This window comes from Mesorhizobium sp. CA6, from assembly GCF_020165035.1.
Lineage (GTDB): Bacteria > Pseudomonadota > Alphaproteobacteria > Rhizobiales > Rhizobiaceae > Mesorhizobium.
The window spans coordinates 56306-112838 of sequence record NZ_JAIUHI010000003.1 but is presented as its reverse complement, the minus strand read 5'-3'; the positions used below and the strand labels follow the sequence as shown (position 1 = coordinate 112838).

Annotated in this window: 54 protein-coding genes and 1 tRNA gene (1 of these 55 only partly in view); 27 read left to right on the top strand and 28 right to left on the bottom strand. The window is 63.5% G+C overall.

The annotated features are described in order from the left end of the window. Positions 1 to 303, bottom strand: the 5' end (the start) of a protein-coding gene (locus tag LB526_RS05010) for an N-formylglutamate amidohydrolase (RefSeq protein WP_095766700.1). The gene continues 654 nt to the left of window position 1, outside the view; the window shows 303 of its 957 coding nt (coding positions 1-303); its start codon is at positions 301 to 303; the stop codon falls past the left edge of the window. A gap of 150 nt (positions 304 to 453) precedes the next feature. Here LB526_RS05010 and cpdR point away from each other — a divergent pair, with 150 nt between their 5' ends. From cpdR to LB526_RS04995, 3 genes are all read left to right on the top strand, one after another. Next, positions 454 to 816: a cell cycle two-component system response regulator CpdR gene (gene cpdR, locus LB526_RS05005; protein WP_006199474.1), complete on the top strand. Its 363-nt coding sequence runs from the start codon at positions 454 to 456 to the stop codon at positions 814 to 816. Between the two features lie 115 nt (positions 817 to 931). Then, positions 932 to 1006, top strand: a tRNA-Val gene (locus LB526_RS05000). 207 nt (positions 1007 to 1213) lie between these two features. Further along, positions 1214 to 1882, top strand: a complete 669-nt coding sequence (locus LB526_RS04995; RefSeq protein ID WP_224524153.1) for an outer membrane protein — start codon at positions 1214 to 1216, stop codon at positions 1880 to 1882. Between the two features lie 41 nt (positions 1883 to 1923). Here the strand turns inward: LB526_RS04995 and LB526_RS04990 are convergent, their stop codons facing one another. From LB526_RS04990 to LB526_RS04975, 4 genes are all read right to left on the bottom strand, one after another. After that, positions 1924 to 3354: a hypothetical protein gene (locus LB526_RS04990; RefSeq protein WP_224626570.1), complete on the bottom strand. Its 1431-nt coding sequence runs from the start codon at positions 3352 to 3354 to the stop codon at positions 1924 to 1926. Beyond that, positions 3341 to 4309 (bottom strand): GDP-L-fucose synthase, encoded by a 969-nt coding sequence (fcl, locus tag LB526_RS04985; RefSeq protein WP_140842164.1) that lies wholly within the window; start codon positions 4307 to 4309, stop codon positions 3341 to 3343. The genes LB526_RS04990 and fcl overlap by 14 nt, the downstream gene beginning before the upstream one ends. A 12-nt stretch (positions 4310 to 4321) precedes the next feature. Then, on the bottom strand, positions 4322 to 5428 hold the full coding sequence (gmd, locus tag LB526_RS04980) for a GDP-mannose 4,6-dehydratase (RefSeq protein WP_224626569.1): 1107 nt from the start codon (positions 5426 to 5428) through the stop codon (positions 4322 to 4324). A gap of 80 nt (positions 5429 to 5508) precedes the next feature. Beyond that, positions 5509 to 6663, bottom strand: coding sequence for a dihydrodipicolinate synthase family protein (locus LB526_RS04975; protein WP_224626567.1), 1155 nt, complete (start codon positions 6661 to 6663; stop codon positions 5509 to 5511). A gap of 240 nt (positions 6664 to 6903) precedes the next feature. Between LB526_RS04975 and LB526_RS04970 the strand changes: the two genes are divergently transcribed. The 14 genes from LB526_RS04970 to LB526_RS04905 all read left to right on the top strand — a co-directional run bounded on the left by LB526_RS04970 (position 6904) and on the right by LB526_RS04905 (position 23076). Beyond that, a complete protein-coding gene (locus LB526_RS04970) occupies positions 6904 to 7947 on the top strand; it encodes a LacI family DNA-binding transcriptional regulator (RefSeq protein WP_224626932.1) in 1044 nt (347 codons plus the stop codon). Continuing rightward, the gene (locus tag LB526_RS04965) at positions 7944 to 8960 is read left to right on the top strand and encodes a Gfo/Idh/MocA family protein (RefSeq protein ID WP_224626565.1); all 1017 of its coding nucleotides are present in this window, start codon (positions 7944 to 7946) and stop codon (positions 8958 to 8960) included. The genes LB526_RS04970 and LB526_RS04965 overlap by 4 nt, the downstream gene beginning before the upstream one ends. Next, positions 8957 to 10558, top strand: a complete 1602-nt coding sequence (locus tag LB526_RS04960) for an acyl CoA:acetate/3-ketoacid CoA transferase (RefSeq protein ID WP_224626562.1) — start codon at positions 8957 to 8959, stop codon at positions 10556 to 10558. The genes LB526_RS04965 and LB526_RS04960 overlap by 4 nt, the downstream gene beginning before the upstream one ends. Next, the gene (locus tag LB526_RS04955; protein ID WP_224626559.1) at positions 10551 to 11327 is read left to right on the top strand and encodes an enoyl-CoA hydratase/isomerase family protein; all 777 of its coding nucleotides are present in this window, start codon (positions 10551 to 10553) and stop codon (positions 11325 to 11327) included. Before LB526_RS04960 ends, LB526_RS04955 begins: the two co-directional genes overlap by 8 nt. 10 nt (positions 11328 to 11337) lie before the next feature. Beyond that, the gene (locus LB526_RS04950) at positions 11338 to 12849 is read left to right on the top strand and encodes an aldehyde dehydrogenase family protein (protein WP_224626930.1); all 1512 of its coding nucleotides are present in this window, start codon (positions 11338 to 11340) and stop codon (positions 12847 to 12849) included. Positions 12850 to 12907: 58 nt separating this feature from the next. Next, the gene (locus LB526_RS04945) at positions 12908 to 14161 is read left to right on the top strand and encodes an ABC transporter substrate-binding protein (RefSeq protein WP_140632473.1); all 1254 of its coding nucleotides are present in this window, start codon (positions 12908 to 12910) and stop codon (positions 14159 to 14161) included. Positions 14162 to 14286: 125 nt separating this feature from the next. Then, a complete protein-coding gene (locus LB526_RS04940; RefSeq protein WP_224603331.1) occupies positions 14287 to 15246 on the top strand; it encodes a carbohydrate ABC transporter permease in 960 nt (319 codons plus the stop codon). Further along, positions 15243 to 16187 (top strand): carbohydrate ABC transporter permease, encoded by a 945-nt coding sequence (locus tag LB526_RS04935; protein ID WP_224626555.1) that lies wholly within the window; start codon positions 15243 to 15245, stop codon positions 16185 to 16187. Before LB526_RS04940 ends, LB526_RS04935 begins: the two co-directional genes overlap by 4 nt. 21 nt (positions 16188 to 16208) lie before the next feature. Further along, a complete protein-coding gene (locus LB526_RS04930; RefSeq protein ID WP_224626552.1) occupies positions 16209 to 17324 on the top strand; it encodes an ABC transporter ATP-binding protein in 1116 nt (371 codons plus the stop codon). Between the two features lie 5 nt (positions 17325 to 17329). Next, positions 17330 to 18832 (top strand): GMC oxidoreductase, encoded by a 1503-nt coding sequence (locus LB526_RS04925; RefSeq protein ID WP_224626550.1) that lies wholly within the window; start codon positions 17330 to 17332, stop codon positions 18830 to 18832. Between the two features lie 208 nt (positions 18833 to 19040). Then, entirely contained in the window at positions 19041 to 19802 is a 762-nt protein-coding gene (locus LB526_RS04920; RefSeq protein WP_224626548.1) for a 3-ketoacyl-ACP reductase, read from the top strand. 6 nt (positions 19803 to 19808) lie between these two features. Further along, positions 19809 to 21437: a GMC family oxidoreductase gene (locus LB526_RS04915; protein WP_224626545.1), complete on the top strand. Its 1629-nt coding sequence runs from the start codon at positions 19809 to 19811 to the stop codon at positions 21435 to 21437. Between the two features lie 10 nt (positions 21438 to 21447). Next, positions 21448 to 21765 (top strand): Dabb family protein, encoded by a 318-nt coding sequence (locus LB526_RS04910; RefSeq protein ID WP_224524104.1) that lies wholly within the window; start codon positions 21448 to 21450, stop codon positions 21763 to 21765. A 93-nt stretch (positions 21766 to 21858) separates the two neighbouring features. Beyond that, on the top strand, positions 21859 to 23076 hold the full coding sequence (locus LB526_RS04905; RefSeq protein ID WP_224626544.1) for an MFS transporter: 1218 nt from the start codon (positions 21859 to 21861) through the stop codon (positions 23074 to 23076). A 10-nt stretch (positions 23077 to 23086) separates the two neighbouring features. Here LB526_RS04905 and LB526_RS04900 read toward each other — a convergent pair whose 3' ends face one another. The 12 genes from LB526_RS04900 to LB526_RS04845 form a co-directional block, all read right to left on the bottom strand. After that, a complete protein-coding gene (locus LB526_RS04900) occupies positions 23087 to 23932 on the bottom strand; it encodes an EamA family transporter (RefSeq protein WP_224626542.1) in 846 nt (281 codons plus the stop codon). A gap of 7 nt (positions 23933 to 23939) precedes the next feature. Continuing rightward, complete coding sequence (locus LB526_RS04895) at positions 23940 to 24857, bottom strand: endonuclease/exonuclease/phosphatase family protein (RefSeq protein ID WP_224626540.1); 918 nt, start codon at positions 24855 to 24857, stop codon at positions 23940 to 23942. A gap of 108 nt (positions 24858 to 24965) precedes the next feature. Beyond that, positions 24966 to 26519, bottom strand: coding sequence for a cation:proton antiporter (locus LB526_RS04890; RefSeq protein WP_224524086.1), 1554 nt, complete (start codon positions 26517 to 26519; stop codon positions 24966 to 24968). Between the two features lie 176 nt (positions 26520 to 26695). Beyond that, positions 26696 to 27760, bottom strand: a complete 1065-nt coding sequence (locus tag LB526_RS04885) for an ABC transporter ATP-binding protein (RefSeq protein ID WP_224626536.1) — start codon at positions 27758 to 27760, stop codon at positions 26696 to 26698. A gap of 16 nt (positions 27761 to 27776) precedes the next feature. Beyond that, entirely contained in the window at positions 27777 to 28568 is a 792-nt protein-coding gene (locus LB526_RS04880) for an ABC transporter permease (protein ID WP_224626534.1), read from the bottom strand. Then, positions 28565 to 29479, bottom strand: a complete 915-nt coding sequence (locus LB526_RS04875; protein WP_224626532.1) for an ABC transporter permease — start codon at positions 29477 to 29479, stop codon at positions 28565 to 28567. The genes LB526_RS04880 and LB526_RS04875 overlap by 4 nt, the downstream gene beginning before the upstream one ends. Positions 29480 to 29541: 62 nt before the next feature. Next, positions 29542 to 30648: an ABC transporter substrate-binding protein gene (locus tag LB526_RS04870; protein WP_140842205.1), complete on the bottom strand. Its 1107-nt coding sequence runs from the start codon at positions 30646 to 30648 to the stop codon at positions 29542 to 29544. A gap of 245 nt (positions 30649 to 30893) precedes the next feature. Further along, positions 30894 to 32066, bottom strand: a complete 1173-nt coding sequence (locus LB526_RS04865) for an iron-containing alcohol dehydrogenase (RefSeq protein WP_224524080.1) — start codon at positions 32064 to 32066, stop codon at positions 30894 to 30896. An 18-nt stretch (positions 32067 to 32084) separates the two neighbouring features. Then, on the bottom strand, positions 32085 to 33473 hold the full coding sequence (locus LB526_RS04860; RefSeq protein ID WP_224626531.1) for an aldehyde dehydrogenase family protein: 1389 nt from the start codon (positions 33471 to 33473) through the stop codon (positions 32085 to 32087). A gap of 187 nt (positions 33474 to 33660) precedes the next feature. After that, on the bottom strand, positions 33661 to 35031 hold the full coding sequence (locus LB526_RS04855) for a glutamine synthetase family protein (protein ID WP_224626529.1): 1371 nt from the start codon (positions 35029 to 35031) through the stop codon (positions 33661 to 33663). A gap of 88 nt (positions 35032 to 35119) precedes the next feature. After that, complete coding sequence (locus tag LB526_RS04850) at positions 35120 to 36655, bottom strand: amino acid permease (RefSeq protein ID WP_224626527.1); 1536 nt, start codon at positions 36653 to 36655, stop codon at positions 35120 to 35122. A 23-nt stretch (positions 36656 to 36678) separates the two neighbouring features. Next, positions 36679 to 37497 (bottom strand): N-formylglutamate amidohydrolase, encoded by an 819-nt coding sequence (locus LB526_RS04845; RefSeq protein ID WP_224626525.1) that lies wholly within the window; start codon positions 37495 to 37497, stop codon positions 36679 to 36681. A 146-nt stretch (positions 37498 to 37643) separates the two neighbouring features. On the opposite strand from LB526_RS04845, the gene LB526_RS04840 reads away from it, so the two are divergent. Continuing rightward, positions 37644 to 38468 carry a MurR/RpiR family transcriptional regulator gene (locus tag LB526_RS04840; RefSeq protein WP_224603301.1) on the top strand — a complete coding sequence of 275 codons (825 nt, stop codon included), beginning with the start codon at positions 37644 to 37646 and terminating at the stop codon, positions 38466 to 38468. 83 nt (positions 38469 to 38551) lie between these two features. Here the strand turns inward: LB526_RS04840 and LB526_RS04835 are convergent, their stop codons facing one another. The 6 genes from LB526_RS04835 to LB526_RS04810 form a co-directional block, all read right to left on the bottom strand. Beyond that, the gene (locus LB526_RS04835; protein ID WP_095766288.1) at positions 38552 to 38959 is read right to left on the bottom strand and encodes a GtrA family protein; all 408 of its coding nucleotides are present in this window, start codon (positions 38957 to 38959) and stop codon (positions 38552 to 38554) included. Further along, complete coding sequence (locus tag LB526_RS04830; RefSeq protein ID WP_224626523.1) at positions 38956 to 39774, bottom strand: ChbG/HpnK family deacetylase; 819 nt, start codon at positions 39772 to 39774, stop codon at positions 38956 to 38958. The genes LB526_RS04835 and LB526_RS04830 overlap by 4 nt, the downstream gene beginning before the upstream one ends. After that, entirely contained in the window at positions 39771 to 40739 is a 969-nt protein-coding gene (locus LB526_RS04825) for a glycosyltransferase family 2 protein (RefSeq protein WP_224626519.1), read from the bottom strand. Before LB526_RS04825 ends, LB526_RS04830 begins: the two co-directional genes overlap by 4 nt. Beyond that, positions 40732 to 41793: a glycosyltransferase 87 family protein gene (locus LB526_RS04820; RefSeq protein ID WP_224626517.1), complete on the bottom strand. Its 1062-nt coding sequence runs from the start codon at positions 41791 to 41793 to the stop codon at positions 40732 to 40734. The genes LB526_RS04825 and LB526_RS04820 overlap by 8 nt, the downstream gene beginning before the upstream one ends. Positions 41794 to 42124: 331 nt before the next feature. After that, positions 42125 to 43162: a zinc-binding dehydrogenase gene (locus tag LB526_RS04815; RefSeq protein ID WP_224626514.1), complete on the bottom strand. Its 1038-nt coding sequence runs from the start codon at positions 43160 to 43162 to the stop codon at positions 42125 to 42127. A gap of 5 nt (positions 43163 to 43167) precedes the next feature. Further along, the gene (locus tag LB526_RS04810; RefSeq protein ID WP_224626511.1) at positions 43168 to 44409 is read right to left on the bottom strand and encodes an acyl-CoA dehydrogenase family protein; all 1242 of its coding nucleotides are present in this window, start codon (positions 44407 to 44409) and stop codon (positions 43168 to 43170) included. Positions 44410 to 44527: 118 nt separating this feature from the next. On the opposite strand from LB526_RS04810, the gene LB526_RS04805 reads away from it, so the two are divergent. From LB526_RS04805 to LB526_RS04780, 6 genes are all read left to right on the top strand, one after another. Then, positions 44528 to 45343 carry an SDR family oxidoreductase gene (locus LB526_RS04805; protein ID WP_224626510.1) on the top strand — a complete coding sequence of 272 codons (816 nt, stop codon included), beginning with the start codon at positions 44528 to 44530 and terminating at the stop codon, positions 45341 to 45343. 51 nt (positions 45344 to 45394) lie between these two features. Next, complete coding sequence (locus LB526_RS04800) at positions 45395 to 45874, top strand: MaoC family dehydratase (protein WP_095766281.1); 480 nt, start codon at positions 45395 to 45397, stop codon at positions 45872 to 45874. Further along, the gene (locus LB526_RS04795; protein ID WP_224626508.1) at positions 45871 to 46908 is read left to right on the top strand and encodes a phosphotransferase family protein; all 1038 of its coding nucleotides are present in this window, start codon (positions 45871 to 45873) and stop codon (positions 46906 to 46908) included. Before LB526_RS04800 ends, LB526_RS04795 begins: the two co-directional genes overlap by 4 nt. Before the next feature lie 18 nt (positions 46909 to 46926). Then, complete coding sequence (locus LB526_RS04790; RefSeq protein ID WP_224626506.1) at positions 46927 to 47703, top strand: SDR family NAD(P)-dependent oxidoreductase; 777 nt, start codon at positions 46927 to 46929, stop codon at positions 47701 to 47703. A 145-nt stretch (positions 47704 to 47848) separates the two neighbouring features. Then, complete coding sequence (locus LB526_RS04785; protein ID WP_095766278.1) at positions 47849 to 48493, top strand: TetR/AcrR family transcriptional regulator; 645 nt, start codon at positions 47849 to 47851, stop codon at positions 48491 to 48493. 165 nt (positions 48494 to 48658) lie between these two features. Next, positions 48659 to 48889, top strand: a complete 231-nt coding sequence (locus LB526_RS04780; protein ID WP_224524049.1) for a DUF680 domain-containing protein — start codon at positions 48659 to 48661, stop codon at positions 48887 to 48889. Between the two features lie 88 nt (positions 48890 to 48977). Here the strand turns inward: LB526_RS04780 and LB526_RS04775 are convergent, their stop codons facing one another. The 5 genes from LB526_RS04775 to LB526_RS04755 all read right to left on the bottom strand — a co-directional run bounded on the left by LB526_RS04775 (position 48978) and on the right by LB526_RS04755 (position 54478). After that, positions 48978 to 49202 (bottom strand): hypothetical protein, encoded by a 225-nt coding sequence (locus LB526_RS04775; protein ID WP_224626504.1) that lies wholly within the window; start codon positions 49200 to 49202, stop codon positions 48978 to 48980. Positions 49203 to 49274: 72 nt separating this feature from the next. After that, positions 49275 to 49859, bottom strand: a complete 585-nt coding sequence (locus tag LB526_RS04770) for a sarcosine oxidase subunit gamma (RefSeq protein WP_224626502.1) — start codon at positions 49857 to 49859, stop codon at positions 49275 to 49277. Further along, positions 49852 to 52845, bottom strand: a complete 2994-nt coding sequence (locus LB526_RS04765; protein WP_224626501.1) for a sarcosine oxidase subunit alpha — start codon at positions 52843 to 52845, stop codon at positions 49852 to 49854. Before LB526_RS04765 ends, LB526_RS04770 begins: the two co-directional genes overlap by 8 nt. Then, entirely contained in the window at positions 52842 to 53138 is a 297-nt protein-coding gene (locus tag LB526_RS04760; RefSeq protein ID WP_140541913.1) for a sarcosine oxidase subunit delta, read from the bottom strand. Before LB526_RS04760 ends, LB526_RS04765 begins: the two co-directional genes overlap by 4 nt. Positions 53139 to 53224: 86 nt before the next feature. Then, positions 53225 to 54478 carry a sarcosine oxidase subunit beta gene (locus LB526_RS04755; protein ID WP_224626499.1) on the bottom strand — a complete coding sequence of 418 codons (1254 nt, stop codon included), beginning with the start codon at positions 54476 to 54478 and terminating at the stop codon, positions 53225 to 53227. 205 nt (positions 54479 to 54683) lie between these two features. Here LB526_RS04755 and LB526_RS04750 point away from each other — a divergent pair, with 205 nt between their 5' ends. The 3 genes from LB526_RS04750 (at position 54684) to LB526_RS04740 (ending at position 56409) form a co-directional block, all read left to right on the top strand. Further along, a complete protein-coding gene (locus tag LB526_RS04750; RefSeq protein ID WP_224626497.1) occupies positions 54684 to 55052 on the top strand; it encodes a YrdB family protein in 369 nt (122 codons plus the stop codon). 102 nt (positions 55053 to 55154) lie between these two features. Beyond that, the gene (locus LB526_RS04745; protein WP_224626495.1) at positions 55155 to 55913 is read left to right on the top strand and encodes an SDR family oxidoreductase; all 759 of its coding nucleotides are present in this window, start codon (positions 55155 to 55157) and stop codon (positions 55911 to 55913) included. Positions 55914 to 56022: 109 nt separating this feature from the next. After that, positions 56023 to 56409: an SET domain-containing protein gene (locus tag LB526_RS04740; RefSeq protein WP_095766271.1), complete on the top strand. Its 387-nt coding sequence runs from the start codon at positions 56023 to 56025 to the stop codon at positions 56407 to 56409. The last annotated feature ends 124 nt before the right edge of the window (positions 56410 to 56533 follow it).

Sequence of the window (56533 nt, the reverse complement as noted above, 5' to 3'; positions counted from 1 at the left end):
CGGAAAATTGGCCGCCAGCAGTGGCGCGCCGAGCGGCACGGCGCCGCCGAAAAGCTCCTCGACATAGCAGTCCTCCGACCGGCGGATGGCGTTGCGGTCAAGCCGCGCCATGGCCAGGAAGCGCTCCGGATAGTGGCGGCCGCTATGCGGTGAGTTGAACAGGAAAGGGACGCGCTGCTCGGCGCCCGATCGGATTTCGAAGGGTGGGACGACCGAAAAATCCTCGGCTGCCGTTTTCAATTTGCACGAACCAGGAAACAGCACTGCATCATGACGTAAAACTTGCCACCTTGCGTGCGGCATGTCCAGCATTTCGGGCGACGAAACCGCAGCTTGAACCGGATGCGGGACGCCCTTCATTCACTTGATGTTTACCGACACATCCTCATATACAGCATGGTTAACAGCCTTGCCCGGCGGCAGGCTTGGGGCGGGTGATTCGGACGGGATATGATGGCACGCATTCTGCTGGCGGAAGACGACGACGATATGCGCCGCTTCCTCGTCAAGGCGCTGGAACGCGCCGGCTACCAGGTAAGCGATTTCGACAATGGCGCCAGCGCCTATGAGCGGCTGCGCGAAGAGCCTTTCTCGCTGCTCCTGACCGACATCGTCATGCCGGAGATGGACGGCATCGAGCTTGCCCGCCGCGCCACCGAGATCGATCCGGACCTCAAAGTGATGTTCATCACCGGCTTTGCCGCAGTCGCGCTCAATCCGGATTCCAAGGCGCCCAAGGACGCCAAGGTGCTGTCGAAGCCCTTCCACCTGCGCGATCTCGTCAACGAGGTCGAGAAGATGCTGCAGGCGGCCTGAGCCACTTCGGCAGGCATCGACGACGCGCCGCGCCGATGCGACAAACGGAAGCCGTCTTTCCACATTCCCGCTATTGACGCGCCGGATCAAAAGTGGTGTATGCGCGGCTTCGGATGGGCGTGTAGCTCAGCGGGAGAGCACTGCATTGACATTGCAGGGGTCACAAGTTCAATCCTTGTCACGCCCACCATCCTACCACTAAATTAGCCGATCTCCGCCAGTGGACCCCGAGCACACCGGCTAGGTATATTGCAGCCTCCGCCCGGCTCTGGTCGCGCGGGGCACGTCAGGGCTAAGCTCCTCCAGCGCCACTGTTGCCGCTGTGTTACAGCGCAACCCTGAAAGCCATGCTATCAACCCTTAGGTGCAATGGCGGATCGGGAGCCACAGGCGAATTATGAGGAAAGTTCTACTCACGTCGGCAATGCTTGTTGGGTTTTGTTCGCCAGTCTTTGCTGCGGATGCATTGTCGGTCGAGCCCACGTCCTACAATTGGACTGGCGCCTATATCGGCGCAGTGGCCGGCGTCAATTTTCTCCAGGGCGATGTGACGATCCCCAATAACGATCCTAGCGAATACGATGGTGATAGCACCTCGGCATCGGTTGGCGGCCAAGTAGGCTATCAATACCAGTTCGACAACAATTTCGTTCTCGGAGCGGAGGCCCGCCTGGTTGCGGTGTTCAACAAGAAGACGGTGCCGACAATCGACGCTGAAACGTTCGAGACCGCTGCCGATTGGCAAGGCGATATCGTTGCGAAGGCCGGATATGCGATGGGCAATTTCCTACCCTACGTTAAGGGCGGCGTGGCCTTCCTGCACCTGCACGATACCGGATATAGCGTTCTCGGTTTTGGCGATACCAAGTTTGACAGGACTTATACCGGCTGGACGATCGGTGTCGGCGCCGACTACGCGCTCAATGACAAATGGGTTGTCGGCCTTGATTACGCCTACGCGCATTTCTCGGATCATAATTTCCAAGACGACAGCGCGTTGGTTGGTCCAACATTCGTCAAGCCCAGCACCCATACGGTTTCTCTGAGTCTGAACTACCGCTTTTGATCTCCCTAATGCAGCCGCGGCAAAGACCGCAGCGGCGGTCCCTATATTCGAATCCCCGCCTTCCAGAGTCGCAGCCGCGCCTTCGCCAGAGGACCGGACTGAGGCGTCGTCAATGGCCGTATGTGCCGTTTGATTCTCTTGAACAAGGCATTGGCCGGTTCCGCCTCCAGCGACTTCGCAATCATCCGCAGAGCCGGCTTCACCTTCCCGAATGTTGCATGGAGAATATGCGCCGAACACGCCGCGGCGTAGGGATGCCCCTCTGCGGCCGCCGCGAAGAAGGACTCGAAATCCTTCGACATGACATCACCGCGCCATGTTCGGCAGACCAGCACGCCAATCGCGCGCAACGGCATTGCGGGAGAGGCTTCGAACTGTCCTGTCATGAGCGCCTTCAAAACGGCTTCGCCGGACCGATAGTCGCGTTCGCGAAAAAAGGCCGCCGCGATTTTGAGCGGATAGACGTCGTTGTGCGGATCCAGCGCGTGAGCCTTTTCCAGGATGTCTCTTGCTCGCGCGGGATTGATTTGATCCTCGAGATCGAGAAACGCGGTTTGATAGCCGAAGGCCGCCTCGAGCGGGTGGTAATCGCCCTGATGTCGGCTGAGTTCGGCCAGAATCATTTCCGCGGCTCTCGAACCGTCGAACAAGGTTTTCGGATGGACGAGACCGACATCGCCCATCATCGATGCGACGGACGCATAGACGCTGCCGCCTGCATAGATTTTCTGGCACCGCGCCATCAGCCTCATCTCGAAAAATGCCTTGAGCGTCTCATCTGCGAATTCCGCCGATCCCAGATCGTCGCCCAGCAAGGCTCCCGTTTCCGACCGCAGATATTCGAGCGTTTCACGATCCTGACCGATCAGAAGAGTTGGCAGGCCTTTTGACGAAAGCTCTGACGCGACAGCCTTGACCAAGGTCGAGGCCACTACCTTGTCGCTGAAATGCAGCATGAAGCGATACTTGCCGCGCACGATGTCGCCGCTGCGAAGATGCAAAGCGGCGATCGGCCCCGGAAACGGGCACTTGTCGGCGGCGTCGAGCGCCTGATTCACGGTCTTGGAAAATCCGAAACCTCGCAATGTCTCCGATCGTTGGACGAGTTGGGGTCCGCCACGAAAATGATCCAGTATCTCAAACTCGTTGCAGATCCAGCCGCGAAACCTTCGCCGTGCCGCCGCGGCATCGAGACTGGCACGGCTAAAGGCTACCTCTCCGAGAACATCGAAACCCAATGGTTCGACCGTCTCCCCCAGCCAGTGCTTCTCGATGAAATCGGCGGAGAATATCTTGTCGACTTTCTCAACCGAGTGAAATTTGTCGTCATGGATAGGCTTCCAGGCAAAGCCAAAGCGATAGCCGAGCGAGTCGGCAAACGCCTTGGCGTTGACCATAGCCAAAAGCCGGCCGCCCAAACCGTCCTCCCTGGTCGCCGCGATGAGTTTCGATTGAGAATCATGCAGTGCCAAGACGGATATCGCCTTTCTCGACATGGTCGAGGAACCAGGCATAGGTCTGTTCCAATCCATCTCGAAGCGAATAGGCCGGCCTCCAGCCGGTCTTGAACAGGCGCGAGACGTCCATCAGCTTGCGCGGCATCCCGTCCGGCTTCGTCGGATCGAACGCGATCTCGGCGCCGGCGCCGACGACCGATACGACGGTGCCGGCAAGCTCCGCGATGGTGATGTCCTCACCGCTACCGACATTGACGTGGCCGTCGCCGGAATAAGTCTTCAAAAGCCAGACAAAGGCGTCGGCGGCGTCGTCGACATGCAGGAATTCTCGCATCGGCCGGCCCGAACCCCACACCTGCAGGGTCTTTTGACCGGTTAGCTTCGCCATATGCGCCTTGCGCATCAGCGCAGGCACGACATGACTGCTGTCGAGGTCGAAATTGTCGCCCGGACCGTAGAGATTTGTCGGCATGGCCGAGATGTAATCGACGCCATGTTGCCGCCGGTAGGCCTGGCAAAGTTTCAACCCGGCGATCTTGGCGACGGCGTACCATTCGTTTGTGGGTTCGAGCGGGCCGGTGAGCAGCGCGTCTTCCGGGATCGGCTGCGGCGCAAGCTTCGGATAGATGCAGGACGAGCCCAGGAACAGAAGCTTCTGCACCCCGCTGCGAAAGGCGGCCTCGACGACATTGGTCTGCACGACGAGGTTTTCGTAAAGGAAATCCACCGGGAAGCTGTCATTGGCCAGGATGCCGCCGACCTTGGCGGCCGCCATGATCACGGCGTCCGGCCGCCGGGCCTCCATCCAGCGGCGCACGCCGGCCTGGTCGAGAAGGTCGAGCTCGCTGCGCGCCACGGTCACGATCTCGCAATCCTCGCCGGCCAGGCGGCGCACCAGGGCCGAGCCGACCATGCCGCGGTGGCCGGCAATGAAAATGCGCTTTCCTTTGAGATCGAAACTCTTGTCCATAAGCGCGGAGTCCTAGGTTGAACTGCCGTTGCGCCAAGTAGCGCCGGCGGTGCGCACCAGGTCGGCCCGAACCATTTCCGCCACCAGGTCCTTGAAGCCGATGGTGTGCGACCAGCCCAAAACCTTTCTTGCCTTGGCGGCATCGCCGACCAGCGTATCCACTTCGGTCGGCCGGAAGTAGCGCGGATCGATCCGCACAAGCGCGGCGCCGGTGGCTGCGTCGATGCCGACTTCATCGGCACCGCTGCCCTGCCAGCGAATGCGGTGTCCGGCCTCGGCGAAGGCGAGTTCCACGAATTCGCGCACCGAATGCGCCTCGCCGGTCGCGAGCACGAAATCGTCCGGCTCGTCATGCTGCAGGATGCGCCACATGCCCTCGACATAGTCGCGCGCATGGCCCCAGTCGCGACGTGCGTCGATATTGCCGAGATAGAGCGTCTCCTGCAGGCCGTGATGGATCGCGGCAACGGCGCGGGTGATCTTGCGGGTGACGAAGGTTTCGCCACGCGTCGGGCTCTCGTGATTGAACAGGATGCCGTTGGCGGCGAACATGCCATAGGCCTGGCGGTAATTGACCGTGATCCAGTAAGCATAAAGCTTGGCTGCCGCATAGGGTGAGCGCGGCCGGAACGGCGTGCTCTCGTTCTGCGGAGTTTCGACCGCATCGCCATAGAGCTCCGAGGTCGAGGCCTGGTAGAAGCGCACCGATTTCTCGAGGCCGAGAATGCGGATCGCTTCGAGAAGCCTGAGCGTCCCCAGCGCATCGGCATTGGCGGTGTATTCCGGCGTCTCGAAGCTCACCTGGACATGGCTTTGCGCGCCGAGATTATAGATCTCGCTGGGCTTCGTCTCCTGCACGAGGCGGATCAGATTGGTCGCGTCGGTCAGATCGCCATGATGCAGAAAGAAGCGCGTGCCGCTCTCATGCGGATCGACATAGATGTCGTCGACGCGCTCGGTGTTGAAGGAAGACGACCGGCGTTTGACGCCGTGGACAACATAGCCCTTGCCGAGCAGCAGCTCGGCCAGATAAGCCCCGTCCTGCCCGGTAACCCCGGTGACAAGCGCAACCCTGTCTGCCAGGGCGACCTTGTCTGCCGGGGCGACTTTCTCCGCCATTGCCATGTGCGCCCGCGCCTATTTTTCGGCAAGCGAATACGATTTATCGCCGAAACGCAAATCCCCGCACGGGGACCGGCTTAAACGCCCGCGACCGCCAGTAGGGTCTTCATCCTGGCGATGGCAAGATCGGGGTCGGCCAGCAGCCCGGCCTGGTCGGAGAGCCGGAAGACATCCGCGTAGTGGCATATGCCGCGCGCCGATTGCATGCCGCCCACCATCGTGAAGTGGTCCTGATGCCCGTTCAGCCAGGCCATGAAGACGATGCCGGCCTTGTAGTATTCGGTCGGCGCCTCGAAGATTTTTCGCGACAGCGGCACGGTCGGCGCCATCAGCGCGTCATAGCCGGCCTTATCGCCCTCCGCCAGCTTCGCCAGCGCGGCATTTGCCACCGGCGCGATGGCGTCGAAGATGCCGAGCAGCGCGTGCGAGTGTTTCCTGCCGTCGCCGGCAATCAGTGCGGGATAGTTGAAATCGTCGCCGGTGAACATCACCACCCCGTCGGGCAGCCGGTTGCGCAGCAAGACCTCCTTCTCCGCGTCGAGCAGCGATATCTTGATGCCTTCGACCTTGCCCGCATGCCGCTCGATGATGGCGACGACGGTGTCGAGCGCCGCGTCGAAATCGTTGCTGCCCCAATAGCCCTTGAGCGCCGGATCGAACATGTCGCCCAGCCAGTGCAGGATGACCTTGCCCGATGCCTGGGACAGCATGCGGTCATAGACGCGGGCATAATCGTCCGGCCCCTTTGCCACCGCCGCCAGCGCGCGGCTCGCCATCATGATCGCCTTGCCGCCCCCGCCTTCGATGAAGGCGAATTGCTGTTCATAGGCGCCGATGACGTCGTCGAGCGTCTTGGCCGCCGCCGGCGCCAGGTGATCGGTCCCCGCCCCCGACGCGAGGTCGGCGCCCGGCACCGTTTTGGCTTCCGCGATCGAGCGGCGGATCAGTTCCTTCGCGCTCGGCCAGTCGAAACCCATCCCGCGCTGAGACGTGTCCATGGCTTCGGCGATGCGAAAGCCGAGCCGCCACAGATGATGACGGAACGCCATTGTCCTGTCCCAGTCGACCGCCGGCCGCGACCACGGATCGGTCATGGCGATGGGATCGGCAACGACATGGGCGGCGGCATAGGCGATGCGCGAAAAGCGTGCGCCCTCGATCGGTTCGACCGGTTTGCCGACAAGCCGGTAGCTGACGCGGTCGCCGTTTGCCGCAGGCAAGGTGATGTCCATGGAACTCTCCCGTGCGGTCGCTATAAATGGAACGTTCCAATAAATCAAGAACCTTTATGATTCACGGTATCCAAGCCGGAAGACATTGCGTCTCCTTTGGAATAGCCCTTACATTCATTGAGGTTTTGAACCGCTCCAATCAATTTTTCGAATCTCAGCGGAATCGTGATTGACTCGGATTTGGATCGATGATTAGAACGTTCCAATAGATCTTCTCGAAACTTGGAGGACATGACGAGGATGGCCAGCCGGGCCAAGGCGACGATCCTGGACATCGCCCGCGAGGCCGGCGTGTCCAAATCGACGGTGTCGCTCGTGCTGCAGGGCAGCGGGTTGATCCGGCCTGAAACCGCGACCAAGGTGCGCAAGGCGATTGAGGATGTCGGCTATGTCTACAACCGCGGCGCCGCCAATCTGCGCAAGGCCCATTCCAATGTCATCGGCATGGTGATCAACGATCTCACCAACCCCTTTTTCGCCGAGTTGGCGGTCGGCATGGAGCGCGTCTTCCAGGCGGCGGGCGTCGTCCCCTTCATCGCCAACACGGCGGAAAACCCGGTGCGTCAGGAAGAGGTGCTGAAGTCGCTGATGGAACAGGGCGTCGCCGGCCTGATCGTCTCGCCGGCGCGCGGCACCACGCCCGGCACCTTCCGCCGCATAGAGACGGCCGGCGTCCCGATCGTCTTCACCATGCGCAGGCTGCCGGACAGCCGCATTCCGGTGATCGCGCCGGACAATCATCGCGGCGCGGTGCTTGCCGCCGAACATCTGATCCGCAGGGGCCATCGCCGCCTGGCCTTCTTCGGCGGTTCATCCGATCTCGTTGTTTATCAGGAGCGCCTGGGCGGCTTCCTGGAAGCCTGCGAAACGCTCGGCATCCCAGCTTCCGACCGGCTGATCGTCGAGGGCGAGACCAGCCGCAAGGGCGGCATGGCCTGCCTGGAGACGGCCCTTGCCGTGCCGCAGCCACCGACCGCAGCGCTGTGCTTCAACGATGCGGTTGCCTTCGGCGTCATGCTGGCATTGCGCAAACGCGGTCTCGAGGCGGGCGCAGACTTTGCCGTCGTCGGCTTCGACGACGTCGCCGAGGCCGAGCACTACAGCCCGGCGCTGACCAGCGTCGCCGTCGATACCGCGGGCCTCGGCGAGCGCGCGGCGCACGTCATGCTGAAGATGATCCAGTCGCGCACCACGCGCGCCGAGAACCATATCGGTGCCGTCAGCCTGGTCGTGCGGGAAAGCAGCGGCCCGGACCGCAACAGCCAAGTGGGAGACGCGGCGTGAGCGTGCGATGGGGACTGATCGGCGCCAGCACGATCGCCAGACAGTTCGTGATCGATGCCATCCGCGCGCAGGCCGATGGCGAGGTCGCCGCCGTGATGAGCTCCAGCCCGGAACGGGCCGAGACCTATGCGAGGGAAACCGGCATCGCACGCGCCGTCTCGTCTCTCGACGCGCTGCTCAACTCGGACATCGACGCCGTCTACATCTCGACCACCAACGAATTGCACCTCGAGCAGGGGCTTGCCGCGATCAAGACCGGCAAGCATGTGCTGTGCGAGAAGCCGCTGGCGCTGACCAGCGCCGATGCGCGTGAGATGGTTGTCGCCGCGAAAGCTGCCGGCATCGTCTTCGGCACCAACCACCATTTGCGCAATGCCGGCGCCCACCGCGCCATGCGGGAGGCGATTACCGCCGGCCGCATCGGCAAGCCGATCGCGGCGCGCGTCTTTCATTCCGTCTATCTGCCGGAAAACCTGCAGGGTTGGCGCATAACCAAGCCCGAAGCCGGCGGCGGCGTTGTGCTCGACATCACTGTGCATGATGCCGACACGCTGCGCTTCGTGCTGGACGACGACCCCGTCGAGATTTCGGCCTTCACGCAAGCCGCCGGCATGGCCGGCGTCGGACTGGAGGATGGCGCCATGTGCATCTGGCGCTTCAAGTCTGGCGTCATAGCGCAGTCGCATGAGGGCTTCACCACGAAGTTCGCCGGAACCGGCTTCGAGGTGCATGGCTCGGAAGGCTCGCTGATCGCCACGAATGTGATGACGCAGAAGCCGATCGGCTCGGTGCATCTGCGCAGCGCGAGCGGAGAAGAAGAGCTGAGCTTCGACCGCGAGGATCTCTACACCCGCTCGCTGCGCCACTTCCATGCCGCGATCCGCGGCGAAGGCCGGCCTGCCGCCACCGGTGAGGACGGCGTCTGGTCGCTGGCGTCGGCCGAAGCAGCACTGCAATCGTCGAACACCGGCAAGGCCGTCGCCATCGACCCGCAACTTGGGGGCATCGCGTGAGCAAGCTCGTCTCGGCGGCTTATGCCGCCAGCCTGATCAAAGATGGCATGGTCGTCTCGGTGTCGTCGTCGAGCGGGCTCGGCTGCCCCGACGCCGTGCTTGCCGCGATCGGCGAGCGTTTCGACGCGGAAGGCCATCCGCAAGCGATCACCACGCTGCATCCGATCGCCGCCGGCGACATGTACGGCATCAAGGGCATCGACCATCTCGCCAAGCCGGGCCTGCTCAAGCGCACGCTCTGCGGCTCCTATCCGTCCGGCCCCTCCTCTGCCGAGCCGCCGCAGATCTGGAAGATGATCGGCGACAATTCGGTCGCCGCCTACAACGTGCCGTCCGGCATCCTGTTCGACATGCATCGCGAGGCCGCCGCCAAACGTCCCGGCGTGCTGACCAAGGTCGGCCTCGACACATTTGCCGATCCGCGCCACCAGGGTTGCGCCATGAACGCCGCGGCCAGCGAGCCGATCGTCTCGGTTGAGCAGTTCGACGGCGAGGAATGGCTCTATTTCCGCGCCATCGTGCCCAACGTCTCGATCATCCGCGCCACCACGGCCGACGAGCGCGGCAACCTCACGTATGAGCATGAGGGCGCCTATCTCGGCGGGCTGGAGCAGGCGCTGGCTGCCCGCAATAATGGCGGCATCGTCATTGCGCAGGTCAAGCGCGTCGTCGAGAACGGCACGCTGAAGCCGCACGATGTGCGGGTGCCTGGCGTGCTGATCGACCATATCGTCGTGGCGCCCGACCAGTTGCAGACGACGCAGACGCCTTACGACCCGGCGATCTCCGGCGAGATCTTCCGGCCGCTGTCGACCTTCCGCACGCCGGAGATGAACATCCAGAAGGTGATCGCGCGGCGCGTCGCCATGGAATTGCGCGACGGCATGGCCGTCAACATCGGCTTCGGCATCTCGGCCAATGTGCCGCGCATCCTTCTCGAGGAAGGCCAGCACGGCAAGGTCACCTGGGTAATCGAGCAAGGCGCGGTCGGCGGCGTGCCGCTGCTCGACTTCAAGTTCGGCTGTGCCTCCAACGCCGAGGCGATCATGCCCTCGCCGCACCAGTTCATCTATTTCCAGGCCGGCGGCTTCGACGCCTCGCTGCTGTCCTTCCTGCAGATCGACCGGAATGGCTCGGTCAACGTCTCCAAGCTCTCGGCGCGGCCGCATGTGACCGCCGGCGCCGGCGGCTTCGTCGACATCACCGCGCGGGCGAAGAAGATCGTCTTTTCCGGCTTCTTCAATGCCGGCGCGAAACTGTCGTTGGCGGATGGTGCCATCCGCATCGACCAGGAAGGCAAGATCAAGAAGGTGGTCCAGGAGGTCGAGCATATCTCCTTCTCCGGCAAGCGGGCGGTCACCCAAGGGCAGGACATCACCTATGTCACCGAGCGCTGCGTGATGAAGCTGACGCCGGACGGGCTGATGGTGACGGAACTGGCACCCGGCGTCGATCTCGAACGCGATGTCTTGGCGCAGGCCGAGATCCCGCTCGCTGTGGCGAACGACCTCAAGGTCACGCCTGTGGCGCTTTATCAGGACCGGCCGATCGGCCTGTCGCTCAATGGCGGCGCTTCGCTCGGAGGTGCGCATGGCTGAGGGTCTCGTCACCTTCGAAAAGGACGACGCCATAGGCATCGTCACGCTGCGCCGGCCGGAAAAGTTCAATGCCCTCGATATCCCGATGCTGCGCGCGCTCGAGACGGCGCTCGACGAAGCGGAACTGGCCGAGGGCGTTCGCGCCGTGCTCATCCGCGGCGAAGGCAAGGGCTTCTGCGCCGGCGGCGACGTCGAGGCCTGGGGTGCCATGAGCGCCGCCGACTTCCAGGTGCAATGGGTGCGCTACGGCCACCGCGTCTTCGATCGGCTGGCGCGGCTCAGGCAGCCGACCATCGCCGTGCTCTCCGGTCATGCGCTGGGCGGTGGGCTGGAACTGGCGGCGGCCTGCGATTTCCGCGTCGCCGAAATGCAGGTCAAGCTCGGCTTCCCCGAAACCTCGATCGGCGTCGTTCCCGGTTGGTCGGGCACGCAGCGCGCAGTACGCCGCTTCGGCGCACAGATCGTGCGCCGGATGGTGATCGGCGGCGAGATTTTCCTGGCATCCGACGCGCTCGCGCACGGTGTCGTCGACCGACTGGTCGAAACAGGCAAGGCTTTCGACGAAGCCAAAGCCTGGGCCGAAAAGATCGCCGAGCGCGGTCCGCTGGCGACCGAGGCCGCGAAGCTGATGATCGGCGTTGCCGAGGGCGAGGAAGATGCGGCCGCGACCGAGGCGCTGGCCAGCGGTTTCATTGCGCTCACCGCCGACCTCAAAGCCGGCGTCGGCGCTTTCAAGGCCAAGCAGAAGCCGGCCTTTTCGAGATCCTAGAGAAGACATGATGAACGCACCGCTCAACATTGCCATGCCGGCCGAGGCGTCTGAGGCGCCGAAGGCCTACAAGCTGCTGATCGATGGCAGGCATGTCGATGCTCGCGAAGGCCGCAGCATCGAACGCACCAGCCCCGGCCACGGCTTCATTGTGTCCCGTTATGCGCAAGCGGGCGCGGCTGAAGTCGAGGCGGCGGTGCAGGCCGCGCACAAGGCCTTCGAGACCGGCCCGTGGCCGCGCATGAAGGCGTCGGAGCGCGCCGCGGTTCTGCTGAAGACTGCCGACCTGATCGAGACCCGGCTGGAAGAGATCGCGCGGCTCGACGCGCTGGAATCCGGCAAGCCGATCGCCCAGGCGCGCGCAGAGATCGGCGGCGCGATTGACATCTGGCGTTACGCCGCCTCGCTTGCCCGCACGCTGCATGGCGAAAGCTATGCCAATCTCGGCGACGCCATGCTTGGCGTGGTGCTGCGCGAGCCGATCGGCGTCGTCTCGATCATCACGCCGTGGAATTTCCCCTTCCTGATCGTCAGCCAAAAGCTGCCTTTCGCGCTTGCCGCCGGCTGCACGGCGGTGGTGAAGCCGAGCGAGATGACGTCCGCTTCCACTTTCGTGCTCGGCGACATCCTGCTCGAGGCCGGGCTGCCGGCCGGCGTCGTCAACATTCTCGCAGGTTACGGCGCCGATGTCGGCGCGCCGATGGTCGTCCATCCGCTGGTCGAGATGGTCTCCTTCACCGGCTCGACCCGTGTCGGCAAGACAACCATGGCCGCCGCTTCCGATTCCTTGAAGAAGGTCTCGATGGAACTCGGCGGCAAGAACGGCCAGATCGTCTTCCCCGACGCCGACCTCGAGGCCGCTGCGGATGCCGCGGTGTTCGGCGGCTTCTTCAACGCCGGCGAATGCTGCAATGCCGGCAGCCGCCTCATCGTGCATGAGGCGATCGCCGACGACTTCCTCAACGCGGTCAAGGCGCTGTCCCAGAAGGTCCGCGTCGGCGATCCGCTCGACGACCGCACCAAGGTCGGCGCGATGATCTCGGCCGACCATATGGAAAAGGTAGCCGGCTATGTGACGGCGGCGAAGACCGACGGCGGCAGCGTTTTCGCCGGTGGCGCGCGGCTTCCATCCAATGCCGGTCAATATCTCGATCCGACCATCATTCGTGACGTCACGGAGGATATGGCGATCGCGCGCGAGGAAGTGTTCGGACCGGTGCTGTCCGTGCTCACTTTTGAAACGATTGAAGAGGCATTGCGCATTGCCAACAACACGCCCTATGGTTTGTCTGCAGGGGTGTGGAGCGCCGGTATCGACACGTGCATGTCGGTGGCGCGCGGCGTGCGTTCGGGGACGGTTTGGGTGAATACGTTCATGGAAGGTTATCCCGAACTGCCCTTCGGCGGCTACAAGCAGTCCGGTCTGGGACGCGAACTCGGCAAACGCGCCGTCGAGGATTATACCGAGGAAAAGACTATCCAGTTTCATCGCGGCCAGCGCACCGGATGGTGGGTCGGCTGAGTTGGGAGACCCCGGCGGACACCCGCCGGTTCTGTGAATGCAACAAGGGAGGTAGTACATGTTGCGCAAACTGCTTATCGGAACGGCTCTTGCGACGAGCTTTGCGTTCTCGGCGCACGCCGCGGACGTCAAGGAAGTGCAGATGCTGCATTGGTGGACGTCGGGCGGCGAAGCGGCTGCTCTGAACGTGCTGAAGCAGGATCTGGCCAAGGAAGGCTATGCCTGGAAGGACGTGCCGGTGGCCGGCGGCGGCGGCGATGCCGCCATGACCGCGCTGAAGGCGATGGTCGCGGCCGGCAACTATCCGACCGCCTCGCAGATGCTCGGCTACACCGTGCTCGACTATGCCGCCGCCGGCGTCATGGGCGACCTCACCGAGACCGCCAAGAAGGAAGGCTGGGACAAGTCGGTTCCGGCCGCCCTGCAGAAGTTCTCCGTCTATGACGGCAAATGGGTCGCCGCCCCGGTCAACGTCCACTCGGTCAACTGGCTGTGGATCAACAAGGCGGTGATGGACAAGATCGGCGGCACCGAGCCGAAGACCTTCGACGATTTCGTGGCGTTGCTCGACAAAGCCAAGGCCGCGGGCGTCATCCCGCTGGCGCTCGGCGGGCAGAACTGGCAGGAAGCGACCATGTTCGATTCCGTCGTGCTGTCGACCGGCGGACCGGAGTTCTACAAGAAGGCGATGAACGACCTCGATGAGGAGTCGCTCAAGTCCGACACGATGAAGAAGTCGTTCGACAACCTTGCCAAGCTCGTCAAATATGTCGATCCGAACTTCTCGGGCCGCGACTGGAACCTCGCCACCGCCATGGTCATCAAAGGCGATGCGCTGGTTCAGGTCATGGGCGACTGGGCCAAGGGCGAGTTCCACGCCGCCAACAAGACCCCGGGCACCGACTTCCTGTGCTACCGCTTCCCGGGCACCGACGGCTCGGTGATCTATAACTCCGACATGTTCGGCATGTTCAACGTGCCGGAGGACCGCAAGGCCGCTCAGGTGGCACTCGCCACCGCCACTTTGTCGAAGAGCTTCCAGTCGGCCTTCAACGTCGTGAAGGGTTCGGTCCCGGCCCGCACCGACGTGCCTGATACCGACTTCGACGCTTGCGGCAAGAAGGGCATCGCCGACCTGAAGAAGGCCAATGAGGGCGGCACGTTGTTCGGCTCGCTGGCGCAGGGCTACGGCGCCCCGCCGGCCGTCGCCAATGCCTATAAGGATGTCGTCTCGAAATTCGTCCACGGTCAGATCAAGACCTCCGACGAAGCCGTGACCGAGCTGGTCAAGGCGATCGACGACGCCAAGTAAGCCGTTGCTTGAACTCGGATCTCCCCCGCTTCGGCGGGGGAGGTCTCCCGTCGACAAAGGCGCGGGAAAGACCCTGGCGCGTTTCGCGCCGGGCGGTTTCCGACCAACCGGTACTGGACGAGCCTATGAGCACAGTTGCCGAAACCCGGATCAAGCTGACACCGGAGCATGACGCCCGTCCTGGCGCGTCGGTTCGGTCGCGGCTGCAGGATCTGCTGCCGAAGATCGTTTTGGCGCCGAGTTTCGCGGCGACGATCGTCTTCGTCTATGGCTTCATCCTGTGGACGATCTATCTGTCCTTCACCAATTCCAAGACATTCCCGTCCTATGCCGTCACCGGAGCCCGCGCCTATCAGCGGCTGTGGCGCTGGACCTTCGAGAGCGACCCGCCGTCGAGCTGGTACACCTCGATCACCAATATGGGCATATTCGGCTTCCTCTACATCCTGATCTGCCTGGCGCTCGGCCTGTTCCTGGCCATCCTGCTCGACCAGAAGATCCGCGGCGAAGGCGTGCTCAGGCCGATCTACCTGTACCCGATGGCGCTCTCCTTCATCGTCACCGGCGTCGCTTGGAAATGGTTCCTCGATCCCGGCCTCGGGCTGGAACAGACGCTGCATCAGTGGGGCTGGACGAGCTTTCATTTCGACTGGATCAAGAACAAGGATTTCGTCATCTACACCGTGGTGATCGCCGGCGTCTGGCAGGCGTCCGGCTTCGTCATGGCGATGTTCCTGGCCGGCCTGCGCGGCATCGACGGCGAGATCATGAAGGCCGCGCAGATCGACGGCGCTTCCACCTTCCAGCTCTATCGCCGCATCGTCATCCCGCTGCTCAGGCCCGTCTTCCTATCGGCCTTCATCGTGCTCGCGCACCTGGCCATCAAGTCCTATGACCTTGTCGTGGCGCTGACCAGCGGCGGGCCCGGCGGCTCAGCCTGGCTGCCGTCCAACTTCATGTATGAGTTCACCTTCAAGCGCAACGAAATGGCAGTCGGCTCGGCAAGCGCGGTGATCATGCTGATGACCATCACCGCCATCATCGTTCCGTATCTCTATTCCGAGCTCAGGGAGAAGTCGCGATGAGCGCCGTCGCTTCACCCGCCAGCCAAGCCGCAAGCGGCGCCCGCGCGAGGACAATCAACCGCATCGTCATCTACGGGCTGCTTGGGCTGTTCGCGATCTTCTATCTGATGCCGCTCTTCGTCATGCTGGTCACCTCGTTCAAGACCATGGACGAGATCCAGAACGGCAACATGCTGTCGCTGCCGCATGCGCCGACTTTCGCGCCGTGGATAAAGGCGTGGAGCGAAGTCTGCTCGGGCCTGACCTGCGTCGGCATGAAGGGCTATTTCTGGAACTCCATCAAGATGGTCGTGCCGGCAGTGCTGATCTCGACGCTGCTCGGCGCGCTCAACGGCTATGTGCTGACCAAATGGCGCTTCCGCGGCCACACGCTGGTATTTGCCATGATGCTGTTCGCCTGCTTCATTCCGTTCCAGTCGGTGCTGTTGCCGATGGCGACGATCCTCGGCAGCCTCGGCCGCTTCGGCGTCAGCCTGCAGAACGCGACCGGGTTCAACTTCGGTCTCGGCAACTCGACCGTGAACCTGGTCTTCGTCCATGTGGTCTACGGCCTCGGCTTCACCACGCTGTTCTTCCGCAATTATTACGAAGCCTTCCCGACCGAGTTGGTGAAGGCGGCACAGGTCGACGGCGCGTCCTTCTTCCAGATATTTCGGCGCATCATGCTGCCCAATTCGCTGCCGATCATCGTTGTGACGGTGATCTACCAGTTCACCAACATCTGGAACGACTTCCTGTTCGCCTCTGCCTATGCCGGCTCCGGCGACGTGATGCCGATGACGGTGGCGCTGAACAACGTCGTCAACACCTCGACCGGTGTCGTCGAATACAACGTCAACATGGCGGCGGCGATGATTGCCGCGCTCCCCACCCTGATCGTCTATGTCGTCGCCGGCCGCTATTTCGTGCGCGGGCTGATGGCGGGCGCGGTCAAGGGCTGACCACATTCGGAAGGAACGACCATGGCTTTTCTGGAAATTGATGGGCTGAAGAAGCGCTTCGGGAATGTCGAGATCCTGAAGGGCATCGATGTCGAGCTCGAAAAGGGCGGCTTCCTGGTGCTGGTCGGCCCGTCCGGCTGCGGCAAGTCCACGCTGCTCAACACCATCGCCGGGCTGGAGCAGATCACCGAGGGTGAGATCCGCGTCGACGGCCGCGCGATCAACGACCTGCATCCTTCGAAGCGTGATATCGCCATGGTGTTCCAGAGCTACGCGCTCTACCCGAACATGACAGTTGCCGGCAACATCGCCTTCGGCATGGAGATGCGCGGCGTGCCGGCGGCGGAACGCCAGGCGGCGATCGACAAGGTGGCGAAGATCCTGCAGATCGGCCATCTGCTCAACCGCAAGCCCAGCCAGCTTTCCGGCGGCCAGCGGCAGCGCGTCGCCATGGGCCGGGCGCTGGTGCGCGACCCAAAGCTCTTCCTGTTCGACGAGCCGCTCTCCAATCTCGACGCCAAGCTGCGCGTCGACATGCGCATCGAGATCAAGCGCCTGCACGCCACGACCGGCACGACCATTGTCTACGTCACGCATGACCAGATCGAGGCGATGACGCTGGCGACCAAGATCGCCGTCATGCGCGACGGCGAGGTGCAGCAATTCGGCACGCCGGCCGAAATCTACAACAACCCGACCAACATCTTTGTCGCCGACTTCATGGGCTCGCCGGCGATGAACCTGATCCCGGCCAAGATCGATGCTAACGGCAGCGGGCTGTCGGTGGTTCTGGACCGCGAAGCGCGCCAGCCGATCGTGCTGCCGATGCCCGGCGCGCCCACCGGCCTTGCGGCCTTCAAGGACAAGCCGGTGATCTTCGGCGTGCGCCCCGAAGCGCTGACCGACCCGGAAGGTGCCGAGCGCAACGGTTCGAACATCGCCACAGCCGACTGTCATATCGAAGTGGTCGAGCCGGCGGGATCGGACACGTTCGCAGTCACCAATCTGGGCGGCAAGGGCGTGGTGGCGCGGCTGAGGGCGGATGCAAACATCCATCCCGGCACCAGCACGCCTTTGGCCTTCAACCTTAGCAAAGCGGTGTTCTTCGACCCGGCGACCGAGAAGCGCATTCTTTAAAAGCTATGGCAAACCCGGATATCGTCATCATCGGCTCCGGCATCGGCGGCGCCACGATCGCCTCCGGCTTGGCCGGCAGCGGCGCCTCGATCCTGATCCTGGAGCGCGGCGAGCCGCTGCCCGCGACGCCGCATGCGCGCTCGACGCGATCCATCTTCATCGACGAGCACTACCGGCCGAAGGAGATGTGGCGCGAGGCCGGCGGTGCCGCCTTCAACCCGGGCAACTACTACTATGTCGGCGGCAATTCGAAATTCTTCGGCGCCGTCCTTATCCGCTACCGCAAGGAGGATTTTTCCGAGCTCGAGCATTTCGGCGGCGTCTCGCCGGCCTGGCCGTTTTCCTATGACGAATTCGAGCCATGGTATTCGAAGGCCGAGCAGTTGTTTCGGGTTCGCGGCACGCTGGGCGAAGACCCGACCGAGCCGTTCCATTCGATTCCCTATGCCTTCAAGCCGGTGCCGGACGAGCCGCCGATCGCGCGCGCCCGCGCCGAACTGAAGAGCCTTGGACTGCACCCAGCTTCGCTGCCGCTCGGCGTCGACATCGAGGCCTGGCTGAAAGAAGGCAAGACGGGCTGGGACGCCTTCCCCAACACCGGCCAGGGCAAGATCGACGCCCAGACCGGACCGCTGACGGCGGCGCTCGCCGACAAGAACATGCGGCTCGAAACCGGCGCGCATGTCGACTGGCTCGAAACCGCGCCGAACGCCAGGTCGATCGCCGCCATCCACTACACCCAGAACGGCGCGCACAAGACGCTGTCGCCGAAGCTCGTCATCCTGGCCGCCGGCGCGATCAATTCGGCCGCGATCCTGCTGCGGTCGCCCTCCGCTGCCGGCAACGGCCTCGCCAACAGCTCCGACCAGGTCGGGCGCAATTTCATGAACCACAATTCGAGCGCGATGCTGGCGATCGACCCGCGCCGCCGCAACGATAGCGTCTACCAGAAGACGCTGATGCTCAACGACTATTATCTGTCGAACGGCAAGGGCGGCAAGCCGCTCGGCAATGTGCAGCTGCTCGGCAAGATCGACGGCAATATGCTGAAGGCCAATGTGAAGACGATGCCGAAATTCGTGCTCGACTTCATGGCCGGACACGCCGTCGATTGGTACCTGATGTGCGAGGACCTGCCCGATCCCGAAAGCCGCATCATGGTCGACGGCAAGGGGATCATCATGCAGTGGCGGCGCTCCAACATGCAGTCGCTGGATGGCCTGACCAAGGTCATGCGCGAGAACCTTCGCGCCTGCGGCTATCCGATCGTGCTGTCGCGGCCCTTCGACAAGCGCACGCCGTCGCACCAATGCGGCACCGTGAAGATGGGCAACGACCCGGCAACGTCGCCGCTCGACCCCTTCTGCCGCGCCTGGGACCATCAAAACCTGTTCGTCGTCGACGGCGGCTTCCTGCCGACATCGGCCGCCGTCAACCCGGCGCTGTCGATCGCGGCGCAGGCGCTGCGGGTTGCCGACCATATCCGCAAGACGGAGCTTTCTTCATGATAGGCCGGCGCCGCCCCTCATCCGCCTGCCGGCACCTTCTCCCCGTAAACGGGGAGAAGAAGGCTGGCCGCAACGCCGGCACCCATTCTGCAGCTCTGGCGATTGGCGAAAGCGCCGGCGACAGCATCCTTCTCCCCGTCACTATACGGGGAGAAGTGCCCGGCAGGACGATGAGGGGCAGCGCGAACGTTCAAAAGGCTAGTCTCCAATGACCCGCCCGGCAGCCATCGTCACCGGCGGCGCGCGTGGCATCGGCCTCGCTTGCGCCGAAGCGCTGGCGGATGCCGGCTTCGACATTTTGATCGCCGATCTTGCGAAGAAGCCTGCAGCCGGACTCGCCGAAAACATCAATACGCGCGGCGCGAAGTTCGCTTACGCCCAATGCGACATCGCTGACCTCGCAAGCCACCCTGCGCTCCTTGATGCTGCAATCAACGCCTTCGCCCGCATCGATTGCCTGGTCAACAACGCCGGCGTCGGCGCCGTGGTGCGCGGCGATCTGTTGGAGCTGAAGCCGGAGAATTTCGACCGCGCTCTGGATATCAACCTGCGCGGTACAGTGTTCCTCAGCCAGGCCGTCGCCAAGGTCATGCTTGCGGCACCCGCAAACGCCGTCCGATCGATCATCACCATCACCTCGGTGAGCGCCGCCATGGCTTCGCCGGAACGTGCCGACTACTGCATCTCCAAGGCCGGGCTTTCGATGTGGGTGAAGAACCTGGCGCTGCGGCTCGCACCCGAAAATATCGGCGTGTTCGAGGTCCGGCCGGGCATCATCCGAACCGATATGACGGCTGGCGTTTCCGCCAAATATGACGCGCTGATCGAGGGTGGGCTGGTGCCGGCAAAACGCTGGGGCGAGGCAGGCGATATCGGCACTGTCGTGGCCGCGCTTGCCTCCGGAAAGTTCGCCTTTTCGACCGGATCGGTCATCGATGTCGACGGCGCGCTCTCCGTGCCACGCTTGTGAGGAACCATGGCTGACTACATCATCGTCGGCGCCGGTCCGGCCGGTTGCGTTCTCGCCAACCGGCTGAGCGAGGATCCGTCCAATTCCGTCCTGCTTCTGGAGGCCGGCGGCAAGGACTGGCATCCACTGATCCACATGCCGGCGGGCTTTGCCAAAATGACCAAGGGTATCGCCTCCTGGGGCTGGTCGACCGTGCCGCAGAGGCACATGAAGGACCGCGTCTTCTGGTACACGCAGGCCAAGGTCGTCGGCGGCGGCTCATCGATCAACGCCCAGATCTACACGCGCGGCAATGCCCGCGACTACGATGCCTGGGAGAAGGAAGAGGGACTGACCGGGTGGGGCTATCGCGACGTGCTGCCCTATTTCAAGCGCGCCGAAAACAACCAGCGTTTCGCGAACGACTATCACGGCGACCAAGGGCCGCTCGGCGTTTCGAACCCGATCTCGCCGCTGCCGATCTGCGAGGCCTATTTTCGCGCCGGGCAGGAAATAGGCATTCCGTTCAACCCCGACTTCAACGGCGCCAGCCAGGAAGGCGTCGGCTACTATCAGCTGACGCAGAAGGATGCGCGGCGTTCGTCAGCCTCCGTGGCCTATCTGAAGCCGATCCGCAGCCGCAAGAACCTGACGCTCAGGACCGATGTGCTCGTCACCCGCGTCGTCGTCGAGAAGGGTCGCGCCGTCGGCGTCGAGATCGTCGACAAGCCGGGCGGTGAGAAGACCATATTGCGCGCCGAACGCGAGGTGATCATCTCCTCCGGGGCCATCGGCTCGCCGAAGCTCCTCATGCAATCGGGCATCGGCCCGGCCGACCATCTGAAATCGGTCGGCGTCACGCCGGTGCATGACCTGCCCGGCGTTGGCTCCAACATGCAGGACCATCTCGACCTTTTCGTCATCGCCGAATGCACCGGCGACCACACCTATGACAATTACGCCAAGCTGCACCGCACGATGTGGGCCGGCTTGCAATATCTGCTGCTCAAGAAGGGCCCCGTCGCCTCGAGCCTGTTCGAGACCGGCGGCTTCTGGTACGCAGACCCGACCGCCGCCTCGCCCGACATCCAGTTCCATCTCGGCCTCGGCTCCGGCATCGAGGCCGGCGTCGAGAAGCTGAAGAATCCGGGCGTGACGCTGAACTCCGCCTTCCTGCGCCCGCGCTCGCGCGGCACGGTGCGATTGAAGAGCGCCGACCCCGCCGACCACCCGCTGATCGATCCGAACTACTGGTCCGATCCTTACGACCGCGACATGTCGATCAAGGGCCTGCGGCTGGCTCGCGAGATCATGCGGCAGAAGGCGCTGCAGCCCTATGTGCTGCGCGAGGTGCTGCCCGGCCCTGCCCTGCAAAGCGACGCGGACCTTTTCGACTACGCCTGCCGCACGTCGAAGACCGACCACCACCCCGTCGGCACCTGCCGCATGGGGCATGATGCGATGGCCGTGGTGACGCCGGATTTGAGGCTGCGCGGCATCGAAGGTCTGCGCGTCTGCGATGCGTCGGTGATGCCGCGCGTTCCCTCCTCCAACACGAATGCGCCGACGATCATGGTCGGGGAAAAAGGCGCCGATCTCATCCTCGGCCGCGAGCCGCTGCCGCCGGCCGTGTTCAAGGGCAACCAGGCGGCATGAGGCATCAACGATGATCCGGCATTGCGTCTTTGTCCGCTTTCGCGACGACGTCCCTGAAATCGAGCGCGCGGCGATTCACGCTGATCTCGAAGCCTTGCGCGCCGTTATCGCCGGCATGGACAGGGTCCAATTCAGCGCCAATGTCAGCCCGGAGCCGTTCGGGCGCGGCTTCGGTCACGGTTTCACCATCGACTTCCGCGATGCCAACGCCCGCGACGCCTACCTCGTTCACGAGGCGCATCAGCGCGCCGGCGCGCGCCTGGTCGCCGCGCTCGAAGGCGGCACCGACGGGCTGATGGTCATTGATCTGGAGGTGACGCAAATGTGACCGCTCGCCGGCTCAAATCCGGCGGCCGTCCCGTTCTCTTTTGCCCGCCCTGGAACATATCGTGCTTTCGGGGGATGCAAAAGGAGCACTGCCTTGAACCTCACCCCCGAGCAGAAGAAAACCGTAACCGCATCGTTCCTCGGCTGGACGCTCGACGCTTTTGATTTCTTCCTTCTGACATTCCTGCTCACCGATATTGCCGCTGAATTCCAGACCGACGTGCCGGCGGTCTCCAAAGCACTGTTCCTGACACTGGTGACGCGTTTCATCGGCGCGTTCTTCTTCGGCGTGCTTGCCGACAGATACGGCCGCAAGCCCATTCTGATGCTCAATATCGTCAGCTATTCGGTGATCGGCGCCTTGGCCGCCTTCTCGCCCAATCTCGGCATATTCCTGGCGCTGCGTGCCCTGTTCGGCATAGCCATGGGAGGCGAATGGGGTCTGGGCAGCTCGCTCGCCATGGAATCCATTCCGCCAAGCGCGCGCGGCACGGTCTCGGGCATTCTGCAATGCGGCTATCCGGCCGGCTATCTGCTGGCCGCGGTCGTCTACGGGCTGCTCTACGGGCAGAAGATCGGCGACTTCACCTTCGGTTGGCGCGCCATGTTCCTCCTGAGCTTCCTGCCGGCGCTGATCGTGCTCTTCATCCGCTCGCATGTGCCGGAATCGCCGGCCTTCGTCGAAGGCCGCGCCCAGACGCGGCCCGGCCTTTTAGAAACGTTGCGGAAGCACTGGCGGATCGCGCTCTACGCCGTGGTGCTGATGATGTTCTTCAACTTCTTCAGCCATGGCACGCAGGACCTCTATCCGACCTTCCTGAAGAAGCAGCACGGCTTCGACACGCACACGGTGAGCTGGATCACCATCGTCGCCAACATCGGCGCGATCGTCGGCGGCCTGGCCTTCGGCGCGCTGTCCGAGAAGATTGGCCGCATCAACGCCATCACGCTCGCTTGTGTGATCGCCCTGCCGGCAATCCCGCTCTGGGCCTACACGACCACGCCCTTCATGCTGGCGATCGGCGCATTCATCATGCAGGTCGCGGTGCAGGGCGCCTGGGGCGTTATCCCGGTGCATCTCAACGAATTGTCGCCGGGCTCGGTGCGGGCGACGCTGCCCGGCTTCATCTATCAGGCCGGCAACCTCGCCGCTTCCTATGGCGGTCCCTATCAGGCCGGCATCGCCGAAGCGCCGGGAAGCAGCTACGGCTTTGCGCTGGCCCTGTTTGCCGGCGTGGTCGCCGTCTGCCTCATCGTCGTCATCCGCTTCAGTCCGGAAAAGCGCGGCCAGGTGATGACCGTGCTCGGTTGAGGGTCTGTTTTTAACCCATCCTGAGCGCCGCGACGCCGGCAACGATGCCGAGCGCCGCGGCCGCGCGCCAGACGGTCATCTTCTCGCCCAGCGCCAACACTGAGATCAGCATGGCGAACAGGATCGAGGTCTCGCGCAGCGACGCGACCGAGGCGATCGGCGCCTTGGTCATTGCCCACATCACGATCCAATAGGCCGCGCCACTGAGCACGCCGGTGAACAGCCCGGCCTTCCAGTCGCGCGCCAACACAGGAAGCGACCGCGGCCCGCGAAAGAAGATGCACAGCAAAAGCGCCCACGTCGCATCGCAGACGAACAGCCAGGCCGCATAGCTTTGCGCAGTTGCCGCCAGCCGCGCGCCGCTGCCGTCGGAGAGCGTGTAGCTGGCGATGAAGATCGATGTGCCGAGCGCAAAGCCGACCGCGCGCAAATTGAGCTTCTCCAGATGCGCGCCGCCGCGGAACGACATGACCAGCGTGCCCGCCGACAGAAGCACGATGCCGAGGATGGCGAACGGCGCCGGGACCTCGCCGATCAGGACGATGCCGCCGAGCGCCGAGAGCAATGGCGCGGTGCCGCGCGCCAGCGGATAGGTCTGAGCGAAATCGCCGGCCTTGTAGGCGCCGATCAAGAAAATGCGGTAGCCCATGTGGAAGATCATCGAGGCGAAGATGTAAGGCCAAACTTCGGCCTTTGGCACCTCGACGAAGGGAAGCGCGACCAGCGCCGCAAAGCCCATACCGAGCGTCATCAGTGTGATCGACAGGAAGCGGTCGAGATGCACCTTGACCAACGCGTTCCAGATCGCATGCATGGCCGCCGCCGAAAGCACCGCCAGGACGACGAACAGCGTCATGCCTGCCTCACCTGCCCGCCGGCCCGGAGGCGATGCCCGGCATTTCAAGATCGATATCGACCCTCAGCGGGAAATGGTCGGAAGCCACCTCGCCGATATCGGCGCTCACAGAACGCACCCGCCCGGCCAGCATGCCGCCGACGAAGCAATGATCGAGCCGTCGTTTCGCCAGCCTGCCGTCGATGATCTTTTCGTGCGTGTGGAAGTCCGGCCCCGGCTCGCTGGCGACGGCCGCGGCGTCAACGAAGCCGTCGATATAGGCAGCGCCGCGATGGTAGGGCGTATCACCGACGATGCGCTGGTATTCGGCGCTGCCCGGCTCCATGTTGAAGTCGCCCAGCCAGATCGCCGCCAACGGGTTTTCCGGTTCCGGCTGGCCGTTCGACCAGTTGCGCTGCGGCTCGTCGTCGACGCCGCTCCAGGGGCCGCCGTCGGACGGCGCGCGGCGATGCTCGGCAAGCAGGTAGTCGATCTGCTCCAGCCGCTCTTCAGCCGCGATATGCGCCAGATGCAACGAAAGCACCCGCAACGGTCCCGCCGGCGTGCGGATCATGCATTCGAGCGCCGCATTGCGGGTGTTGAGCGGCCTCAGCGTCCGCCGCTGCGGCAAAGTGTGCAGCCGCGACCAGACGATCGGCAGCTTCGACAGCACCATCGTGCCGAATTGCCGCCGGCGGTTGACGACGCGGCCATCACGCTTCTCGCTGGCATCCATGTCGAAGGCCGGGCCGTAAGCCCAGTAATAGCCGGGCAGCAAGCTGGACAGGATCTCGGGCTGGTCGTCCTCGTTGCTGCGTTGCCAATGCCGCTCCACCTCCTGCAGCGCGACGATGTCGGCGCCGTCCACCAGCCTGGCGCAGCGGCTGAGATCGTAGCGCCCGTCGCTGCCGTAGCCATACTGGATATTGTAGCTGATCAGCTTCATTGATTAACCGGCTCACTTCTGGTGATCGGAGTAGCGCCACGCCCCTTGCGTTGCAATGGACCGGCGGGGCAAGCGGAATAGTCCAGTGGAAATCGGCGAACCGGCGCTCTAATAAGTCGTCAGCGGCTGGAAGCTTCCGGCGGGCGACGCCGCAAGTTCCGACCAGTCGATCTCCTCCTCCAGCCGGTGATAGGCTTCGTCGCCGATCGTGCCGTTGCTGCGCAGTTCCTCTAGCGTGTCGCGCTGCCGCTTGATGGCGTAGAGGCGCAACCGGTCGTATTCCGTCGCGGCCTGCGCGTCGTCGGGATTTTCGGCGATCCGCCGCTGCGCTTCGTACTGCTCGCGGACGACGGCGGCAGCCGACGAGGTCTTGCGGCTCAGCACATCGAGCGCGGCCTGCATGATGGCGACGCGCGCTTCGGCCACCTCGCGATCGATCGTCGTATCGCGCGGGAAATTGAGCCAGCGCAGCAGAACCTTCAGGCTCATGCCTTGCAGCACTAGCGTGCCGAGCACGACCGCGAAAGCGGCAAGCACGATCGGGTCACGCCCGGGAAAGCCGGCCGGCAAGGCAATGGCGGCGACCAGCGTCACCAGCCCGCGCATGCCGCACCAGCCGACAAGCGCGGCACCGGCAAATGTCGGCGCATCCTGCTTTTCTTCCTCGCTGTCGTTGCGGGCAAACCATCGGATGATCGCGACATACCCCGCCACCCAGACGAGGCGCGCCACGATGACGACGGTAAGAACCGTCGCGGCGAAGACGAATGCCTTGCCCTGCCCATCGTCGGCCAGCCGGCCGATGATCGACCGTGCCTGCAGGCCCATCAGCACGAACGCCAGCACGTTGAGCACGAACACCGCCGATTCCCAGACCGAATAGGCGCTGACGCGGCGTCTGGCTGACATGCGGCGCGGCGTGGTGCGCGCGATGGTGATGGCATAGACGACGATGGTGATGATGGCGGAGAGGCCGAGCTTGTCGGCAATGATCCAGACGGCGAAAGTTCCGGCGAACTGCACCACGGTGCTGCTTGCCGCGTCCTCGATGCGTGTCAGCGTGAGCCGCGACACTCGGCCGAACAGATAGCCGGCAATAACGCTGCCGACCGTTGCAAGCAGGATGACGGGCACTGCGTCTTTGAGCATGAGTGTGCCGATGGCGGCTGAAACCGATATCCGGTAGATCAGCAGCGCCGTGGCATCGTTGAGCAGGCTCTCGCCCTGCAGGATCGCAGTCAGACGGTGCGGCACCTTGAACTGATTGAGCACCGCGCTTGCGGCGACTGCGTCCGGCGGCGCGACGATGGCGCCGAGCGCGATCGCCGCCGCGATCGGCAGGCCGGCCATCTTCCAGCCGACAAAGGCAACGACCACCGCGGTGAAGACGACCGCGCCAAGCGCCAGCAGGGCAAGCGACAGCCGGTAGCGCTTCAGGTCGCGCAGTGAAGTGTCATAGGCGGCATCGAGCAGCACCGGCGCGATGAACAGCGCCAGCGCCAGTTCCGGATCGATCTCGATCATCGGCGCGCCCGGCACGAAGGCAAGCCCAACGCCGGCAAGCGCCAGCAGCGACGGGTAAGGTACCTCCAGCCATCGCGATACCGCCGTCAGCGCGACGGCGATGAGCAGCAGGACAAGGGTGAGTTCGAACAGCGCCATGGCTCATCGTAGCGGCGAAGCGCGAAGCTTGTCAGTACCCTGAGACAGGATACTGTTGATTTATCCGGCAAACCCGCGCCGCCTCATAGGGGTGCTCGCAGGACATGCCGATGACGGCCGTATATCACCGAGAACCGTCTGGCATGTCTTATCGGCATCAGGACGGGCCAGAGCCGTCAATGCAGAACCAACATGTCGCCCGATGAGAAGGAGATGTCCGCCTTGTCGCCTACGGCAGGGGGCGGTGTCGCCGAGTTGTTGAAGGTATCGAGCGATACCGTGTTGCCGCCGATGCCGACGCGCACGCGGATGACTGAGCCAAGGAAATGCACTTCGGCGATTTCGCCCGACAGGCTGGTGTCGTGGCCGGGCTGGCGCCCCAGCGAGATGGCTTCAGGCCGCAGCGCCAGCGACAGCGTGTCGCCTGACTTCGAACCGTTGAGCTTGCCTTTCAGCGAGACTTCCTGCGAGTTGACTTGCACCTTGCCGGAAGCGGCGTCGGTGACCTTGCCCTCCAGCACGTTGAGCGTGCCGACGAAATTGGCGACGAATTTGGTGGCCGGCCGGTTGTAGATCTCGAACGGCGTGCCGACCTGCTCGGCCTTGCCGCCATACATCACCGCGATGCGGTCGGAGATCGACAGCGCCTCTTCCTGATCATGCGTAACGAAGATGGTGGTGATGCCGAGCTTCTTCTGGATCGATCGGATTTCCTCGCGCAGCGACACGCGCACCTTGGCGTCGAGCGCCGACAGCGGCTCGTCGAGCAAGAGCAGCTTCGGCTTCGGCGCAATCGCCCGCGCGAGCGCGATGCGCTGCTGCTGGCCGCCGGAAAGCTGGTAGGGATAGCGATCGGCCATCTGCGGCAGCTTGATGATGTCGAGCATCTCGGCGACCCGCCTGTCGGCATCGGCCTTCGGCATGCCACCGACCTTCAGCCCGAAGGCGATGTTCTGCGCCACCGTCAGGTTCGGGAACAGCGCGTAGGCCTGGAACACCATGCCGACATTGCGCTGATTGGGCTTCAGCCTGGTTATGTCCTTGCCGCCGACGACGATCTTGCCGGCCGAGGGCTCCTCGAAGCCAGCGACCATACGCAACACCGTGGTTTTGCCGCAGCCGGACGGCCCCAGGAAGGAGACGAATTCGCCCGGCTCGACGTCGAGATTGAAGTCCTCCACCACGGTGGTGGCGCCGAAGGATTTTCGAACGTGCTGGATGGAGAGGAATGGGTCGGCCATGGCGTGGTTCTCTCGATCAATTTGGGCGGTTCGCCGATTTCGGCGCGAAGCGGGACAGGATCTGGATCAGCGACATGCAGCCCCAGGTTATCACGAAGGCGATGATGGACAGCGCGGCCGGTTCGTAGGCGCGATTAGCCACAAGGTTCTGCAGATACGGACCGAAGGCAGGGCGATTGAGCAGACTGGCCATGGTGAATTCGCCAATGACGATGGCGAAGGTGAGGAACGCGCCCGACAGCACCGCGATCAGCACATTGGGCAGAATAACCCGAGTGATGATCGTACCCCAGCCTGCCCCCAGAATCTGCGCAGCCTCCGTCAGCGTGCGAACGTCGATAGTGCGAAGACCGGTGTCCACGGCCCGGTACATATAGGGCAGCGCGAGTGCCGCGTAGCCGATGACCAGCAGCGCGTTCGCTCCCAAATTCGACCCGAGAAACGGCAGCGGCGAATTCGAGCCATACATTCTGATATAGCCGAAAACGATAACGATGGCTGGGATAACCAACGGCAACAAGGTGATGAACTCGACCACCGGGCGCAATTGGGGCAGGCGCAGGCGGATCCAATAGGCGGTTGGCACCACGATCAGCACACCCAGGAGAATCGTAAAGATGGCGACGACCACGGAAAATATGAAGGTAGCCTGAAACTGGCTGTCGCCCAGCACGACCTTGTAGGCATCGAAGGAATAGACACCGCGCCGCATGCGCAGCGAGAACTCGACTGTCGCGATCAGCGGTATGAAGAAATAGGCCGCGCCGAGGATGAAGACGGCCCAGGCCCAGAATTTGCCAGCCTTCATTTGAGCCACCTCTCCGAGCGGGTCCGAAACCAGATGTAAAAGATGTTGGCAAGCCCGGTGGTGAAGATCATGCCGAAGGCGATCGCATAGCCGAGATGGGCATTGTGCAGCACGTCGCCGCGGATCTGCGCATAGAGCAGGATCGGAACAATGTTAAGCGACGAGCCGGTCAGCGCATAGGCGGTTGCGATTGCTCCGAACGCATTGGCGAAGAGCAGGATGACGGTGCCCAGGAAGCTCGGCCAAAGCACCGGAATGACCACCATGCGCCAATATTGCGCCTGGGTGGCGCCGAGCGTAGCGGCGGCCTCGCCCCATTCCCGTTTCAGCCCGTCGATCGCGGGCACGATGATGACCACCATCAGCGGAATCTGGAAATAGACATAGGTGATCGTCAGACCCCAGAACGATAGCAGGTTGAAGCCATGCGCGTAGAGGTTCAGGCCGACCAGCGTGTTGAGCAAGACAGTGACGAGACCGACCCGCCCAAGCGTCGCGATGAAAGCAAACGCGAGCGGCACGCCGGCGAAATTGGATGCGACGCCCGAGAAGGTCAGTGTCGCTGAACGTATCCAGTCGGGCAGCCCGCCGCGCACGATGGCGATGGCGATGGCAAGGCCGGCTAAGGCGCCGATGAGTGATGACGCCAGGCTGACCTTTATCGAGATCCAATAAGCGGCAACGATGTTGGCTGAAAAGAGCGCGACGATGTTTGCGAAGGTGAATTCGCCTGCCTCATTCTGGAAAGCGCCCAGCATCAGATAGAGCGTGGGCAGGATCAGGAACATCACGGCGAAGATGAAGAAAGGCGTGACGCCAAGCCACTGCGTCGGCAGCCTCAGGCTCCGAGCCTCTGCCGGCGGCGCGGTCTTTCCCGCAATAGCCTTGTTGGAGAGCGAGAGATCGGTCATGCGCCGGTTACCGTTCTGAAACGAGGCCGGGCGGCTAGGGCCGCCCGGTCGATATCACCCTGTTACTTCACATTGGCGCCGACAGTGGCGTCCCAATTCTTGGTGATGGTTTCTTTGGCCTTCCCCTGCTCGTCGAGCGTCGGGAACACGGCGGAAGCGTACGACTCCGCCGGCGGCAGCTTGGCCAGCACGTCCGCGGGAATCTTGCCGTTCTTGGCGAGATCGTTGAAGCGGATCGGATGGCAGTAGCCCTTCAGCCAGCCGATCTGGCCTTCGTCGGAATAGAGGTATTCCATCCACAGCTTGGCGGCGTTCGGATGCGGCGCAAAGGCGCTGATCGCCTGCACATAGACGCCGGCGACGACGCCGGTCTTCGGCACGATGACGTCGACGGGCGGGTTGCCCTTCAGCGTGTCGCGGCCCGAAAGCGCGTTGTAGTCCCAAGTGACGAGGATCGGCGTCTGGCCCTGGGCGAGCGTCGCCGTCTTGCCAATGACCGGCACGAAATTGCCGGCCGCATTGAGCTTCTTGAAGTATTCGAGGCCGGCGGTGCCCGCGGCTTCACCAGCAGCGGCGCCACCGGAAAGGCCTGCAGCATAAACGGCCTGAATGGCTTGGTTCGAAGCACGCGGATCGCCGGCAAGCGCGACCGAGTTGGCGAATTCCGGCTTCTGCAGGTCAGCCCAGTCGGTCGGCGATTCCTTGACCAGATCCTTGTTCACCTCGAAGGCGAGCACGCCGTAATAATCGCCATACCAGGCACCATCGGCATCCTTGGCGCTGTCCGGGATCGAGTCCCAGGTCGACACCTTGTAGGGCATCAGTAGGCCGTCTTTCTTGGCGGTCGGGCCGAAGGACAGGCCGACGTCGATGACGTCAGGCGCCTGCGGGCCCTTGTTGTCCTTGTTGGCCTTGATCGCCTCGACCTCGTCGCCCGAGCCGGCGTCGGGATTGAGCTCGTTGATGGTGATCCCCGGATACTTAGCCTTGAAACCGTCGATCACTGCCCCGTAGCCACACCAGTCATGCGGAAGCGCGATGGTGGTGAGCTGGCCTTCAGCCTTCGCGGCCTTGACGAGATCGTCCAGCGAATCCGCGGACGAAATCACCGTCGACGCAAAGAGCGCCGCGGCCGAGAGGGAAAGCACTTTCCCCGTGAACTTGAACATGTGTTCTCTCCGTTGAACTGGCGCGTTTAGCGCCTGCGATGCGGGTATCGTTTTCGTGTGACAGCCGGATGAAGGCTTTTTGAAACCCGATCCCCGCGGCGAAAAAAGTTAACTCTTTTTAACGGACTGTAGCAATTAGCCCGCGCTTAATTTTCCGGCTAATGGTTATTCACCTTGCCCTTTGCCCTCTCCCTTCCCCTTTGGAACGCCTCTTCAGTCAACTCTTCGGCATTGAAAGCCGGCTCTCAGACGGAGCCGGCGATCGCATTTTCGAGCAGCGTCAGCGCCGCCTTCTTGGTGAGCTTGACCGGGTTGCCGCCGGCGGTCGGGTCGACCACCGCCATGTCGGCGATCAGCGTCTTGCGCTTCTTGTCCATGTCGAGGCCCTTGATCAGGCCGGGCAACGCATGCGGCACCTTGAGCTCCTTGCGCAGCTTGACGATCGCCTTGGCGAAGCCGTCGAAGCCGCCCTTGATGCCGCAATAGGCGGCGAGCCTGGCGATACGCTCGTCGATCGCCTCGCGGTTGAAGGCCAGCACATAAGGCATGAACACGGCATTGGTCATGCCGTGATGGGTGTCGTAGAGCGCGCCGATCGGATGCGACAGCGAATGGATGGCGCCCAGCCCCTTCTGGAAGGCGGCAGCGCCCATGGCGGCGGCGCTCATCATATGGGCGCGGGCGACCAGATCCTTGCCGTTGGCAAAGGCCTTGGGCAGGTTCTCGAAAACCAGACGGATGCCTTCCACCGCGATGCCGTCGGCCATCGGGTGGTAGCCCGGCGCGCAATAGGCCTCCAGGCAATGCGCAAGCGCGTCCATGCCGGTGCCGGCAGTGATGAAGGCCGGCATGCCGACCGACAGCTCCGGATCGGCAATGACGATCGCCGGCAAAAGCTTCGGATGGAAGATGACCTTCTTGGTGTGGGTCTCCTCATTAGTGATGACGCCGGCGCGGCCGACCTCGGAGCCGGTTCCCGCCGTGGTCGGCACCGCGATGATCGGCGCGATCGCGTCCGAATTGGCCCTGGTCCACCAGTCGCCGACATCCTCGAAATCCCATACTGGGCGCGTTTGCCCGGCCTGGAAGGCGATCAGCTTGCCGAGGTCGAGCGCCGAGCCGCCGCCGAAGGCGATGACGCCGTCATGCTTGCCCTTCTTGAACACGGCGATGCCGGCGGTGAGGTTGGACTCGACCGGGTTCGGCTTCACCTCCGAAAAAACGCCGTAAGGGACCTTGGCGTCGTCAAGGATCTTCAGCGTCGATGCGACGACCGGGAGTTTTGCCAGGCCCGGATCGGTGACGAAGAGCGGGCGCTTGATGCCCGCGGCAGCCAGCACGTCCGGCAGTTCCTTGATGCGCCCGGCGCCGAAACGGACGGTGGTGGGGTAGTTCCATTTGGAGATCAGCTTGGACATGTCTTGTCTTTCAAAAAGTCAGATTGCTTCGCGCAGGTGATAGGATTTCGGCCGGGTCAGATTGTCATAGCCGATGGCCGAGAGCGCGGCGCCCTTGCCGGTGTCCTTGACGCCGGTCCAGACCAGCGCCGGGTCGAGATAGTCGCAGCGGTTCATGAACACCGTGCCGGTCTCGACGCGGTCGCCGATGGCGATTGCGCGCTCCGTGTCGCGCGTCCAGATCGACGCCGTCAGCCCATAGGGGCTGTCGTTCATCAGCGCGATCGCCTCCTCGTCGTTGCGCACCTTCATGATGCCGACGATCGGCCCAAAACTTTCCTCGTGCATGACGCTCATCTGGTGATCGACCCCGGTCAGCACCTCCGGCGCCAGATAGGGCGAGCCCGGCTTGTCGTTCTCGACCTTCATGCCGATATGCGCCTTGGCGCCCTTGCGCAGCGCCTCGGCCTTCTGCTCGCGGATCAGGTCGGCGAAACGCGCCTGCGCCATCGGCCCCATGGTCGTCGCCTGCTCCAGCGGATTGCCGACGACATAATTCCTGGTCTCGGCGACAAAACCCTCGACGAACGCGTCATAGACCTTTTCGTGCACATAGACGCGCTCGATGCCGCAGCAGCACTGGCCGGAATTGAAGAAAGCGCCGTCGACCAGATTGGCGACCGCATGATCCATCTTAGCGTCGGGCAGCACATAGGCGGGGTCCTTGCCGCCGAGCTCGAGGCCGAGCGTCATGAAGGTGCCGGCCGCCGCCTTCTCGATGGCGCGGCCGCCGCCGACCGAGCCGGTGAAATTGACATGGTCGATCTTGCCGGAGCCGAGCAGCTTCTCGGTCTGGGCGTGGTTCATGACCAGGTTCTGGAACAGCCCCTTTGGCAGGCCGGCCTTGTCGAAAGCCTGCTGGAAGCGCTCGCCGACGAGCAACGTCTGCGCGGCATGCTTGAGGATAACGGCACTGCCCGCCATCAACGCCGGCACGATCGTGTTGACCGCTGTGAGATACGGATAGTTCCAAGGCGCGATCACCAGCACGACCCCGAGCGGCACCTTCTTCACATAGCGCCGGAAGCCGTCCTTCGGGTTGGAGGCCAGCACCGGCTTCAGCGCGGCTTCGGCGATTTCGACCATGTAGTTGGTGCGTTCCTTGACGCCGCCGAACTCGCCGCCATAGCGCACCGGCCGGCCCATCTGCCAGGCGATCTCGGGCACGATCTCGTCGGTCATCGCAACCAGGGCTTCCAGCATTGCCAACATGTATTTGCCGCGCTCGACGACCGGCGTCTCGGCCCATTTTTCTTGCGCCGCCCTGGCGCGCTCGACCGCCGCGTTGATCGCCTGGTCGCTCGCGACCGGCCGCTCGGCATAGATCGAGCCGTCGATGGGGGATTTGAGTTTGACCGTTTCGGTCATTTCTTCCTCGCAGTTTTACAACAATCGAAAATCACTTGGCTTGGCGCCGCCCCTCATCCGCCTGCCGGCACCTTCTCCCCGTATAGTGATGGAGAGAAGGGAGAAGCTCCTGCGCGGGCGACCCCTCTCCCCGTTCTTCACGGGGGAAGGGTAAGGGTGAGGGCGGCGCCGACGCTAACCCAGCCCCCTAGTACCTCTCAAAGCCCCTGTGCAGCTCCCAATCCGTGATGCGGCGGTCATATTCGAACTGCTCCCAGCGGGCGGTGTGCACATAGTGCTCGATCACGTCGTCGCCGAAGGCCTGCTTCAGCATCTTCGACTTCGAAAGTGTCTCGGTGGCGTCGCGCAGCGTCTTCGGGATCTCGGGCAGACGCGAGGCCTGATAGGCGTCGCCGACGAAAGGCTTCTGCAGCTCCAGCTTCTCGTCGATGCCGGCAAGGCCGGACGCGATCAGGGCGGCGAAGGCGAGATAAGGATTGAGGTCGGCGCCGCCGATGCGGCACTCCATGCGGATGCCCTTGGTGCCTTCGCCGCAGAGCCGGAAACCGGCGGTGCGGTTGTCCTCGCTCCACATGATCTTTGTCGGCGCGAAGGTGCCGGCCTGGAAGCGCTTGTAGGAGTTGATGTAGGGCGCCAGGAACCAGGTGAACTCCTTGGCGTATTTGAGCTGGCCGGCCGCCCATTGCTGGCCGAGGCTCGACAGCGTCCAGTCGGCCTTGTTGTCGAAGAACAGCGGCGTCTTGCCGTCGGCGCTCCACAGCGAATTGTGGATGTGGCTGGAATTGCCGGCGAGCCCATAATTGTACTTGGCCATGAAGGAGACGGCCTTGCCTTCGGAATCGGCGATCTCCTTGGCGCCGTTCTTCAGGATGACGTGGCGGTCGGCCATCTCGAGTGCCTCGGCGTAGCGCACATTGATCTCTTCCTGGCCGGGGCCCCACTCGCCCTTGGAGTTCTCGATCGGAATGCCGGCGGCCTCCATCTCGTTGCGAAGCCGGCGCATGACGCCTTCTTCCTTGCTGGTGATGCCGATCTGGTAGTCGCCGATATAGGGCGAGGCGCTATCGAGCCCCTGCCAGTGCTTCTTGCGCGCGGAATCGTAGGTTTCGCTGAACAAATAGAATTCGAGCTCGGAGGCGAAATAGCCGATATAGCCGCGCTCCTGCAGGCGCTTGACCTGCTTCTTCAGGATCGCGCGGGGTGAGTGTGCCAAATCCTCATGGTCGTGATGGTCGAGCACGTCGCAGATGACCAGCGCCGTCTTCTCCAGCCAGGGAATGCGCCGCAGCGTCGACAGGTCCGGCTTCATGACGAAGTCGCCATAGCCCTTCGACCAGCTCGCCGCCTTGTAGCCCGGCACCGGCTCCATATCGATGTCGCAGGCCAAGAGATAGTTGCAGCCATGCGTCTCGCCATGCGCGGAATCGACGAAATACTGAGCCAGGAAGCGTTTTCCCGAGAGCCGACCCTGCATGTCGACGATGCAGGCCAGCACCGTGTCGATCTCGCCGTTAGAGACCGCTTTCTTCAACTGATCGAACGAGAAATTCCCGGCCATTCCTTTGGCACTCCAGCGCTTGTCGATTGAAAAGGGAGAAACAAAACCATGGCCGGCGTTGCGCCGGCCATGGCCATGAAGCGAAGTATCAGTGGCCGGTCTCGCCGACCGCCACTTCGGCTGCTGCAATTTCCGCCTGACGGCGAGCAATATCGGCCCCGATCGGCGGGCCCTTGAACCGCTTGGATTCTATGCCGAACCACAGCACCGCGAGAAGGATGATCAAACCGATGGCATAGTTGATCAAGATATCGAAGGGCGGCTGGATACCCGCGTACATCAACACCAGAACGCCGAGGATGGTGATGATGGCGAACGGCTTGGACCACACGCCCAGGCGGAACGGGCCGAATTCGGTCCAGCTTTTGCCTTCAGCAAGAAGGCCAGCCGCCACCGGCATCGCATAGGACACATAGAGGAACAGGGCACAGCCGGCCGCCAAAGCCGCGAAAGCCGGCGAGTAAAGCGTCGCTGCGACCGAGAGGACGGCTCCAAGCCAGATCGCCGCCACCGGCGTGCGCCATGTCGGGCTGACGGTTTTCCACATGGAGGAGCCGGGCAGCCCGCCATCACGCGCGAAGGCGAATATCATGCGCGAGGTGGAGGTCAGTCCAGCCAGCGCGCAAATGTAGTTTGCTACCACGATCGCGATGGCGATGATGCTCTTCAACCAAAACGGCGCCGGCAGATTATTGAAGAGATTGAACCAGGCGTTCGCGCCGTCCTTGGCAGTCACCGCCAGATCCGGGCTTGCCAGCACGAAAGAGACGGCCATGACGAAGCCGAAGACCAATGACCAGAGGACCGAATGGATCATGCCGCGCGGCACTGCCACCCGCGCGTTATGGGTCTCCTCCGAGGTATGGGCGGAGGCGTCAAAACCGGTGATGGTGTATAGTGGATAGAGAAGACCGATCAGGAAGGCGACCAGCGCCGTCCGTGCCGTCGGCACATAGCCGCCACCCGCATCGCCCGTGTTGTTGACGAAAGTGGTCAGTCGCGAGAAATCCCAGCTCGCGCCCCAGATCAGGAACATCGCGGTCAACACCACCGCAACGACCAGGATGAGATAGCCCGAAAAGTCGGTCAGCGCTGTGGTCAACTTGATGCCGAAATGGTTGAATAGCGCCTGCGTCACCGTGATGATCACGACCCCGATCACCTGCTCCTGATAACCCCAAGCCGACACATCGTGGCCGAACACGCCGGCCCAAACGAGGTCCTTGAAGAGCGCATAGACGCCGACATTGACCGAAGCGACAACGAAGATCAGCCCAAGCAGGTTGATCCAGGCCGTCGCCCAACCCCAGCCGCGCCCGCCCAAGATCGACGACCAATGGTAAAGCCCGCCGGCGGTCGGATAGGCCGAACCGATCTGGCCGAGCGAAGCCGCGACCACAAGGGCGAACAGACCGCCTATAACCCAGCCGATGGTCGCTTCGAAACCGCTGCCGGTGGCCATGGCCAGCGGGAACGAGGTGATGCCGCCCGCCAGGATGCAAATGATCGAGAAGGAAATGGCAAAGTTGGAGAAGCCGCTCATGCGGCGAGCCAATTCCTGGGCATATCCCATGCTGTGAAGGACTTTTACGTCCTCAGACTTGTCGATTTCTTCAGGTCTCATTTTGGAAGTCCCCTATCTGGTTCTTAGCTGGCCGATTGTACTGACTTTCCCATTGCGCGTTGTCGGGAGCCCCTGGCCTCGTCAGGCTCCAGATTCGAGAATATGCCGGTGAGCAGATCCGCCCATTTCCGCTGCCCGGTCTCGCCGGAGATTTCGTCGTTGCGGATTTCGATCATCGCACAAGCAAGGCCGCGCGAACGCGCGTGCCGTTCCAGCGTGAAATAGACGCGGTCGGCCGGCGAATAGGGTTCGTTCACGCCGACGGTGACGCCGGAGAGCCGCTGCAGCGCCGATATCAGCGGCGCCGCCAACCGGCGATCCTCGTCATGGATGATGCCTATATGCCATGGCCGGCTCTTGCCCTTATAGACCGGCGTGAAGGAGTGCACCGACACCAGCCGCGTCTCCTGGCCGCGCGCCAGCCGCCCGTCGATGATCTGGGCGATCGTGTCGTGGAACGGGCGCCAGGCAAGGTCGACGCGCGCGGCGCGCTGCTTGTCGGATAGATCTGTGTTGCCCGGGATGGCCGTCGTCTCGCTAATCGGCGGCACGAGATCCGGCGCGTCGAGCGGCCGGTTGCAATCGATGACGAGCCGCGACACGCGGGTCTCGATCAAAGTCGCATCGAGCGCTTCGGCCATGCGGCGGGCGACGGGAAGCGCGCCCGGGTCCCAGGCGATATGGCGCGAAAGCTCCGCAGCCGGCAGGCCGAGCGTCCCGAACTCGGCGGGCAGGACGTTGGAAGCGTGATCGCAGGTGAAGACAAAGGGGCTTGAGCCGCCGGGGTTCGTCACCCTCACGGTTTCAGACGGTGCAAGGCTGGCGGGCCGTGCTCTCTCCATAATGCCGTCCCCTGGGGGCGCTGTATCGAATGTTACGTATTTTGTCTCATTGCGTCCCTATGAATGATTTCATACAGTTTGACCGGCTTTGTCAAACGCGAATTCGGGAAAACGGCGGCGGGGCGGCCAACGGGCGGGGGAAAACCATGATTTCCAGCATTGCCGAACTGATCTCGGACCGCATCGGGACGATGCCGGCCGGCGAGCGCCGCGCCGCCCAGACGCTGATTGCCAACTATCCCTTGACCGGGCTGAAGACAGTCGCCGAATTCTCGGCCGCGGCCGGCGTGTCCTCGCCGACGATCCTGCGCTTCGTGGCCAGGCTCGGCTTCCAGAACTACCCCGAATTCCAGTCGGCGCTGCAGGATGAGCTGGCGGCGCAATTGCAGTCGCCCGCTTCGCGCACGCTCGATCCAAGCTCGGCCGGCGGCGCCATCTCGCCGATGCTCGAGGCAACGCTCGACAACATGCGCGAGACCTTCCGGCACCTCACCGACAGACAGCTGGCAGACATTGCCACGAGACTTGCCGAGCGGCGCGGCAAGACCTTCCTCATCGGCGGCCGTTTCACCGATCCGCTGGCGCGCTACATGGCCGCTCACCTGGCCATCATCCAGCCGGATGTCTATCACCTCGCCGGCCAGGAGAGCATCTGGCGCGACCGGCTGATCGACATGGGCAAGCGCGACGTCCTGGTGATCTTCGATATCCGCCGCTATCAGGAAAGTCTCGTGCGCTTTGCCGAGAAGGCTCACCATCGCGGCGTGCAGATCATTCTCTTCACCGACCAGTGGCTTTCGCCGATCGCCCGCTTCGCCCGACACGTGATCGCCGGACGCACCGCCGTGCCCTCGGCCTGGGATTCGTCCGCCGCACTCTTCGTCGTCGCAGAAACGCTGATCGCCGCCGTGACGAGGCAATTGGAAGCCGCCGGCGCCAAGCGCATGCGCGACCTGGAGAGCTTGCGATAGAGCCGGATGATTTCAGGTCGGACAGACCTGAAATCTGAATCCGTCTCCAAGCCGCCTATATCGACGCGGAGCCGGCCGAGCAGCTACTTTACGATCCTGCCCTCGATCGACCAGCGCGCCGCCAAAAAGTTCAGCACGGCGGCCACCACGACGCCGAGGATCTTGGCCGGCCAGACGCCGACAACCCCCGCCAGTACAGCGATCGACAGGCTCGAAACACCGAGCGAAATCAGCGCCCCGAGCGAGACGAAACGCAGGAAGGACCGATGCAGCCGGATGTCCGGGTCCCGCTCGAACGACCAGAAGCGGTTCGCTACGAAGGAGAATAGCACCGCGACGAACCAGGCACCGACATTGGCGGCCAGAGCCGGCACCACGAGCTTGAGCAGCAGGAAAAATGCGGTGAGATCGATGCCGGTGTTGACCAGCCCGACCAAGGCGAAGCGGACGATCTTGTTGCCGGTCGAACGCCGCGGCTGACCGGCGCTCATGCTTTGCCGTCCATGACGCGCACTCCGGCCCGTTCGAGGCTGGCGCCGAAATCCTCAGAAGTGAGAATCGTGAACTCGACCTCACGCGCGCCCTGCATCGGGTCTCGCGCCCGTAAAATGTCATCGACTTGACCCGGATGACACATGAACACCCCTTGTTCGGGCAAGGTGTCGACCGCCGCGCGCAGCGTCGGACCGAATTTTTGCGGCTGCCGCCAGTCATAGATGCCGCAGAGCGGCGTCATCACGTTAAAGCCGGCCCGCTGCATCGACCTGTTGAAACCCGCGGCCAGCGTGGCGATCGCCGCGATCTTGGCCGCCGCGTCCAGGCCGCCAAGGCTCGGCGCGCCGCGCAGCGCCGGCTTGTGTGCGCTGCCTCCAAACCGGGCGAGCAACCAATTCCGTACCACGGGAAGAAAATGCACGTGCTGGTGCCCGTCGATGTGATCGGGCGGGCCGGCCAGCGCGTCGGTGAAGAGGTCGTACTGGGCGTCGAGCTCGGCATGAATGTCCCGCTCGTCGATGCGCCCTCGACGGACCGGCAGCGCAAGAGAGGCAAGCCCAGGCAATTTGCCGTCTGGCGCCAAACTGGACGAGCCGGTTGCGGCGGTCTGATCGGTGAGGGTCAGGTGCAGCCCGATGGCGGCCCGTTGACGCAACGGCCTGATGCACGCCGCCGCCTCTTCCCATTCGGCAAACCCGGTCATGCAACTGGTCCCGGTCAGGCGGCCGCGCTCGATGAGGTCGAGGATCGCGCTCGATACCCCCGGCGCAAGTCCGTAATCGTCGGCAATCAGGCGGATCGGCCGCGTCATTTGCCGGGGGCAACCTGCTCGGCGGCATTGCCATGCAGCACGTCACGCACGATATAGACGGGCCGGTCCTTGCTTTCGCTGAGCGTGACCCAGACATACTCGCCGATCAGGCCGAGCAGCGCCAGGTTGAGGCCTCCAAAAAGCACGACGGCGACCATGATGCTGGGGTAGCCAGGCACGGCGATGCCGTAGAACAGCACTTCGAACAGCACCTTCACGCCATAGGCCAGGCCTGCGAATGCCGCGAGCAATCCGATGAGGCTGATGACGCGCAGCGGGATCACGGAAAACGAGGTGAACCCTTCAAGCGAGAACGCGATCAGGTTGAACCTTGTCCATTTCGAGGTGCCGCCGCGGCGGTTTTCCGGCGAGTAAAGCACAGCCTTCTGGCGGAAGCCGGCCCAGGCGAACAGACCCTTGTTGAAGCGGCGCTTGTCGCGCACGCTGGTCAAGGCACGCGCCACCGCGCCGCGCATGACACGGAAATCTCCGGCATTCTCGGGAATATCGAAGCGCTGGCTGCTGTTGATCAGCCTGTAGAAGAGCCGCGCCAGTTGGCTGCGCCGCCAGCTCCCCTCGCGCCGGTCGTTCTGCGCGTAGACGACATCGATCTGCGGATGCTCGACCAGCTCGCCGATCATCCTCAGGCTGATATCCATGGAATGCTGGAGGTCCGAGTCCATGATCAGGACCATATCGCCACGGGAATGATCGAGCCCGGCGAGCACCGCCGCTTCCTTGCCGAAATTACGGCTGAGCCGCACGATCTCCCAGGAGCCGGAGAGCGCGGCCGCGAACGTCTCGGCGCTGCCGTCGCGGCTGCCGTCGTCGACGAGTATCTTGCGGACCGTCATGCCGAATCGCTCCGCCACGGCCACTTCCAGCCTGTCGAGCAGCCCGACAAACGCGATGGCGGATTCGGCCTCGTTGAAGAACGGCGCGATGATGTCGAGCATCTCAGCCATGCGCGACGGCTCCGGCGGCAGGCACCTTCTGTCTGTCTTGCGTCCAGAACCAGCCGACGAGCACGCAGGCGATTACGCTGACGCTGATCGGCCGGAACCACGGGTGGAAAAGATCGTGCAGTTGCAGGTTGGCACTGGTCAGTCCGGTGACGAAGAGGAACGCCGCCAAGAACCAGCACATGGCCACGGCTCCCTTCTCCCGCCAAAGTAGGGCGATGGAGAGACCGGCAGGCACCGCCACCATAGCGTAAGTGTTCTGCTCGACCCGCGGATTGAAGACGCACATGTAGAATGCCGCGGAGAGGAAGATGGCGAGTCCGCTGATGTTGGCGTCCAGCCTGCGATCGAGCTGGAGCACCAGCCAAAGCGTGAGCAAACCCGCGACGACGCGCACGATCGTCGCGTCAAACTCGGAAATCGGGATGCCAAATCGCATGAAAGGCGCCGTGAAGTCGGCCGGAACGAATGGGCCGGTCGGGTCCACCGTCATCGAAGTCAGCAGCCGGAAGAAATCATGATATTGCGCGTTGACGTAGTCGCTCGACGCAAAGCCATAGGGTATCGCGAGCACGACCAGCACCGCCAGCACCAGCACCGGTATCAGCCGGGGACGCAGCGCCCCCGTCAGAAGCAGCATGATGATCGCGGTCGGCTTGGCGATGATCGCAAGCATGGCCCAGAAGAAGCTTTCGGCCCGGCGCCCCTCGAGTGTCGACAGTGTAAGGAACCAGCACGCCCCTGTGAGCAGGATCGTCGCCTGGCCATTGCGAAGCGCTGCCAGCGCCACCGGCAAGGCAAGAAAAAGACCCAAGGACAGCAGCCATGTCTGCTCCTCGCCGCGAAGTTTGCGCACCTGACGCATTGCGGCAATGGTCAGCACCGAAAAGCCCAGCATGTGCCACAAAATATTGCCCAGATAGGGCCCGAGCTTCAGCAGGGGAACATAGAGGACGGCGAAGGCGGGAGCGTATAGATACCCCATGGCAACTTCGACCTGATACAGCGGTTGACGATCCAGAAAAGCTTCACTGCCATGCCTGTAGATATGGACCACCGAACGCGCATCGAGCGACCATAGCGCCAGGCCAAGCACAAGCAGAAACGACCCGACCCAAAGCCAAAGCCCCAAACGGTCGAAAACCGGCTTGGTTACCATCATAGCGCACCCCGAATTCCGACCAGGACGGCTTTCCCATCGCCGCCTGGTTTTTTACCGCCGGCGAGATATCACATCGAATGGAATAAAACATCCGAACGTGGCTGTTACCGGCGCGAGGCAATGACGGCGCAACAGCGGCTTTTTTCCGCCGCTGTCGGGTCGATCACAGCTTTGTGTTCAAGGCTTTGGTCTGGTCTGTACAGCTGCGATCGGCGCTCGGATTGCCTCACGGCCTGATGAACACCTTTCCGTTTGGCTTGGCGAGCTCGGCCGGCAGCCTCGCCATCGCTTCGTCGAGCGGCACGACCGCGGTGACATCGGTCGACCAGCGTCCATCGGAAAAGCGCTTCTGCGCTTCCAGCACCGCCGGGCCCAGCCTGTCGCGGAACTGGCGCATCCATTCGGCCAGCCAGAACCCTTCGACGCGCTTGTGCTGGAAGATCAGTTGGCCGGGCTCGCGTATCACCGTCGGCTCGGCGTCGAGCCTTCCATAGACGATCCAGCGCGCGCGTTTCGGCATGGCATTGAAGATGGTCGAAGCCAGCGGGCCGGTGACCGCGTCGAGGAAGATGCGCGGCTGCTCGGCCTTCATCGCCTCGCGCAACGCCGTCTCGAAATCCGCCGCTTTCTCGTTGAGCACATGGGCGGCGCCGGCCTCCGTCAGCTGGAGAATCTGCTCGTCGCGACGCACGGTGATGATCGGGCGGAAACCTTCCTCCTTCGCCAGCCCGATGATCAGCTTGCTGAGCTGGCTGGCGCCCGCGGTCATGATGAAGGATTTTTCGCCCTCCTCTCTGACGATGTCGAACATGGCCAAGGCCGTCAGCGGATTGACGATCATCGCTGCGCCGTCCTCGTCGCGCACGGTGTCGAGAAGCGGAATGCAGGACGCGGCCTCGGCAACCGCATAATCCGCCCATGCGCCCCAGTTCGACACGCCGGTGGCGAAGGCGACGCGTTTCCCTCCAAGGCTCCTTGCATGGGGATCGTCGCCCGTGGCGACGACGATGCCGACGCCTTCGAAGCCCGCCGGCCGGCCCTTTACCCGCGGCTGGCCGTACTGGCCCTTGATGAAGGCGATGTCGGACGGGTTGATCGAGGCGAGGCTGACCTTGATCAGCGCCTGCGAGGGACCGGGCGCCGGCACCTCGATGCTGCCGGGCTGGAGGTAAGGCTCCATCGCCTCCAGCGCGGCCGCCGAGGGCGTCCTGGTGTAACCGTCGCCGACAAGCAACAGACCCTGCATCTGCGAAGGAAGCGTCATGGCCGTCAGACCTTCTCCTGCGTGTATTTCTTCAGTTCCGTGCGCGCCACCTGCCGCCGGTGCACCGCGTCCGGCCCGTCGGCCAGCCGCAATGTCCTCAAATGCGTCCACGAGCGGGCGAGCGGCGTGTCCTGGCTGATGCCTTGCGCACCGAACATCTGGACTGCCTCGTCGGTGACCTTCAGCGCGACGCGCGGCGCCACCACCTTGATCTGGCTGATCCAGGGCGCGGCCGCGCGAGCGTCCCCCTGATCGATCATCCAGGCAGCCTTGAGGCATAAGAGCCTCGCCATCTCGATCTCCATCCGGCATTCGGCGATGATGTCGAAATTGGCGCCGAGCTTTGCCAGCGGCTGGCCGAAGGCCTCGCGCCGGACCGAGCGTTGGCACAGCATCTCCAGAGCCATCTCGGCCTGGCCGATGGCGCGCATGCAATGATGGATGCGGCCAGGCCCGAGCCGCCCCTGCGCGATCTCGAAACCCCTGCCCTCGCCGAGGATCAAATTCTCCGCCGGCACCTGCACATTCTCGAATCTCAGATGCATATGCCCATGCGGCGCGTCGTCATCGCCATAGACCTGCATGGGCCGCAGCTTGGCGATGCCGTTGCTGTCCGAGGGCACCAGGATCATCGAATGCCGGCGATGCTGCGGCTCCTCGTCCGATCCGGTCCTGACCATGACGATATAGATGGCGCAGCGCGGATCGCCCGCCCCGGAAGCCCACCATTTCTCGCCATTGAGCACATAGTGCTCGCCGCGGCGCTCGCAGCGCATCGAAATGTTGGTGGCGTCCGAGGACGCCACGTCCGGCTCGGTCATCAGATAGGCCGAGCGTATTTTCCCCTCGAGCAGCGGCTCCAGCCAGTCGCGCTTGTGCGCTTCCGAGCCGTATCGCTCCAGCACCTCCATGTTGCCGGTGTCAGGCGCCGAGCAGTTGAAGGTTTCGGCGCCGAGATGCGCCTTGCCCATCTCCTCCGCCAGATAGGCGTATTCGACGGTGGAAAGGCCGTAGCCGCGCTTGGAATCGGTCAGCCAAAAGTTCCACAGGCCGCGCTCGCGCGCCGTCTTCTTCAAGCCGTCCAGGATTTCCGTCTGCCTAGCGGTATAGGCCCAGCGGTCGCCATTCTTGCCGACTTCGGCGAGGAACTCTTCGCCGAGCGGCGCGATCTCGTCGCGCACCATCGCCGCCACGCGCTGATGGATCGGCTTCAGCCGCTCGGTCATGCCGAGATTCATGTCCGTCATCGCTTCCGGCCTTTCCGAAGATAAACCTTTACCCGTGGCAAGGATGACCGTACTTCGGCTAGCCTTGTCAACGCGAGTCCTTGGGCGAGTCCCGGCCGGCCGGATGCGGAGAAACACGATGAGCTATCTGGACAAGCTGTTCTCGGTCGCCGGCAAGACCGCGCTGGTGACGGGTGCGGCGACCGGCATCGGCCGCATGGTGGCGACCGGGCTGGTGCGCGCCGGCGCTCAGGTGATGATCGCCTCGCGCAAGGGCGAGGATTGCGCAAAAGTCGCCAACGAATTGAACGCGCTCGGCGGCTCCGGCCATGCCGAGGGCTTTGCCGGCGACGTGTCCAGCGAAGCTGGCATCGCGGCACTGGTCGCCGAGGTCAAGGCACGCACGGAACGCCTGCACATCCTGGTCAACAATGCCGGCATTTCCTGGGGCGCACCGCTGCAGGATTTCCCCTACCACGCCTGGGCCAAGGTGTTCGGCGTCAACGTCACCGCCGTCTTCCAACTGACGCGGGAGCTCTTGCCGCTTCTCGATGCCGCCGCGAGCGACGAGGATCCTGCCCGCGTCATCAATCTCGGCTCGGTGATGGGCACCCAGCCGCTGGCCGACGACGCCTATTCCTACGCCGCCTCGAAAGCGGCGGTGCATCATTTGACGCGCACGCTGGCGATCGAGTTCGCCGCCCGCCGCATCACCGTCAACGCCTTTGCGCCCGGTCCTTTCCAGAGCCGCATGACGGCCTTTGCCACCGCGACCGAGGAGCAGGCGAAACATGTCGGTAACCATGTTCCGCTCGGCCGCATCGGCGTGGCGGATGACATTGCCGGCGCAACGCTTTATTTGTGCAGCCGAGCCGGAAGCTATGTCACCGGCGCCATCCTGCCTATCGACGGCGGCCAGTCGGTGCAGCATGGCATGACTTTGTTCAAGGAATAAGGTGCCCGGTTCGAGGAATCGCGATCCGGGCGGGTTGCGGAGGACATCAGTGTGGAACCGATCAGTCTCGATACGCTTCTGGCAAGCGTCGGCAAGGAGGTCGGCGTCTCGCCCTGGCGAACGGTGACGCAGCGCATGATCGACCAGTTCGCCGATGCGACCGACGACCATCAGTTCATCCATTGCGATCCTGAGCGCGCCGCGCGCGAGACGCCGTTTGGCGGCACCATCGCGCATGGCTTCCTGTCGCTGTCGCTTTTGTCAGCAATGACCTTTGAGACCATGCCGCCGCTGGAAAACAGCAAGATGGGCGTCAACCACGGCTTCGACACGCTGCGTTTCCTGGCGCCGGTGAAGACGGGTTCGCGCATCCGCACCCGCTTCGTGCTGGCGGACGTCAAGGTCAGGCCGTCCGGCTGGGTGCAGACGGCGCATGACGTGACCATCGAGATCGAAGGTTCGAAGAAGCCGGCGCTGACGGCGCGCTGGCTGACCTTGACGCTGATCGAGCGTCAGCCCGAGAACGCATGAGCGGCGAGGCCGGCGCCATAGACCAGGCGGCGCTTGCGGCTTATCTCGAGGCGCATATTCCGGGCTTTACCGGCCTTTCCGCGATTGAAAAATTCAAGTCCGGCCAGTCCAATCCGACATATCTTTTGACCGCCGCTAGCGGCCGCTATGTGCTGCGCGCCAAGCCGCCGGGGCAGTTGCTGAAATCCGCGCATCAGGTCGACCGCGAGTTCCGGGTCATGCGGGCGCTTGCCGGCACGGCCGTGCCGGTGCCGCGCATGCTGCATCTTTCCGGCGAGGACTCCCCGATCGGCCGCATGTTCTACGTCATGGAATATCTCGACGGCCGCATCTTCTGGGATCCGTCACTGCCGGACGCATCCGGCAATGGAGAGCGCGCCGCGATCTACGATGCCATGAATGCGACGCTCGCCGCCTTGCACGATATCGATGTGGACGCCGTCGGACTTGGCGATTTCGGCCGGCCCGGCAGCTATTTCGAGCGCCAGCTCGCGCGCTGGACCAGCCAGTACAAGGCCTCCGAAACCGAAACCATAACCGACATGGACAGGCTGATTGCGTGGCTCGAAACGCATATGCCGGCCGATGACGGCCGCGTCTCGCTAGTCCATGGCGACTACCGGCTGGACAACATGATGTTCGCGCCGGGCGCGCCGAAGATCATCGCGCTGCTCGACTGGGAGCTGTCGACGCTCGGGCATCCCTTCGCCGACCTCGCCTATCAATGCATGCAATGGCGGCTGCCGCATGCCTCGGGCTTTCGCGGCCTCGGCGGCATCGACCGCGCCGCTGCCGGCCTGCCTTCCGAGGAAGCCTATGTCGAGGCCTACTGCAGACGGCGCGGCATCGAGAAGATAGACAACTGGACCTTCTTCCTCGCCTTCTCCTTCTTCCGGCTGGCGGCGATCTGCCAGGGCGTCTACCGCCGCGCGCTGGACGGCAACGCCTCCAATCCGGAAAAGGCAAGGACCTACGGCCAGGCGGTAAAACTGCTCGCCGCGCTCGCGGCGGAACTGATTGACGAGAACAGCTGAACGCGGAGAAGCCGGGCAATGGGCCGTTTCGATGGGATGACGGTGCTGATCACCGGCGCGACCGGCGGTCTCGGCAGCGGCGCGGCAAAGGCCTTCGCCGCGGAAGGGGCACGGCTCGTTCTGTCCGACCTCGACGAGTCTGCGCTTGGCGATTTCGCCGCAACGCTCGACGCCGAGACGGCTCACCTTGCCGGCAACATCGCCGACGAAAAGCTCTCGGAGGATCTGGTGAAGCTGGCCGTGCAAAGGTTCGGCCGGCTCGACATCGCCGTCAACAATGCCGGCATCGTCCACTCCTTCGCACGCCTGCCGCAGGTCACCTCGGAGGAAGCGCGCCGCGTGGTGGAGGTCGACCTGCTCGGCGTCTTCTATGCCATGAAACACCAGATTCCTCAGTTGGAACGGCAATTCAGGGAAAGCGGCAAGGGCGGCGTCATCGTCAACATCGCCTCGGTCGCCGGCCTCTCAGGCGCGCCGAAGCTTTCGGTCTATGCCGCCGCCAAGCACGGCGTCGTCGGGCTGACGCGCTCGGCTGCCGTGGAATACGCCAGCAAGGGCATACGCATCAACGCGGTCTGCCCGGCTCACACCCGCACCGCGATGGTCGACGGCTTCGTGCGTTTCACCAGAGCGCCCGAAGCCGAAGCGATGGCCGAGCTCACGCGCGGCGTGCCGATGAAGCGTGTCGGCGAGGTCGACGAGATCACCACCGGCATCCTGTTCCTCGCCGACCCGGCCAATTCCTTCATGACCGGCCACGCTCTGGCGCTCGACGGCGGCATTGGCGCAATCTGAGCGATTCCAGGAAAGGGCCTTAGCTGTTTCCATCCGGATTGCGTTAAAACGCAGAGCGCACGCAAGGGAACTGGAGGCGCCCTTGTCCGTTTCCGTACAGCGTATATAATTTCGTCAGGCAACCAATCACAAAGGCAAGCGTATATTGGCGCTAAGCGTTCAGAAACGCCGCGAAAAACAGAAGGCGGAGCTTCGCTCCGAACTGGTCGCGGCGGCTCACAAGCTGGTCCAGGAAGAGGGCTATGAGGGCCTGACCATCCGCAAGCTGGCCAAGCGGGTCGGCTACGCGCCGATGTCGGTCTATTCCTATTTCGCCGACAAGCAGGACATTCTGTTCGCACTCGCCGAAGACGCCTTCGAAACGCTCGCGCGGCGCATCGAGGAGCATCCCGCGGACGATCCGATCGAGGCGCTCAAGGCGGTGATGACCGAATACGCGGCTTTCGGGCTCGGCAACCCCAACGAATATCGCACCGTCTTCATGACCGAGAAGACCAAGCTGCCTGAAGGACGCAGCTATGCGGACATGGAAGAAGGCAATCCGGCCATGAAGGTGCTGATCAAACGCGTCGAGGCCTGCGTTGCCGCCGGCAGGCTCAAGGGCGACCCGCGCGCTATCGCCACCATGCTGTGGACCGTCGGCCACGGTACGATCTCGCTCTTGATCACCTTTCCCTTCTATCCGTTCGGCGACGCCCAGGCCTATGTGAAGCGCATGTGCGATTTCACGCTGGCGGGATTGCAGGCGCAGGATATTCCGCCGCTGACCGCAACACCCGTCAACTGCTGATCTCTTTGATCGTCGGCTCGCATCGCTTCGCTGATTTGCGGCGGCGAATTCCTGTGTTCAAAAAAATTTGTCGTACACGTACAGATTCCTCCTTGAATTCCGACTTCGTTAACCGTATTTGTACATCGCATTGTACGCGTACGGAAGATTGACTGGAGACGGAAAATGAAGAACACCATCCTTGCTCTCGCCACCGTGCTGGCTTTCTCGGGTACCGCTTTCGCTGGCGCAAGCCAGCCGGCCAAGCACGCCCCCGCGGCTTGCGCTCAGACCAACGCGAGCGTGAAGCTCGACTGCACCCCGACCGGTTCGGTGGAAAAGGCCGACGCCAACAAGACGACGAAGAGCCCGCGGCTCGGCATCGATGTCAGCCCCTGGTTTGTGCCCGGCCTCTGAGCACGATTGGCAAGACTTCGAACGAAAACGGGCGGCATTTGGCCGCCCTTTTTCGTTTCTGCCCGCGCCCCTGAGGACTTGCTCGAGACTATTTCTTGCGCGGTTTCGTTCCTGCCGCGGTCTTGGCCTTACTCGGCTTTGCCGGTCCGCCGGGAATGGAAGTGCTGGTGATCGATACCGGGTCGCTGGCCGGAAATGTGTCCTCGAGGCCTTCCTCGAGTTCCTCTTCCTCGACCTCATGGCGCCGCTCCTGCTCCAGCGAGCGGACTGCAGCTGTCTTCTTGGATGACTTCGGCGCGGATTTGGACGGCATCGGTAATCTCCCTCGCAAGCCGCAGAAACGACATGGACTGGCGATGGTTCCTTGAAACCGACGCCGCGAAGCTCAGTTCGCCGCGTCGACCGCCGCTTCCGACAGCAGAGTGAAGACATAGTCCGAGAAGGAACGCCAGCATTCCACCCGGAACGCATCGGCCGCGCTGCGCAGCAGCACGATCTCGGACTTGCCGAGAATGGTGCGCGAGGCAGCACCGACCGGGAAAGCCTCGAGCGACAGGTCCTGCGGGCAACCCGAATTGACCGTCGCCGCGGCGGCAGGTCCGACAACGGAAATCCCGACATTGCGGTGCGAGATGCCGACCGCCGAATGCAGCGCCGTCACCTTGGCGCAATCGGCGAGCGGATCGTTTCCCGCCTCGTCGATGATCATCCATTCGTCCGGCCCGAGCCACAGCGCCGTGCGCCCGTCCTTCGTCGCCGAAGTCTTGGGCTTTGTCGGCAGCGTGAGACCGAGCGCCTCGGAAAGCGCGGCAAGCGACGTCTGGGGGGCGCGCAGCGAGATGCGTTCAGCCGGCGGCAGCATCTCGACCTTGACGCCCGGCGCCGACAGCGTGCGGCCGGCAAGCGCGGGCCGACGCTCGACGGAGGTGGAAGCAGCAGCGGCTTTTGTCTTGGCGGCGGCCTTAGCCATTGAGGCGTTCTCCCTTTTCGTCGACGAACACCATGCCGGTGACTTCCACCTCGATCGTGCCGTTCGGCATCGGCACATAGAGCGTCTGGCCCATGCGGTCGCGGCCGCCGGCGACGAGCGCCAGCGCGATCGAGCGTCCGCAATTCTCCGACCAATAGCTGGAGGTGACGTGGCCGATCATCTTCATCGGGATCGCCTGCTTCGGGTCCGCGACGATCTGCGCGCCCTCTTCCAGCACGACCTTCGGGTCCTTGGTCTTCAGGCCGACCAGCTGCTTGCGGCCCTTGGCTACAAGGTCCGGCCGGGTCAGGCCGCGGATGCCGACGAAGTCGGTCTTCTTCTTGCCGACTGCCCAGTCGAGCCCTGCATCGTTCGGCGTCACAGTGCCGTCGGTATCCTGGCCGACGATGATGTAGCCCTTTTCGGCGCGCAGCACGTGCATCGTCTCGGTGCCGTAAGCTGTCGCGCCATGCTTCTGGCCTTCGGCCCACAGCGCTTCCCACACGGCCTCGCCGTAATCGGCCGGCACGTTGACCTCGAAGCCGCGCTCGCCGGTGAAGGACATGCGGAACAGCCTTGTCGGCACGCCGCAGATCTTGCCCTCGCGCACCGACATATGCGGCATCGCTTCGTCCGACATGTCGATGCCCTCGATCAGCGGCGCGATGATGTCGCGCGACTTGGGCCCCTGCACGGCAATGACAGCCCATTGCTCGGTGATCGAGGTCAGCCAGACATTCAAGTGCGGGAACTCGGTCTGGAGGTAATCCTCCATGTGGTTCATGACGCGCGGCGCGCCGCCGGTGGTGGTCGTCACGTGGAAGCGGTCCGGCGCCAGCCTGCCGACGACGCCGTCATCATAGATGAAGCCGTCCTCGCGCAGCATGATGCCGTAACGGCAGCGGCCGGTTTCGAGCTTCTCCCAGGGATTGGTGTAGAGCAGCTCCATGAACTTCGCCGCGTCCGGCCCGACCACCTCGATCTTGCCGAGCGTTGAGGCGTCGAACAGGCCGGCGGCCTTGCGCACCGTCACGCATTCGCGGTTGATGGCGGCATGCATGTCCTCGCCTGCCTTGGGGAAATACCAGGTGCGCTTCCAATGGCCGACATCCTCGAACACGGCACCATGCGACGCGGCCCAGCCATGCGTGGCCGTGCGGCGGGTCGGGTCGAACAGCGCGCCGCGCGCGTGGCCGACGATCGAGCCGAACGTCACCGGCGTGTAAGGTGCCCGGAAGGTGGTGAGGCCGACCTGCGGGATCGGCTTGCCGAGCGTCTCGGCGGCGATCGCCAGGCCGTGCATGTTCGACGTCTTGCCCTGGTCGGTCGCCATACCGTTGGTGGTGAAGCGCTTGACGTGCTCGATCGAGTGCATGCCTTCATGCACCGCCTGGCGGATGTCCTTGGCAGTGACGTCGTTCTGGAAATCGAGAAAGGCCTTGACCGTCGTGCCCGGGCCGGCACCGGGCGCGGCGCCCAACATACCGCGCGACCAGCTCTCGCCGGCGTCGACCTTGGGCTTGGCGCCCTTACCAACCTTGCCGCCGGCCTCCTTCGCCGCCTTGGCGCCCGCCGCGTAAGCCTCGTCAACTGAGGCGGCCAGCCCGTCGGTTCCGTTGCAGGCGCCGACCGAGACGCAGTCCTGCGCGTAGGTGCCCGGCACGAAGCGCTTGGTCTCGTCGTTGAAGGCGACCTTGCCGCGCGATTGCGAGAACAGATGCACCGATGGCGTCCAGCCGGCCGACATGAGGATCGCGTCAACCGGGATGGTCCGCTCGCCTCCGCCATTCTTCGGCTGCACGGTCATTGACGACACACGCAATTTGCCGCCGGCGCTGACCACCGCGCGGCCAAAATTGATCTCGATGCCGAGCGCCCTCGCCTCGTCGATCACCGGTCCGGCCGGGTTATCGCGCAGGTCGACGATCGCCGCGATGTTGATGCCGGCCTTCTTGAGGTCGATCGCGGCGGCGTAGGCGGAATCGTTGGCCGTATAGACGCCGATATTCCTGCCGACCGCGACGCCATAATGGTTGAGGTAGGTGCGCGCCGCCGAAGCGAGCATCACACCCGGACGGTCGTTGTTGGCAAACACCATGTGGCGCTCGATGGCGCCGGTGGCGATCACGACGCGCTTGGCGCGAACCTGCCACAGGCGTTCTCGCGCAAGCTCCCGGCCCGGGCTCTTGAGATGGTCACTGACCCGCTCGACCAGTCCGACGAAGTTCTGCGCGTAATAGCCGAAGGCGGTCGTGCGCGACAGCACGCGCACATTGTCCATCGCCTTGAGCTTCGCGATCGCCGCTTGCGCCCAGGCATAACCGTCCTGGCCGTCGATCCTGGCGCCGCTCTCGAAGCGCAGGCTGCCGCCGAATTCGGCTTGCTCGTCGGCGAGGATCACCCGCACGCCGGTTTCGGCCGCGGCGAGCGCGGCCGCGATGCCGGCGGCGCCGCCGCCCAGCACCAGCACCTCGCAATGCGCGTAGCGCGCGGCATAATGGTCGGGATCCGGCTTGTCCGGCGAAACGCCGAGGCCCGCGGCAGCGCGGATCTTCGGCTCGTAGAGATCCTTCCAGGCCCATTTCGGCCACATGAAGGTCTTGTAGTAGAAGCCGGCCGAAAACATCGGTGATGCGATGTCGTTGACGGCGCCGACGTCGAAGGCAAGCGACGGCCAGCGGTTCTGCGAGTTGGCCGTCAGCCCGTCATAGAGCTCCTGCACTGTCGCCCGCACATTCGGCGTCTTGCGCGCATCGTCGCGCACGATCTGCACCAGCGCGTTGGGTTCTTCCGCGCCGGCCGACAGGAAGCCGCGCGGACGGTGATATTTGAACGAGCGGCCGACCAGGTGCACGCCGTTGGCGAGCAGCGCCGAGGCCAGCGTGTCGCCCTCTATGCCGATATACGGCTTGTCGTCGAAGCTGAAGGAGGCAGTCTTCGCCTGGCTGAGGCGACCGGCGCCGGAAATGCGGAACGCGGCGTTCATTTTGAGGCTCCGGGCAGCTTCGCGGGCTTCGGCTCGCCGGCCTTGTAGGTCATGACGAACCTGTCGGTGACCGTATCGCGCACCGCGTTGAAGAAGCGGGCGCAGCCATGGATGTGCCGCCAGCGCTCATAGATGACGCCTTTAGGGTTGGCGCGGATGAAGAAGAATTTCTCGAAATCGTCGTCGCTCTCGGCGGCAATGTTGGTCGGGCGCGCAATATGCGCCTCGCCGGCATTGCGGAACTCGAGTTCCGGGCGCTCTTCCTCGCAATAGGGGCAGCGGATGAGAAGCATTTTCGGTGGATCCTACAACTCGCCATGGCCGACGCGGGCGCCGGCCGGTTGATCGCAAAGCGGCTTAAGGGTCATTTGGCCCATCGTCAGTGTGCCACAGCCGCCGCGGCGGCCTCGTCGATGAGACGTCCCGTGCGGAAGCGCTCAAGCGTGAAGGGCGCGTTGATCGGGTGCGGCTCGTCCTTGGCGATCGTGTGCGCGAAGACGTTGCCCGAGCCGGGCGTCGCCTTGAAGCCGCCGGTGCCCCAGCCGCAATTGACGTAGAGGCCCTGGACCGGTGTCTTCGCCAGGATGGGCGAGCGGTCGGGGGTCACGTCGACGATGCCGCCCCAGGAGCGCAGCATCTTCATGCGGGTGAAGATCGGGAACATCTCGCAGATGGCGTCGAGCGTGTGCTGCAATATGTGCAGGCCGCCGGTTTGCGAATAGGAGACATACTGGTCGGTGCCGGCGCCGATCACCAGCTCGCCTTTGTCCGACTGCGAGATATAGGCGTGCACCGTGTTCGACATCACCACGCAGGGCACCACCGGCTTGACCGGCTCCGACACCAGCGCCTGCAGGGGATAGCTTTCGAGCGGCATGCGCACGCCCGCCATGTTCATGATCACGGAGGAATGGCCGGCAGCGACCACGCCGACCTTCTTGGCGCCGATGAAGCCGCGCGTCGTCTCTACCCCGCTCACAGCGCCATTGGCCGCGCGCTTGATGCCGGTGACCTCGCAATTCTGGATGATGTGCACGCCGCGCGCCGAAGCCCCGCGCGCATAGCCCCAGGCGACCGCGTCGTGACGCGCCGTGCCGCCGCGGCGCTGCAGCGCGGCGCCCATCACTGGATAGCGCGCATCCCTGGAGATGTTGAGCGGCGGGCAGAATTCCTTCGCCTGTTCCGGCGTCAGCCATTCATTGTCGATGCCGTTGAGGCGGTTGGCATGGATGTGGCGCTTGAACACCTGGACGTCATGCACATTATGCGCCAGCATCATGACGCCGCGCGGCGAATACATGACGTTGTAGTTGAGCTCCTGGCTGAGCCCGTCCCACAGCTTCAGCGCATGGTCGTAGATGCCGGCGCTCTCGTCATAGAGATAATTGGAACGGATGATGGTGGTGTTGCGGCCGGTGTTGCCGCCGCCGAGCCAGCCCTTTTCCAGCACCGCGATGTTGGTGATGCCGTGCTCGCTCGCCAGATAATAGGCCGTCGCCAGGCCGTGTCCGCCGGCGCCGACGATGATGACGTCGTATTCCTTCCTCGGCTCGGGCGACGTCCACTGCTCTTCCCAGCCTCTGTGGCCGCGCATCGCCTCGCGGGCAATGGCGAATACCGAGTATTTCTTCACGTTAAGCCTCGCGCCAAAAATCGCGGATGTCGTTCGGGCCTCTCCCGTCACGCGAGGTGTATCACTAGCGAAACCGCGATGTCATCCTTGCGCTGTTTGCGACGGCGCTTGCCGTTTTGCGCCACGGTCAAAAAACGAAGCGTCTGCTCTGGCTTCCGTGGTTCCGTTCGCCGACACTCCTGTCGCGTGATGCTGGGGGACGACAATGGGTAATGCCTGGTGGAATCTGACCCTGCGCTTCCTGCTGGAACTTGCAGCGCTGCTTGGGCTCGGCATGGTCGGCTGGAGCTTTGCCGTCGATTTCAGCCGTTGGATTCTTGCCGTCGCCTTGCCGCTCGTCGCGGCGGTGCTGTGGGGCACTTTCGCCGTGCTCAATGATCCGAGCCGGTCGGGTCGAGCTCCAGTGCCTGTGCCCGGCGCCGTCAGGCTGGCGCTGGAACTTGTCATCCTGTGCGGCGGCGCCGCGGGTTTCTATCTGACCGGTCACGCGGCCATCGGCATCGTCATGGCTCTGCTGATTGCCCTCAGCTACGCCTTCTCGCTGGATCGGCTGGCTTGGCTGTTGCGGCAGTAGGGCAATGGCGCCTTTGCCGGTTTCGGGTGGCCGCCGTAATCCTCATCTGCGACCAAGCATCCAACCGCCGGCAAGCCCGGTACAGAGGAAGGATGCAAAGACATGTTCACCCTTACAAACAAGGTCGCCATCGTCACCGGCGCGAGCTCCGGCATCGGCCGCGCCACCGCCAAACTGTTTGCCGAGCAAGGCGCATCCCTGGTCGTCGCGGCCCGGCGTCAGGCCGAGCTCGACGTGCTCGTCGGCGAGATCGAAGCGGCCGGCGGCACGGCAGCCGCGCTTGCCGGCGATATAAGGGACGAGGCCTATGCGAAGGCGCTCGTCGAATTCGCCGTCGCAAGGTTTGGCGGCCTCGACATCGCCTTCAACAATGCCGGCGCCGTCGGCGTGATGGGACCGGTGACCGATATGGCGCCAGCCACCTGGCACGAGACGATGGACACCAATCTGACCAGCGCCTACCTCGCCGCAAGGCACCAGATACCGGCCATGCTGGAGCGCGGCGGCGGCTCCCTGATCTTCACCTCGAGCTTCGTCGGCTACACCGCCGGCATGCCGGGCATGGCGGCCTACGCCGCTGCCAAGGCCGGACTGATCGGCCTGACGCAGGTGCTCGCTGCCGAATATGGTCCGCAAGGGCTGCGCGTCAACGCACTGCTGCCCGGCGGCACCGACACGCCCGGCGCAACCACGACCACGCCCGAGGCGCGCGCTTTCGTCGAAGGCATTCATGCTTTGAAGCGCATGGCGCAGCCGGAAGAGATCGCCCGCTCCGCGCTTTACCTTGCCTCGGATGCGTCGAGCTTCACCACCGGAACCGCGCTGTTTGCCGATGGCGGTGTCTCGATCAACCGGACATGATCTATTTTGGCAGACGACAGACATGCCCATCCGCCAAAATGTTGCGATGCGGCCTTGCATTCCCGTTCATTTTGACGATTTTCGTTTCCGTCGAAATCGGACCGGAACGATGCTGCTGATCAGAACCTATGTTGCCCAGAGCGCCATCGAGGGGGTCGGGGTCTTCGCCGCCGAGCCGATCCGTAAGGGCGCTTCGATCTGGCGCCTCGATCCGGATTTCGACCGGCTGATCCCGATGGATAAATATGAGGCGGCGCCGCCGCATCTGCGCGAGTTGCTCGACCGCTATGCCTATCCGAGCCCGGACAAGCCCGGCTTCATGGTTTATGAGGTGGACAATGGCCGCTTCATGAACCATTCGGAGCGGCCGAACACGGATTTCTCGCAGTATGGCGGCGCCACAGCCATTCGCGACATCGCCGCAGGCGAGGAAATCACCTGCGATTATGGTGAGTTTTTCGAGGACTTTGCGCGCCACCATCTGGCGACCGCGTAGCGCGAGCAAACATGCGGGCGCAGCGCTCGGGTTTTTGATCGCCGTTTCGCGCAATCGGAGGTGGACATCCCAGCCTGATTCTGCTATCAGCCGCCACAATTCGCGGTGCAATTCGCCGCGGAGG

What these genes read in the sequence shown, in the direction of transcription:
- cpdR (WP_006199474.1), top strand. Translation starts at nt 454, where the DNA reads ATGGCACGCATTCTGCTGGCGGAAGACGACGACGATATGCGCCGCTTC.
- LB526_RS04995 (WP_224524153.1), top strand. Translation starts at nt 1,214, where the DNA reads ATGAGGAAAGTTCTACTCACGTCGGCAATGCTTGTTGGGTTTTGTTCG.
- fcl (WP_140842164.1), bottom strand. Translation starts at nt 4,309, where the DNA reads ATGGACAAGAGTTTCGATCTCAAAGGAAAGCGCATTTTCATTGCCGGC.
- gmd (WP_224626569.1), bottom strand. Translation starts at nt 5,428, where the DNA reads ATGGCGGAGAAAGTCGCCCCGGCAGACAAGGTCGCCCTGGCAGACAGG.
- LB526_RS04975 (WP_224626567.1), bottom strand. Translation starts at nt 6,663, where the DNA reads ATGGACATCACCTTGCCTGCGGCAAACGGCGACCGCGTCAGCTACCGG.
- LB526_RS04970 (WP_224626932.1), top strand. Translation starts at nt 6,904, where the DNA reads ATGGCCAGCCGGGCCAAGGCGACGATCCTGGACATCGCCCGCGAGGCC.
- LB526_RS04955 (WP_224626559.1), top strand. Translation starts at nt 10,551, where the DNA reads ATGGCTGAGGGTCTCGTCACCTTCGAAAAGGACGACGCCATAGGCATC.
- LB526_RS04950 (WP_224626930.1), top strand. Translation starts at nt 11,338, where the DNA reads ATGAACGCACCGCTCAACATTGCCATGCCGGCCGAGGCGTCTGAGGCG.
- LB526_RS04945 (WP_140632473.1), top strand. Translation starts at nt 12,908, where the DNA reads ATGTTGCGCAAACTGCTTATCGGAACGGCTCTTGCGACGAGCTTTGCG.
- LB526_RS04940 (WP_224603331.1), top strand. Translation starts at nt 14,287, where the DNA reads ATGAGCACAGTTGCCGAAACCCGGATCAAGCTGACACCGGAGCATGAC.
- LB526_RS04935 (WP_224626555.1), top strand. Translation starts at nt 15,243, where the DNA reads ATGAGCGCCGTCGCTTCACCCGCCAGCCAAGCCGCAAGCGGCGCCCGC.
- LB526_RS04930 (WP_224626552.1), top strand. Translation starts at nt 16,209, where the DNA reads ATGGCTTTTCTGGAAATTGATGGGCTGAAGAAGCGCTTCGGGAATGTC.
- LB526_RS04925 (WP_224626550.1), top strand. Translation starts at nt 17,330, where the DNA reads ATGGCAAACCCGGATATCGTCATCATCGGCTCCGGCATCGGCGGCGCC.
- LB526_RS04920 (WP_224626548.1), top strand. Translation starts at nt 19,041, where the DNA reads ATGACCCGCCCGGCAGCCATCGTCACCGGCGGCGCGCGTGGCATCGGC.
- LB526_RS04915 (WP_224626545.1), top strand. Translation starts at nt 19,809, where the DNA reads ATGGCTGACTACATCATCGTCGGCGCCGGTCCGGCCGGTTGCGTTCTC.
- LB526_RS04910 (WP_224524104.1), top strand. Translation starts at nt 21,448, where the DNA reads ATGATCCGGCATTGCGTCTTTGTCCGCTTTCGCGACGACGTCCCTGAA.
- LB526_RS04900 (WP_224626542.1), bottom strand. Translation starts at nt 23,932, where the DNA reads ATGACGCTGTTCGTCGTCCTGGCGGTGCTTTCGGCGGCGGCCATGCAT.
- LB526_RS04895 (WP_224626540.1), bottom strand. Translation starts at nt 24,857, where the DNA reads ATGAAGCTGATCAGCTACAATATCCAGTATGGCTACGGCAGCGACGGG.
- LB526_RS04890 (WP_224524086.1), bottom strand. Translation starts at nt 26,519, where the DNA reads ATGGCGCTGTTCGAACTCACCCTTGTCCTGCTGCTCATCGCCGTCGCG.
- LB526_RS04885 (WP_224626536.1), bottom strand. Translation starts at nt 27,760, where the DNA reads ATGGCCGACCCATTCCTCTCCATCCAGCACGTTCGAAAATCCTTCGGC.
- LB526_RS04880 (WP_224626534.1), bottom strand. Translation starts at nt 28,568, where the DNA reads ATGAAGGCTGGCAAATTCTGGGCCTGGGCCGTCTTCATCCTCGGCGCG.
- LB526_RS04875 (WP_224626532.1), bottom strand. Translation starts at nt 29,479, where the DNA reads ATGACCGATCTCTCGCTCTCCAACAAGGCTATTGCGGGAAAGACCGCG.
- LB526_RS04870 (WP_140842205.1), bottom strand. Translation starts at nt 30,648, where the DNA reads ATGTTCAAGTTCACGGGGAAAGTGCTTTCCCTCTCGGCCGCGGCGCTC.
- LB526_RS04865 (WP_224524080.1), bottom strand. Translation starts at nt 32,066, where the DNA reads ATGTCCAAGCTGATCTCCAAATGGAACTACCCCACCACCGTCCGTTTC.
- LB526_RS04860 (WP_224626531.1), bottom strand. Translation starts at nt 33,473, where the DNA reads ATGACCGAAACGGTCAAACTCAAATCCCCCATCGACGGCTCGATCTAT.
- LB526_RS04855 (WP_224626529.1), bottom strand. Translation starts at nt 35,031, where the DNA reads ATGGCCGGGAATTTCTCGTTCGATCAGTTGAAGAAAGCGGTCTCTAAC.
- LB526_RS04850 (WP_224626527.1), bottom strand. Translation starts at nt 36,655, where the DNA reads ATGAGACCTGAAGAAATCGACAAGTCTGAGGACGTAAAAGTCCTTCAC.
- LB526_RS04845 (WP_224626525.1), bottom strand. Translation starts at nt 37,497, where the DNA reads ATGGAGAGAGCACGGCCCGCCAGCCTTGCACCGTCTGAAACCGTGAGG.
- LB526_RS04840 (WP_224603301.1), top strand. Translation starts at nt 37,644, where the DNA reads ATGATTTCCAGCATTGCCGAACTGATCTCGGACCGCATCGGGACGATG.
- LB526_RS04835 (WP_095766288.1), bottom strand. Translation starts at nt 38,959, where the DNA reads ATGAGCGCCGGTCAGCCGCGGCGTTCGACCGGCAACAAGATCGTCCGC.
- LB526_RS04830 (WP_224626523.1), bottom strand. Translation starts at nt 39,774, where the DNA reads ATGACGCGGCCGATCCGCCTGATTGCCGACGATTACGGACTTGCGCCG.
- LB526_RS04825 (WP_224626519.1), bottom strand. Translation starts at nt 40,739, where the DNA reads ATGGCTGAGATGCTCGACATCATCGCGCCGTTCTTCAACGAGGCCGAA.
- LB526_RS04815 (WP_224626514.1), bottom strand. Translation starts at nt 43,162, where the DNA reads ATGACGCTTCCTTCGCAGATGCAGGGTCTGTTGCTTGTCGGCGACGGT.
- LB526_RS04810 (WP_224626511.1), bottom strand. Translation starts at nt 44,409, where the DNA reads ATGACGGACATGAATCTCGGCATGACCGAGCGGCTGAAGCCGATCCAT.
- LB526_RS04805 (WP_224626510.1), top strand. Translation starts at nt 44,528, where the DNA reads ATGAGCTATCTGGACAAGCTGTTCTCGGTCGCCGGCAAGACCGCGCTG.
- LB526_RS04795 (WP_224626508.1), top strand. Translation starts at nt 45,871, where the DNA reads ATGAGCGGCGAGGCCGGCGCCATAGACCAGGCGGCGCTTGCGGCTTAT.
- LB526_RS04790 (WP_224626506.1), top strand. Translation starts at nt 46,927, where the DNA reads ATGGGCCGTTTCGATGGGATGACGGTGCTGATCACCGGCGCGACCGGC.
- LB526_RS04780 (WP_224524049.1), top strand. Translation starts at nt 48,659, where the DNA reads ATGAAGAACACCATCCTTGCTCTCGCCACCGTGCTGGCTTTCTCGGGT.
- LB526_RS04775 (WP_224626504.1), bottom strand. Translation starts at nt 49,202, where the DNA reads ATGCCGTCCAAATCCGCGCCGAAGTCATCCAAGAAGACAGCTGCAGTC.
- LB526_RS04770 (WP_224626502.1), bottom strand. Translation starts at nt 49,859, where the DNA reads ATGGCTAAGGCCGCCGCCAAGACAAAAGCCGCTGCTGCTTCCACCTCC.
- LB526_RS04765 (WP_224626501.1), bottom strand. Translation starts at nt 52,845, where the DNA reads ATGAACGCCGCGTTCCGCATTTCCGGCGCCGGTCGCCTCAGCCAGGCG.
- LB526_RS04760 (WP_140541913.1), bottom strand. Translation starts at nt 53,138, where the DNA reads ATGCTTCTCATCCGCTGCCCCTATTGCGAGGAAGAGCGCCCGGAACTC.
- LB526_RS04750 (WP_224626497.1), top strand. Translation starts at nt 54,684, where the DNA reads ATGGGTAATGCCTGGTGGAATCTGACCCTGCGCTTCCTGCTGGAACTT.
- LB526_RS04745 (WP_224626495.1), top strand. Translation starts at nt 55,155, where the DNA reads ATGTTCACCCTTACAAACAAGGTCGCCATCGTCACCGGCGCGAGCTCC.
- LB526_RS04740 (WP_095766271.1), top strand. Translation starts at nt 56,023, where the DNA reads ATGCTGCTGATCAGAACCTATGTTGCCCAGAGCGCCATCGAGGGGGTC.